Below are 56819 nucleotides of genomic sequence, written 5' to 3'. Positions count from 1 at the left end.
CGGCGGCATCGCCTCCGCGGAGAAGAAGGAGAGCTGGCTCACTGAAGTACCCCCTTATGCCACGGCACCGTTGCCGTGAAAACGACTCGTCCCCCACCGCCTCAGGCGATGGGGGACGAATCAGACGCGGTCACGAGGACCCCGCCTATCTGATTTACGTGTTCACGAATGTGAACGGCAGAATCAGACTGCGCGAACGCCGGTAGCCTGGGGGCCCTTGGTGCCCTGGCCGACCTCGAACTCCACGCGCTGGTTCTCCTCGAGGGTGCGGAAGCCGCTGCCCTGGATCTCGGAGTAGTGAACGAAGACGTCAGCGGAGCCGTCTTCGGGTGCGATGAAGCCGAAGCCCTTTTCCGCGTTGAACCACTTCACAGTGCCCTGTGCCATGCTTTTCCTTCTCTTTCTAACCACCGGATTCGGCGGACAGCACATACAGTCCGCCGGGCCGGTTCCGACCGCTGTACTTCTAGATTTCCCCCTCAGGAAAAGCAGAGCACCGCGTTCGCAACATCGATCCTGCGAGCGTTCACTCTTTCAAGCCTACGAACACAGAAGCTGCGACCAGTTGTAGTCAACCATGAACTCCGCGAACGCAACAGTCGAAATCCGAACAATTCACACAAAAAGTTGATCTTGTAGCGAACAGGCACGAAACAGTGGATTGACGCGGGGGGCACGACACCCCGGGCGACAGCCCCGGAGAGGCACTCGTTATCATCAAATGCGCAGGTCGTGGCGGTGGGGAAGCTACTCGCCCGTCCCCTACGACAGCCCGGAGACATCAGTGAGCACACCGTTTTCACCACGTGACGACAGTGGAAATACGGGCGAAACATACGGCCGGGCGCTGCTGAACCGAGTCCTCGAGGGCGTTCCCCGAGACGAAAACCCGCTCACTTTCGCCGCCGAAATGCCTGCCCGGACTTCTCAGCTGTCGGAATGGCCCGCGTGGGCGCACCCGAGCGTCGTCCGGGCCATGCAGGAGAACGGGATCCCCCGTCCCTGGACGCACCAGGCCGCCGCCGCCGACCTGGCACATCACGGGACGAACGTCGTGGTGTCGACCGGCACCGCCTCGGGCAAGTCCCTGGCCTACCAGCTTCCGGTACTCACCACTCTGGCAACGGATCCGCGGGCGACCGCCCTTTACCTCTCACCGACCAAGGCGCTGGGAGCAGACCAGCTGCGGGCCGTGACCTCGCTCATCGACTCGGAAGTCCTGGACGCCGGGGACGACCTCCGGGGCGTGTGCCCGTGCGTGTTCGACGGCGACACCCCACTCGAAGTGCGGCACTGGGCACGGGAGAACTCGCGGTGGCTCTTCACGAACCCCGACATGCTGCACATCTCCCTCCTCCGGACCCATCAGCGATGGGCGCACTTCTTCCGGAACCTGGCCTACGTGGTGATCGACGAATGCCACTCCTACCGTGGTGTCTTCGGCTCGAATGTCGCGCTCGTGCTGCGGCGGCTCCGGCGCATCGCGGCACGGTACGGCGCCGAACCCGTCTTCGTCCTCGCGTCCGCGACGACGGCGGACCCCGGGGCGGCGGCGTCACGGCTGATCGGAGCGCCCTGCGCCGAGGTAGTGGAAGACGGTTCACCACACGGTCCCCGGACGGTCGCGCTGTGGGAACCCCCGCTCATGCGGGAGGTCACCGGGGAGAACGGAAGCCCCGTTCGACGGCCCGCCGGTTCGGAGGCCGCGCGCATCATGGCCGACCTGATGGTCGAGGGGGCCCGCACGCTCACCTTCGTGCGCTCCCGCAGGGGCGCGGAACTGACCGCGATGGCGACCAAACGCCTACTCGGGGAGATCGATCCCGAACTCTCGTCGCGAGTCGCGTCGTATCGAGCAGGGTACCTCGCCGAGGATCGGCGTGAGCTCGAGACCGCACTCGCGGACGGCACACTGCTGGGGGCGGCGACGACGAATGCGCTGGAACTCGGCGTCGACATCGCCGGCCTCGACGCCGTCGTGGTCGCCGGATTCCCCGGCACGGTAGCGTCGTTCTGGCAACAGGGAGGCCGGTCCGGGCGACGCGGCGAAGGATCGCTCGTAGTCCTGGTCGCGCGTGACGACCCTCTCGACACCTACCTCGTCCACCACCCGTCCGCGCTGCTCGACAAACCCGTCGAGGCGACCGTCACGGACCCGAGCAATCCGTACGTCCTCGGCCCGCAGTTGCTCTGCGCAGCAATGGAACTACCACTGTCCGACGCCGAGGCCGAGGCGTTCGGGGCGATCGACGTTCTCGGAAAGCTGGCCGAGCAGGGCCTGATCCGCCGGCGGGCACACGGCTGGTTCGTCACCGCCGGCACAAATCCTCATGGCGCAGTGGATATCCGGGGTGGAATCGGAACCCAGGTGGCAATTGTCGTGTCGGAATCCGGACGCATGCTCGGAACTGTCGACACGGGCCGCGCTCCCGCCACAGCACACCCCGGCGCCGTCCACATCCATCAGGGTGAGTCGTACGTCGTCGACGAACTCGACCTCGACCAGGGACTCGCGCTGGTGCACGCGGAGGACCCCGACTGGACGACGTCGGCCCGCGAGACCACCGAGATCACCGTCACCTCGGTGCTCGAGCAGAAGCAGTTCGGCGACGTCGAGGTGGCGCTCGTCGAGGTGGAGGTGACCCATCAGGTGATCGGGTACCTGCGACGGCTGCCTTCGGGCGAGGTCCTCGACGCGGTCGAACTGGACATGCCGAAGCAGACCCTCCCCACCCGCGCCGTGATGTACACCGTCACCCCGGAACTTCTGGTGCGGGCCGGTGTTCCGGCCGAACGCGTGCCCGGTTCGCTCCACGCCGCCGAACATGCCGCTATCGGGCTCCTGCCTCTCGTCGCGGTGTGCGATCGAGGCGACATCGGCGGCGTCTCGACGGCGGTGCACGCCGACACCGGACTTCCGACTGTGTTCGTCTACGACGGTCATGCAGGCGGCGCCGGATTCGCCGACCGGGGTCACGCCGAACTCACCCGCTGGCTCGGCGCGACCAGGGAAGCGATCGAATCGTGCGAATGCACGTCAGGCTGCCCGTCGTGCGTGTACTCACCGAAGTGCGGAAACGGCAACGACCCCCTCGACAAGGACGGCGCGATCCGGGTCCTGACGGCGGTATTGGACTCGCTCGGCTGACCGGGTCAGCGCAGATACAGCCGAACCGTGTCGATCACATCGCGGAGCAGGTGAATCTCCTCGCGGGTCGGCGGGACGGTGACGGTGAGATCGTCCGCGACCTTCAGCTCCCAGCCGGTCTGGGCTCGCACGTCGTCGACGGTGACCCCCTCGTGCACGCTGACCAGTTCGAGTTCGTCGAACGGGCCCTGCCGCGACAGCACCCCGAGGTTCGTGAACACCTTCGTCACCCCTCGGCCTCGAGGCATGATCCCGTCACCTGCGGCCCGGGCCCGGACGGGACTCGGCGACGTGCAGAAGTCGAGTTCCGCGGGGAAAGCGCTGGGGTCGTGTCGGCGCATCACCACGAAGATCTCGCCGGCGTTGGGCATGATCTCCACGGCGCCACCGGCACCGGGCAACCGGACCGTCGGCTTGTCCCAGTCTCCGATGATGCTGGTGTTGAGGCTGCCGTACCGGTCGATCTGGGCCGCGCCGAGGAATCCGACGTCGACGTTGCCGCCCTGCAGCACGTAGCCGAACAACGCTGACATCGACACCACCGACTCCGCGCCCGACACGACGACCGAGTCGGCGATGCCCTCGGCCATCGCGGCGGGGTGGGCGCCGCACACTCCCGATTCGTAGATCAATTCGACGTCCGGGTTACTTGTCCTCTTGGCGAGATCGACGGCGAGAGTCGGCAAGCCGACGCCGGCGAAGACGCGCCCCTTCCCGGCGAGTTCGCGGGCGGCGACGGACACGATGATCTCCGTCGCCGAGACCTCTCCGAGTGGTGCTGTGCTCATTTCCGGCTCCCGTAGTCGACTGGTTCGGAGAATCGAGGCTCGACGGCGAGGTCGTTCCAGTAGTCGCCGCCGAGTTTGTCCAGGTACTCGTCGTGATTCGCGGTGCCATGGATCCACTCCTTCAGCCACGCCTGCAGGAGTGCGGAGTCCTTGCTGATCGCGGTCCAGCGTCGGTAGAACGCGCAGTCCCGGTCGTAGTAGCCCTGCACGTAGGACGGATGCGCCCCGCGCGGACAGACGACGACGGCATCGACCGCGTGAGAAGGGATCAGCGTGCGGCTGGGGTCGGAGCGGACGACCTCGTCGTCGACGATCTCCTCGACGACCACGATCGCCTTCCCCGCGGCGTACACCGCTTCCTGCTGAACCCCGGAGATACCCCAGATCTGCACGTTGCCGTGACGGTCGGCGCGCTGCGCGTGAACGATGGTGACGTCCGGGTTCAGCGGAGGCACGACGTACACGGTGCCCTCCCCGTAGGGATCGTCGACGAGTCGAATTCGCGGGTTGAGCCGCGGAAGGTCGCTTCCGGCATAGGAGCGCAGCGGAAAGAACGGGAGGCGCGCGGCGCCCGCCTGATAGCGGCAGACCATTCCGTAGTGGCTGTACTCCTCGACCTCGAGGGCAACCGGATCGTGGTGCTCGATACGGCGTCGCAACTCGTGCAGGGATCCGGCGGATCCGCTCGCGAAGAACGAGGCCACGAGCTTGGTGACACAACCGGCGGCCACGAGTTGATCCGACACGATGTCGGGCGTCATCCGGCACAGCGTGAGGTTCTGCCGCTGCTGCCGGATGATCTCGTGCGCGGCCGCGAACGAGATGAGATGCGAGAATCCCTCGAGGCACACGGTCATGCCGTCTTCGACGTACGTTCCTATGGCTTCCGCCATGCTGACCACTTTGCTCATCGCCATGCCCTTCTCCGGAACGACGGGACGTCGCCTCGGGGCCTTCCCCACCGGATTACCGCCGTTTGACTCAATAGTGTTGACAAATCTGTTGCCGGAACTGCAATAGTTCTCCCGTGGAGATTTCTCAGATCACTGCCTTTCTCGCGGTCGCCGAGGAGTTGCACTTCGGCCGCGCCGCACAGCGCCTGCACTCGGCCCAGCCGCCGCTGAGCCGCACGATTCGGCAACTGGAAAAGCAGCTCGGGGCAACTCTTTTCGAAAGAAACACGCGGAACGTCCGGTTGACCTCCGCCGGTGAGGCACTGCTCGGCCCGGCACGCGAGATCCTGGACGCCTGCCGGCTCGCGGAAATCGCCGTCGCCGCCGCCGGGCGCGGACAGGTCGGCCGGGTCCGCATCGGCTTCGCCGGAGTCTCGTCCCACCTGCTCATCGGGCGGTGGGCGAAACTCGTCCGGCACACCCATCCGGGTATCGAATTCGTTCTGGACAGTTCCGCTTTCGCGAGCGAAGCACTGAACAAGCTCCTCGACGGAACCCTCGACATCGGTCTGGTCCGTTGGATCTTCACCCCGCCGGGCATCGCGTCTCGCGTCATCCTCAACGAGGAATTCGTGGTGGCCCTGCCCACCGACCACCCGCTCGCGGGCAGGGACGGCGTTCGCATCGAGGAACTGGCCACCGAGCCGTGGGTGACGCTGCCCGCCGATCCCGGATCGGCGCTGCGCGACTCCCTGCAGAGGGCGGCCCACGACGCCGGTTTCACGCCCCGGATCGTGCAGAGCGCCCCGGACTCGATGGCGTTGATGGCGTTGGTGTCCGCGGAGGTCGGCTGCGCGTTGACCGTCTCCTCCGTGGCCGAGAACGTGAACAACCCGGATGTCGTGTTCCTCCCGCTGGTCGGCGGTCCCAGCACCCTGCAACTGCGGATTGCGTGGCGAGCGGACGACGACAACGCCGCGTTGCGGGAAGTCCTCAGGCTGTCCGAGGAGGCATTGCCCACGCCGGAATGACCTGCGCGGTCAGGTGTGGGCTGTCGCACGGGCCTGCCCTGCACTGGGAGCGGTGTCCACCGCATCGTCCTCATCGATGTCGAGCTGCAGTTCGTCCGCGTCGGATTGCTCCGCGGTCGACAACCGGCGCGCGTCGAATCCGGTCCGGTTCAGCAACAACAGCGTGCAGACCAGGGAGACTGCGGCATAGCCGGCCGACACGAACGCAACGCCGACGATGTTTCCGGACGAGTTGAGCATCCACTGCGCCAGCACCGGGGTGCCGCCGCCGACGACCAGCGAACACAGCTGATAGGCCGCGGAAAGACCGGTGTAGCGGATGTTGGCGGGGAAAGCACGCGCGAGCACTCCGGCGATGGCGCCGTAGAACATCGAGTGCGGAATGGTCGCGAGGCACATCGCGACGACGGCAATGGCGAAGTTCTCGGTCCGGATCGCGAAGAACATTGCCGGCATCAGGACGAACTCGGGAATCACCATGATGCACATGGCTTTCCGCATGTCGATCCGGGACACCAGGACGGCGCCGAACGGCTGCACGATGAACTGGACCACGAGGGCGATGGCGATGGCGCCCAGGAACGTGCCCCGGTCGTAGCCGAGTTCGCTGGTGGCCCACGACAACGCGAAGGTGTTCTTGAAGTACGTCACCTGGGCCAGGGGCAGCGCGCCCGCACCGAGGAGGACGAGGACCCAATGTTTGCGCAGCACCTCACCGATCGGCAGTGCGACGGTCTTCTTGCGCTTCAGCACGGTCTTCATCGCGTCCGACTCTTCGAGCTTGAGACGGATGATCATGCCGACGATCACCAGGGCCGCGGAGATCAGGAACGGGATGCGCCAGCCGTAGAGCACGAACGCCGGGGTGGGCATGGCGGAGAGCAGGAAGAACGCCATCGTCGCCAGGAGGTTTCCGGCGGGCGATCCCTGCTGGGCGAACGCCGAGTACAGAATCCCCTTCCCCTTGGGTGCGTTCTCACTGGCGATCAGGACCGCCCCGCCCCATTCACCGCCCACTGCCACACCCTGGACGACCCGGAGGAACACCAGGGCAGCGGGCGCCCATATTCCGATCTGCGCGTAGGAGGGCAGGAGTCCGATTCCGACGGTGGCGGTGCCCATCATCATGAGCGTGATGACCAGTGTGTTCTTCCGACCGATCTTGTCGCCGAGATGGCCGAAGACGATACCGCCGATGGGACGGGCGAGGAACCCGGCCCACAGCGTGACGAACGCGAGGAGCGTTCCCATGCCCGCCGGCAGGGTGTCGGAGAAGAACACCTGACCGAAGACCAGCGCCGACGCAGTGCCGTAGATGTAGAAGTCGTACCACTCGATCGTGGTGCCGATGAACGAGGCGATACCCGCCCTCCGCGCCTTTGTCTCTGCCTCGGTCCGCTTCGGTGGTGCCGTGGTCATGTAATGCCCTCTCTCGCCAAAGGGAGTGGTGTGGATGAAAACCAGCTCGCATCAGTGAGACTCGCATCACAGGATCCATGCCGTCCAATACTTCCTGAGCGGCGGATTATTCCGAATCTGGTCATAGTTGCCGAAACCTCCGACACGCTGGCGTGATGCGAGTCACCGGCCCGCCTCTTCGCTTCGATGTCACTCCGCGGGACCTGCCCTCGCCACGGCGCGGGCATCCCGGACACCCAGCGAGGACAGAAGCACGGGTGCGGTGACCGCGACCTCGACGTCCCAGTCGTCGACCTCACAGGACACGACTTCGGTGCGCATTCGCCCCGCGACCTCCCAGGCCGCGGCACACGCCGCGTCGGTGCCGCGGTCCAGCCCGACGGCCGCGGCGAGGGCGGCCAGATCTGCGGCGGACTGCGCCCGGTGCCGCACCGACACCGCCGAGCCGACGTGCACCAGCATCGCCGTGAGCACCACCAGCGCCGCGAGCGCACAGCACGCCGTCACGGTCACGGAACCGCGATCGTCGCTGATCCCCGAACTCACCGCCCTCCCCCGCTCCACCCCGGCACCGTGGGTTCGAGAACCGCCACCGCCTCCGCGGAGATGTTCACGAGCGGAAGGAGTGGACTGCGTGCCCGCACGGTCGCGACGACGAACTCCCCCTCGGTTCGAACCGACACGTCGGCGCCGTCGGGTGCCACCTTCGCCGCCGTGGAGATCGCCGACTCGCGATCTCCACGGGCAGCGAGCCGTGCTGCCTCGCGGGCCGAGTCGACGCACCGGACGTGCAGTGTCGCCGCGGTGATCGCGCCGACACACAGCACGACCACCGCCACGATCGACGCGATCGCGATGGCAGCCTCGACCGTCACGCCGCCGGCCTCGGACCGGCGCAGGTTCTCGGCAGCACTCATCACACCGCGGTGTTCAGCGCTTTGTCGATGATGTTCGTCAACGCCGTGACGATGCTGTCGCCGGTGACGACCGAATACAGCACGGCGCCGAAGGCCGCGGCCGCGATGGTGCCGATGGCGTACTCCGCCGTCGACATGCCGTCCTCGTCCGTCGCGAGCAGCGTCAAGCGAGCGGTCAATGCTCGAACTTCCGCCAAGGCCCGGATTCCGTGTCCCATGGTGTTCCCCCTTCAGAGTGTCCGGCGCAGCGGTTCTGCGCCGGAAGTGTCGATGTGTCACAACAGCCCGCCGTCCAACACCCGCGAGGCAAGCCCGACGACGACCGGGATGATGCCGAGGCAGATGAATGCCGGCAGGAAGCACAGCCCGAGGGGGCCACTGATCAGCACGCCTGCGCGTTCGGCCGACGCCGCCGCCAGATGCTCGACCTGGATCCGGCCGTCGGCGGCAAGTTCCGTCATGGAACCGGCGAGCGACGATCCCGATGCGGCCGACCGGCGCGCCATGCGGGCGAGCGATTCGGTGGCCGGGTCCGACGCGGCCGCCTCCCACGCCGTCGCCGCATCCGCCCCCAGCGACAGCAGGTCCGCGGCGCGGCGCAGCGATTCCGCCAGCGGCGCCGGCGCCGTCCGCGACACGGCCTGCGCCGCGGTCGCGACGGGCAGCCCGGCGCGCAGACACGCTGCCAGGAGGTCGAAGGTCGCGGCGATCGCGAGCGGGTCCTCGCGGCGCGTGGTGTCGTCGACCGCGGACGCCGCATCACCCGGGCCGCGACCGCCGTTGCCGCGCAGTCGCTGTACCGGCGCTCTGGGTGCGGGCAGCACCAGTACGGTGCCGGCGAGGAGAAGTACCGCGCACCAGATCATCCCGTCACACGTCCGGTGATCCGGTCGGTCCACAACAGGCCCGCGCACACCAGCCCCGCACCGAGCAGCAACAGGATTCCGCCCACACCACCGCCGAACAGCACCGTCAGAGGTGCCGCCTCCATCATCTGGCCGAGACCGACACCCAGCAGCGGCAGCCCGGCGAGTACGGTCGCCGTCGCCCTCGCGCCGGCCAGCGAGGCCTCCGTTCGCTGACGGAAGCGGCTGCGTCCCAACAGGTCCGTCCGTGCAGCCTCGAGCAGTTCCGCCAGTGCGAGACCGTGCGCGTCGGCCACCGCCCAGATATCGGCGATCCGCCCCAACTCGGTACCGACACGGGAGTCCGCGATCCGGAACCCGTCCGCGGCCGATCCTCCGAGCCGCGAGCGCGCCGACGCGGCCCGGAATGCCGCCGCCACACTGCCTGCCGACTCGTCGGCCGCCGTCTGGCATGCGGCAGCCGGATGGGCACCCACCCGAAGTTCCGCCGTCACCACCTCGAGACTCGACAGTACGACACGTAGATCGGCATCCTTCGCTTTCGCCGCCCTGCGTCGCGCCGACCTGAAACGCATAGTTGCACAGACGATCGTCGCGGCGAGGACCGCGCAGAGCCCGCCCACTTCGTACACGATCGGAATGCCGGCGAGCGCCGCCGGAACCACCCAGGGCAGACGCAACCGGGGACGGGGACCTTCCCTGCCCGTCACCGCGAGCAACCGGGGCCGCGATCTCGCGGACGGCACCGCCAGCACCGCGCAGGCGAGGACCACCAGACCGGCGATCACGACGGCACCACCGTCCCCGAGTCCACCGGTCCACGCCGAGAACACAAGTGGCGGAGCCGGTCCACCGCCGGACCCTCACCGGTGTCGTGGCTCCAGGCGGGCACGATCGTGACGCGCCCGTGTTCGTCGCGAGTGACGACACCGATCTGCGTCAGCCGCCGCGCCCCGCTCGACGACCGGTGGACGTGCAGGACCACCTGCACGGCGGCGGCCAGTTGACTGTGCAGCGCCGCGCGGTCCATTCCGCCCAGTGCCGCGAGCGCTTCGAGCCGCGCCGGAACCTCCTCGGGCGAGTTGGCGTGCACCGTTCCGGCACCGCCGTCGTGACCCGTGTTGAGCGCCGTCAGCAGGTCGACGACCTCGGCGCCGCGAACCTCGCCGACGACGATCCGGTCGGGTCGCATACGCAGTGATTGCCGGACGAGGTCCCGGACGGTGACCTCACCCACGCCCTCGACGTTGGGTGCCCGGGCCACGAGCCGGACCACGTGCGGGTGCGTCGGCGCCAACTCCGCGGCATCCTCCACGCACACGATCCGTTCCGCCGGGTCCACCGCCCCCAGCAATGCGGCCAGTAGCGTGGTCTTGCCTGCACCGGTGCCGCCGGTGACCAGGAAGGCGAGCCGTGCCTGCACGATCGTCATCAGCAGGTCGTGGGCTTCCGCGGCCACGGCACCGCCCGCGACGAGCGCGCCGAGCCCCTGGGTGGCCGGGCGCAGCACCCGCAGCGACAGGCAGGTACCGCCCTGGGCCACGGGAGCGAGGACGGCATGCAGCCGCACACCGAACGAACCGTTCCCGACGTCCCTCAGCCTTCCGTCGACCCACGGCTGAGCGTCGTCGAGGCGGCGTCCGGCGGACAGCGCGAGCCGTTGCGCGAGCCGGCGCACCGCCGCCTCGTCGGTGAACCGGACGGCTGCGCGTTCGAGCCCGCGGCCTCGATCGACCCACACACGGTCGGGCGCGGTGACGAGCACGTCCGCGACTCCCGGTTCCGTCAGCAACGACTCGAGTGGGCCGGCGCCGGTGAGTTCGGTCATGAGCACCCGCAGCGCCCCGAGCAGATCGGTGTCGCCGAGCACGCCACCGGACTCGGTGCGGATGGCGGCGGCGACCGTCGCCGGCGTCGGCTCGCCGGACGTGTGCGCGAGACGTTCGCGCACCCGGTCGAGGAGATCTTGTGTGACGAGGGAACTCATGCCGCCCACTCCCGCGACCGCGGTCTGCTGCCGACCGTGTCGAGGACCGCCTCGGCCGCGGCGCCCAGCGGGGAGCGCCTGCCCGGCCTCAGTCCGCCGTGTTCGAGCATTCCGGTGAGCGCCCGCTCGGCGCGCATCGACGCGATCAGCGGCAGGTCGAGAACCTCCGCGACGTCCGCGCCGCGGAGCCCACCGGGTGCCGGGCCGCGAACCACGAGTCCCTGGTTGGGGTTCCTCTCGGTGATCCACTGCGACACCTTCCCCGCGGCGATGCAGGCCCGGACGGTCGCGGGCACGACCAGAACCACCAGATCGGCGAGTTCGAGGACGGTTTCCGTGACCGGGCCGGGGAACCGCGACACGTCGCACACGACCAGATCGCCGGCATGGCGGCCTGCATCGGTGACCGCACGGACCGCGGCCGCTGTCGGTCCGGCGCCGTGCCCCGTCCTGCTGCAGGCGAGCACCCGCAGCCGCTCGCCGCGGGCGGGGAGGGCGTCCCGGAGCGCGCCCGAGGAGATCCGGCCGCCCTCGATCGACAGACCCGACCATCGCAGTCCGGGCACGTCCTCGATGCCCAGCAATACGTCGAGGCCGGACCCCCACGAGTCGGTGTCGAGCAGAAGGGCCGGCTGCGGCCGCGACGCGGCGGTGAGGGCGGTGGCCGCTGCCAGCGTGGAGGCGCCCGCACCGCCGCATCCGCCGACGACGGCGACGACGGTGCCGTCCGCGTCGGGACGCTGGGGTTGCTCGCCGAGCACGGCGACCAGCGCGGACTCGTCCTCGGGTACTGCGAGCACGTGTTCCGCCCCGACCGCGGTGGCGATCCGCCACTCGTCGATGCCCGGCGGCCCGTCGCACAGCAGCACCACCCGGCGCCGGCGTGGGAGCCGGTTGCGGCACGCGGCGGCTGCGCGTGCGTCGAGCACGACGATCGGGGCGCTTCCCCAGACGTGCCGGGCGTCGGCGACGTCGACCTCGTTCAGCGCCCGGTCGGCCGCTGCCGCCACGCGCCTGATGCTGTGCAGCAATGCCGGGTCGTCGACCAGAACCAGCACTTCACCCCCGCCTTCTGCGTCCATGCAGCGAGCGTGCCCGCTGCCGGAGACTGCCGGAAGGGGCTCGGCTCGAACTGTGGACAACTTCGGCCCTGTGGATAGAAACTGGTACCAGCGCACCAATTTCACGGGTTCGAGCCGAGGAGTGCGGTAGACCCGCCGCAGACAGAGGACGACCCTCGCCAGGGGGGGAGGAGGCGAGGGTCGTCAGTGTTCAGCCCCGGGGGGTCGGGCTGAACATCGTCCGGATCAAATCCGGACATCAGCAATACTACACCTCCCCCGATCAGTATTTGCAAGTTCAACTGTTGAACGTTCCGTCGTGTCGATAGTGCCGAAAGACCCTTCCTCGGCCCCTTCGTACGAGCCCCCACCCCACTCGAAGTCCGCATATCCTTGGAAATTGTGACCGCGAAGCCACAGAGAAGTGCCAAGACAGGTCGACACACCGAGACAGGTCGGGTTGCCGCATTCTTCGACCTCGACAAGACGATCATCGCGAAATCCAGCACCCTCGCGTTCAGCAGACCGTTCTTCGACCAGGGCCTGATCAACCGCCGATCGGTTCTCAAGAGCAGTTACGCGCAGTTTCTGTTCCTGCTGTCGGGCGCGGACCACGATCAGATGGAGCGGATGCGCGCCTACCTCACGAGCATGTGCGCGGGCTGGAACGTGGACCAGGTCCGGTCCGTGGTCGCCGAAACCCTCCACGACATCGTGGACCCTCTGGTGTTCGCGGAGGCCGCCGACCTCATCGCGGACCACAAGTTGCGGGGCCACGACGTCATCGTGGTGTCGGCGTCGGGCGAGGAGGTGGTGGCGCCGATCGCCGAAGCTCTCGGGGCCACGCGCAGCACCGCCACCCGCATGGCGGTCGCGGACGGGCTCTACACCGGCGAGGTGGAGTTCTACTGCTACGGCGAAGGCAAAGTGGACGCGATGCGGCAACTGGCCGACGAATACCACTACGACCTGTCGGCATGCTACGCCTACTCCGACTCCGTGACCGATCTCCCGATGCTGACCGCAGTCGGCCACCCGACGGCGGTCAACCCGGACCGGGCTTTACGGAAGGCTGCGGCCGGAAACGGTTGGCCCATATTGACTTTCTCGAATCCGGTCTCCCTCCGGGCACGCCTCCAGGCGCCGTCCGCGACCACCGTCGTGACCACGGCGGCGGTGAGCGTCGGGGCCCTGGTCGCGGGCGCGTTCACGTATGGAGTGTTGCGCCGCAAGCGCTGACCGCCGCAACCCGCGACACGGTCACAAACCGAATTTGATACTTGCTGTGAGGGGGGTCACGGGGTACAAAGGAGTTACGGAAGAACGGAAGGCCAAGGTCGACCCAGAAGAGAAGGATCGATCTCCCGACCAGGATTCCCAGCACGGGCACTAGGTACCCACGCGAAGCATAAGCCACTATAAGGGCAGAAGCGTTGTGGGCCTGCGAGACTCGAGTCTTCACCGGCAAGGACCCTGCACAGGTTGCAAGGACGACCCGACGATATTCGGACTCTCGCCGAGGCCACCCACACAACCCACCTTGCACGCTTGGTAACCGGTTGTCCGTGCTAACGGGCGGCGAAGTCGACACCAGTCGGCAGCGCCGCCCGTTTCACATGTTCGGGAACTTGTTGCAGCGCAGGGTATTTCGACTAACTCGTCGCGGCCTCCGCGATCGACGTGGCCTCCCGGGCTCCGGCCTCCAGAGCGCCACAGCAGAGGACGACCCAGCTGCCGACACCCTCCGGCTCGCCCGACGCGAACGCGGCCGCCCCGTTGCGGTACGCCTGCTGCCGGCGCAACCAGCTGACCTCCGGGACCCCGAGATTGTGGGGATCGAGCCCGCTCGCCACGGAAACCAGGCGTGACGCGGCGCGCGCGACGATACCGTCGCCGACCCCGAACGGCTTCAGCGTCAACAATTCCCCGTGCACCACGGCCGCCAGAACCGGCGCGGGCGCAGCCGTTCCCCCCGTCACGAGCTGGGCGAGACCGTCGAGCCGCTCCGCGACGCCGGACCCGGCACGCGGCCTGCCGAGCAATTCCTGATCCTCCACGAGGTCGGCCGCGGCCAGCAGATGAAGCCGCGCGAGGGCCTGCAGCGGTGCCCGCTGCCAGGTGGACTGCAGAAGTGTGAGGGCGTCACCGTCGAGGGCCTGCCCGACCCGCAGCGCCCCCGACAGAATCGGGTCGCCTGCCTCGCCGGGCGCGGGCAACTCGGTGCTGCCGCCGTCCAGCGACGCCGAGGCGCGGGCCGCCCGGACCGCCGCCTCGGCCGCCGTGGTCGGCCAGCCGCGCCGGTTGGTCTTGTGGCGGTGAACCGCACCGAGCGCGTCGCGCGCACGGTCCGCGGCTTCGCGGACGCCGGGAAGGTCGACGAGGGGCTGCAACGGGTCGCTCACGTACCGGAACGCTACCCGGCGCCGTCCCGGGTCAGGCGCCGAGCCGGATCGATCCGCCGGGAATCGCGTCCAGCAGCTTCCGTGTGTACTCCTCCTTCGGTGATGTGAAGACCTCGTCCGTGGTCGCTTTCTCCACGATCGCGCCGGTGGACATGACGAGCACGTCGTCGGCGATCTGCCGCACCACCGCCAGGTCGTGGGTGATGAACAGGTACGTCAGCCCCAGCTCCGCCTGCAGGTCGTTCAGCAGGGTCAGGATCTGGTCCTGGACCAGCACGTCGAGCGCCGACACCGCCTCGTCGCACACCACCATCTCCGGCTGCAGCGCCAGCGCCCGGGCGATCGCCACCCGCTGCCGCTGGCCACCGGACAGCTCGTTCGGGAACCTCCGCATCACCGAAGCCGGCAGGGCCACCTTGTCCAGCAGGTCGCGTACCCGCGCTTCCCGCTCCGCCTTCGTCCCCACCTTGTGGGTGCGGAGGGGCTCCTCGACGGTGCGGAAGATCGAGTACATCGGGTCGAGCGTGCCGTACGGATTCTGGAAGATCGGCTGCACCCGGCGGCGGAACGCAAGCGTCTCCCGGCGGTCCAGCGTCGCGACGTCCTTGCCGTCGAACACGACATTCCCCGACGTCGGCGCGAGAAGTCCGAGGACCATCTGCGCGACCGTCGACTTGCCCGACCCCGACTCGCCGACGATGGCCGTGGTCGTTCCACGTCGGACCGCGAACGAGACGTCGTCGACCGCGGTGAAGTCGGTGGACTTCCGTAGCCCGTGCCGGATCTTGAACACCTTGGTCAGCCCGGTGGCGACGACCACGTCGTCGGTGGCCTTGCCGAACTCGACGCCGATCTCGCCGTGCTGTTCGGCCTCGCCGACCACCTCGAGGGCGTGCTCCCGGATGTCCGCCCGGGCCAGCGAAGAACTCCGGCGTTGCGACGCCAGCGACGGCGCCGCGGCCACCAGCTTCCGGGTGTACGGGTGGCGCGGCCGCTGCAGGATCTCCAGCGCCGGCCCTGCCTCGACCACCCGCCCCTTGCTCATGACGATCAGGTGCTCGGCCCGCTCGGCGGCCAGGCCGAGGTCGTGGGTGATGAGGAGCACCGCGGTGCCCAGCTCGTTGGTGAGACCGTCCAGATGGTCGAGGATCTGGCGTTGGACCGTGACGTCGAGTGCCGACGTGGGCTCGTCCGCGATCAGCAGTTGCGGGCGGGCCGACAGTCCGATGGCGATGAGGGCGCGCTGCCGCATGCCGCCGGAGAACTCGTGCGGATACTGGCCCAGGCGGTCCTCCGCGTCGGCGAGTCCGGCCTCCTCGAGCAGCTCGGCGGCACGCGCCTTCGCGGCCTTGCCCTTCGCGATCCCGTTGGCTTCCAACGCCTCCTCGATCTGGAAGCCGACCTTCCACACCGGGTTGAGGTTGGACATCGGGTCCTGCGGGACGAGGCCGATCTTCTGACCGCGCAGCGCGACGAACTCGCGCTCGGACGCCTCCGCGAGGTCCTGCCCCTCGAACAGGATCCGGCCGCCGGTCACCTTTCCCGTCCCGGGCAGCAGGTTGATGATCGCGTGCGCGGTCGTGGACTTGCCCGAACCGGACTCGCCGACGATCGCCACCGTCTGCCCCGGATACACCGTGAGGCTGACACCGCGCACTGCGGGCACGAGCCCGGAATGCGACTGGAACGACACTTCCAGGTCCCGGATCTCGAGCAGCGGCACCTCGTCGGCCGAATTCTGTGTTCCGGCTGGTTCGTTCGTGGACACCCCGCTCACCTCTTCCTGGCCTTGGGATCGAGCGCGTCCCGCAGAGCGTCGCCCATCATGATGAACCCGAGCACCGTGATCGCCAGCGCGGTCGCCGGATAGAACAGGATCGGCGACCCCTGACGCAGCGTGACCTGGGCGGTGCTGATGTCTCCGCCCCACGAGATCTCGGTGGACGGCAGACCGATACCGAGGAACGACAGCGTCGCCTCGGCCACGATGTAGATGCCGAGCGAGATGGTCGCGATCACGATGATCGGGGCGAGGGAGTTGGGCAGCACGTGCCGGACGAGGGTGCGCATGTTCGACACCCCGAGCGCCCGCGACGCCATCACGTAGTCGTTGTTCTTCGCCGAGATCACCGAGCCGCGAGCGATTCTCGCCATCTGAGGCCAGCCGAACAGGGCGAGGACGACGATCAGCGTCCAGATGGTGCGGTTGGCGAACAGTTGCATCAGGACGATCGCGGCGAGGATGAGCGGGATGCCGAAGAAGATATCGGCGACCCGGGACAGCAGCGAGTCGGCCCAGCCGCCGTAGTACCCGGCGACCGCACCGAACACCACGCCCACGACGAGCACGACCGACGTGACCCCGACACCCACCAGCACCGACGCCCGCGCCCCGTAGATCGTGCGGGAATAGATGTCGCAGCCCTGCTTGTCGAATCCGAACCAGTGCCCCGACGACGGCCCCTGCATGCTGAACGCGAGATCGCAGAACCTGGGATCGGTGCCGGTGAACAGACCGGGGAAAGCCGCAACGGCGATCACCACCACGATGATCACCGTGGCGACCAGGAACAGCGGACGTTTGCGGAGGTCCCGCCACGCATCCGACCACATGCTCGTCGGCGGCTGGTCGATGTGGACGGCGTCGGTCTCTCCCGGCGCCGCCACTTCTTCGGGTGCCACGAAATGCGCCTGCCGGGTCTTCCGGTCGCCCGTCCGGGGCGACTCGTTCTCCACTTTCTCAGACATAGCGAATCCTCGGGTCGAGCGCGGCGTACAGGAGGTCGACGAGCAGGTTGGCGAGCAGATAGATGACGATCAGCACCGTCACGAAGGACACCACCGTCGGCGCCTCACCGCGGGTGACCGCCTGATAGATCGTGCCGCCGACACCGTTGATGTTGAAGATGCCCTCCGTGACGATCGCACCGCCCATCAGGGTGGCGAGGTCGGCGCCGAGGAACGTGACCACCGGGATCAGCGAGTTCCGCAGCACGTGCACCTGCACCACACGGCGCCGCGAAAGGCCCTTGGCCGTCGCGGTTCTCACGTAGTCGGTGGTGAGGTTCTCGGCGACCGACGTACGGGTGAGCCGGAGTACGTACGCGAACGACACCGACCCGAGGACGAACGCGGGCAGCAGCAGATTCTTGAAACTGGTGTTGCCCCCGACCGTCGGCGGCACCAGCCCCCATTTCACGCCGACGAAGAACTGGGCCAGGAAACCGATGACGAAGATCGGGATCGCGATGATCACCAGGCTCACGAGGAGGACGGAACTGTCGAAGATGCCGCCCTTGCGGAGTCCGGCCCACAGGCCGAAGCCGACCCCGAAGATCCCCTCGATGGCGAGTGCCATCAGGGACAACTTGATGGTGATCGGGAATGCCTGCGCCAGAACCTCACTGACGGGGCGGCCGGAGAAGGACGTACCGAAGTCGAGGGTGAAAATGCCCTTCAGATACAGGAGGTACTGCGTCAGGAACGGCTCGTCGAGGTGGTATCGCTCACGGAGTTGGGCCGCCACCGCGGGGCTGAGTGCCTTGTCGCCGGCCAGCGCGGCGATCGGGTCTCCGGGCAGCAGGAACACCATCGCGTAGATCAGGAACGTGGCCCCGAGGAACACGGGGATCATCTGGAGCAAACGGCGACCGACGTACCAGAGCATCGGATCACCTCCTATTCGTCGGGAGCAGTGACGTCAGGAATCCGTAGCCTCGGCTCGTACTCCCGGGTGGGGCCGCGAACTGACAGCTCGCGGCCCCACCCGTCGTCGAAGAATCTCCGGTGCGTCAGTTCTTCTCGATGTCGGAGTACATCGGGATGCCCTTCCAATCGATGACCACGTTCGACACGTTCTCCGACCAGCCGCTGGCGGCGTTGCGGTACCACGTCGGGACGGCGGGCAGGTCGCGTAGGAGCACTTCCTGCGCCTGGTTCAGCAGTTCCTGGGCCTTGTCGGGATCGACCTCACCCGCGGAGGCACGCAGCAGCCGGTCGAACTCGGGGTTCGAGTAGTCGCCGTCGTTGGAGCTGCCGCCGGTCTGGTAGTTCTGCGCGAGGAAGCCGTACTGCTGCGGGTAGTCGCCCTGCCACCCCGAACGGAACGCGCTGGGGATGGTGCGGTTGGTGGCCTCGGTACGGATCTGCGCGAAAGTGGGGTACTCCTTGCCCTTCGCATCGATACCGAGGGTATTGCGGATGTTGTTGGCGGTGGCGTCGACCCATTCCTTGTGGCCGCCGTCGCCGTTATACGCGATCTCGAAACTGCCCGACCACGGGGCGATGGCGTCGGCCTGGGCCCACAGCCTCTTCGCCGCCTCCGGGTCGTACTTCAGGTTGCCGTTGCCGACGAGCGAATCCGACCAGCCCTCGATGGCGGGGCTGGTGAAGTCGAGCGCGGGGGTGCGGGTGTTGTTGTAGATCTGCTGGGTGATCTGGTCGCGGTTGATCGCCATCGAGATGGCCTGGCGGCGCAGCGTGCCCTCCTCACCGCTGAAGTGCGGCAGCCGGCCCGGGATCGTGAACGTCTCGATGGTCGCGGACGGCTGATTCACGGTGCGGCCCGGCAGGTCGGTCTCGAACGTGGTCACCGCGCTCGGCGGCACCTGGTCGAGGACGTCGACGTTGCCCGCGAGCAGATCCGTGTACGCCGTGTCGAGGCTGTTGTACATGACGAAGTCGACGCCGGCGTTCTTCGGCTTACGGTTGCCGTTGTAGTCGGGGTTCACGACGGTGTCGATCCGGACGTTGTGCTGCCACGCTCCGGGGCCGGACATCATGTACGGACCGTTGCCGACGGGATTCTCACCGAACGCCGCCATGTCCTGGTACGCCACCGCAGGCAACGGGTAGTACGCGGCGAACCCGAGGCGGTCCGGGAAGGCCGACTCGGGCTGTTTCAGTTCGATCGTGAACGTGGAGTCGTCGACCACCTTCAGTCCCGACATGGTCTGCACCGTCGGGTTCTCGGCGGCCACCTCGTCGTAGCCCTGGATCGGGTCGAAGAAGGACGCTTGGATCTGCGCATTCGTGGACAGCGCGCCGTAATTCCAGGCGTCGACGAAGGAGGCCGCCGTGACCGGCGTGCCGTCCGTGAACGTCCAGCCGTCCTTCAGCTTCACGGTGAAGTTCTTGCCGTCCGTCGTCTCGATCGACTCGGCGACCTCGTTGTTCACCCCGCCGTCGGAGTCGTAGGAGACGAGCCCCGCGAACAGTGAGTCGACGACGCGGCCGCCCTGATTCTCGCTCGTATTGGTGGGAATCAACGGATTCTGCGGTTCACTTGCCCAGGCGTTGACGATTCCGCTACCACCCCCGCTCGTCGAATCACCGGACGAGCAGGCGGACAGCATCCCTGCTGCCAGGCCGACCGCCACAACGGCGGTTGCCACACGTGTGATGCGCAAAGCGTTCCTCCCAGATCTGCGTGGTTCCGGGCAGCGGCTCCGGGCGCAGCCCGAATGATGGGATGACGATAAGTCAAGGTTTCAATCTGTGTAGCCACGACGGGCGAAACTCGTGCAATCGGCACCTGATCGAAACATCGTGGGCGCAGGGGTCTCCACTCGTCGCACCCGATCGCCGTCCGTCGCGTCCAGTCGACCGATCGTCGCAGAATATGGGCATGCAACCCTCTGCAACGGTGCGCTCGGGAGACCATGTGACTACCCTCACACGTGCTAGAAGTGCCGAATTCGAGACTGGAAAGAAGGCCGGGCCACAATGACCAGTGCAGCACAGGCGAGCGGAGCGACGGAGAAGTCGGAACATTCTGATTCCGTCCCGCAGGTGTATCCGCCGAGCCCCGAGTTCACCGCCACGGCGAACGCCGGCCCCGAGCTTCAGGCTGCCGCCGACGAAGACCGTCTCGCATTCTGGGCGAAGCAGGCCGAGCGCCTGCACTGGCACGCCCCGTTCTCCGAGGTCCTCGACTGGTCCGACGCGCCCGTCGCGAAGTGGTTCGTGAACGGACGGCTCAACGTCGCCTACAACTGCGTCGACCGCCACGTCCTCGCCGGCAACGGCGACCGCGTCGCCATCCACTTCGAGGGCGAACCGGGCGACACCCGCGACCTGACCTACAACGACCTGCTCGCCGAAGTCAGCAAGGCCGCCAACACCTTCAGCGACCTCGGACTCGTCGCCGGCGACCGCGTCGCGATCTACATGCCGATGATCCCCGAGGCCATCGTCACCATGCTCGCCTGCGCCCGTCTCGGCCTGACCCATTCGGTGGTGTTCGCCGGCTTCTCCGCCAGCGCCCTGCGCTCGCGCATCGACGACGCCGAAGCCAAGCTCGTCGTCACCGTCGACGGACAGTGGCGCCGCGGCCAGGCCGCACCCCTCAAGCCCGCCGTCGACGAAGCGGTGGACGGCGCCGAGTCCGTCAAGCACGTGCTCGTCGTCAAGCGCACCGGCATCGACGTCGACACCACCGAGGGTCGTGACCTGTGGTGGCACGAGACCGTCGAGAAGGCGGAGGGCACCCATCAGGCGCAGCCGTTCGACTCCGAGCACCCGCTGTTCATCCTGTACACCTCCGGCACCACCGGAAAGCCCAAGGGCATCATCCACACCTCCGGCGGCTACCTCACCCAGGCGTCGTACACCCACCACAACGTGTTCGACCACAAGGCCGGGCAGGACGTGTACTGGTGCACCGCCGACATCGGCTGGGTCACCGGCCACAGCTACATCGTCTACGGGCCACTCTCGAACGGCGTCACCCAGGTGGTCTACGAGGGCACCCCGAACTCCCCCGACGAACACCGCCACTTCCAGATCATCGAGAAATACCGCGTCAGCATCTACTACACCGCACCCACCCTGGTGCGCACCTTCATGAAGTGGGGCCGCGACATTCCCGACGCCCACGACCTGTCCTCGATCCGGCTCCTCGGCTCGGTCGGCGAACCGATCAACCCCGAGGCCTGGAAGTGGTTCCGCGAGGTGATCGGCGGAAACACGGCCCCGATCGTCGACACCTGGTGGCAGACCGAGACCGGCGCGATCATGATCTCCCCGCTCCCCGGAATCACCGCCACCAAACCCGGATCCGCGATGGCACCCCTGCCCGGCATCTCCGCGAAGATCGTCGACGACGACGCCAACGAACTCGGCGCCGGCGGCTCCGGCTACCTCGTGCTCGACAAGCCGTGGCCGGCGATGCTCCGCGGCATCTGGGGCGACATGGACCGCTACCGCGAAACCTACTGGTCCCGCTACCTAGAGCAGGGCTGGTACTTCGCCGGCGACGGCGCCAAGTACGACGAGGACGGCGCACTGTGGGTCCTCGGCCGCGTGGACGACGTCATGAACGTCTCCGGACACCGCATCTCCACCTCCGAGGTCGAATCCGCCCTCGTCGGGCACCACGGTGTCGCCGAAGCCGCCGTCGTCGGCGCCGCGGACGAGACCACCGGCCAGGGCATCGTCGCGTTCGTCATCCTCCGCGAGGGTGTCGAGAACACCGGCGACACCCTCATCGCCGAACTCAAGGCCGAAGTGTCCCGGGAGATCAGCCCGATCGCCAAGCCCCGCCAGATCACGATCGTCCCCGAACTCCCCAAGACGAGGTCGGGCAAGATCATGCGACGCCTGCTCAAGGACATCGCCGAAGGCCGCGACCTCGGCGACACCTCCACGCTCGTCGACCCCAAGGTCTTCGACGCGATCCGCGGCAAGTAGGGCGCTCCGCGCCCCGTGAGTGGTTGACGAGTCCCTGCACTCCTCAACCACTCACGGGCGGCGAAGCCGCCACAGCGTCTGCTCCTCGCCGATACCCTTCAGACCGGTCGTGAAGACGTCGCACCGGTAGTCCGATTCCGCCAGCAACGGCGCCACCTCCGGGTCGTCGTGAACGGCCCGGGACAGGACGATGTCGCCGCCCGCCGCACACCCCTGCACCCGCGCCGCCAAGTTGACGGTCGCGCCGAAGTAGTCGATCCGGCCGTCGTTGTCGATCATCACGGCGGGCCCCTGATGCAGCCCGACCTTCAACGCCACCGAGTCGTCGTCACCGAGGTGCCCGCGACGGAAATCGTCCCAGCCGGACTGCATCGACGCCGCCGCCGACCAGGCCTCCCTCGCATCGGCGAACGTCGCCATCACCGCGTCGCCCATCTGCTTCACCACCCCGCCGTTCTCGCGCACCACGGCGTCACGCAGGTAGCGGAAATGGCTCTGCACGAACGCGAACGCCCGGACGTCCCCGATGCGCTCGTACAGGGCGGTCGAACCGCTCAGATCCGTGAACAGCACCGCCAGGTTCGCTATCCCGATCTCGTCGCCGGGCGCCACCCCCTGATCCGGGAACAGGTCCTGGAAACCGTCGAGCGACGTGACGAGCGCGCCGGTCGCCGCGGCGTCCTTCCACCGCTCCCGCTCGACCACCACCAGCGCCTCGCCGGGGAGCCGGTTGTCGACCTCCAGCCGGATCGCCCCGCCGATGTCGGGCGAACCAAGCACCCGGAGTTCGCCGGGCCCGCACTCGACCCGCAGCGTTCCACCGGCAGAGCCGACCTCGCAAGCCACCGGGGCACCCACCTGATAGCACCGGAGCCGCAACCATCCCGGGTCGACTTCGAGCCGCTCGGAACGCTGCTCGCCCGGCTCGAGCCGCAACTGCGCCACCGCCGACGGGGAATTCGCCGGACCACCGATGCAGTACCGGGCCCGCTCCGCCCGGCGGACGGCCGGGTTGACGTCGAAGCGGATCTCCACCGACCGTGCCAGGTCGGTGTCGAAGGCAATGTCGCAGGTGTCGCAGTGGACGCGGCTCGCCAGTTGTCGAATCCGGCCGGCGTCCTCGCGGACCGTCCGGCAGACCGGACACAGCACGCTCCAGCTCAGGTCCAGCAGGCCGCAGTCCGCGGCGTGGAGGAAGACGTACAGCAGTTGCATCCGATCGACACCCCAGCGGTCCGCCAGCTCGAACGGTCGCATGCCCGTCACCTCCAGGTCGGACGCGGTCCGCAGGTGGGATTCCAAGCGCCCGATCAGGTTCGGGGCATCGTGCGATCGGGACAGCTGTGCCGTGCGGAGTTCCAGCCGGCCGGCGTCGAGTTGCTCCGGCGGCGGCAGCGCGGGCACGGCATGCGTCTGCGGGTCGCGGATGTGGAGTTCCAACGCCCGCGCGAGCGCCACCGTCTTCCGGATGCCCGTGCGCGCCAGCAGGGTTCGCGCCACGATCGCCCCGAACCAGGTACGCGGGACGATCCGGGCGAACACCTCGACGTCGGTCCCGTCGGCGGCCGGGCGAAGCCGGACACCCGTGGAGACCTCCGCGAGCGGACCGCGGGAGAACCGACGAAGGACCTGGTAGAAGCGGCCCTCGATCCACTCGAACGGGAACTCCTCGTACCGCACCCGCCGCCCGTACGAACGGGTCTCCGCCGAATAGTGTCCCTTGCGCCGCCGGTCCAGCATCGGAGCGAAGTGCACCGGTGACAGATCGATGTTGCGGTTGAGCCGATCGGTATCGGCGAGGAACGACCACAGATCCTGCTTCGGCAGCCGGATCCGGGCCGTCCTGGACAGCAGCACGGCTTTCGCCATGCAAGAACTATAGGCGTAGCCCGTGCGCCTTTCTGGTAGTTGGAACAACCAGAAAGGCGCACGGGGACTACGCCCCTACGTCGTCGAGCGACTGGTCGCGCGTCTCGCGCATGACGAGCAGCGCGACGAACGTGAGTGCGGCGGCGATCAGCAGGTAGATGCCAACCCAGCCGACGCCGTACGACGTGGCGAGCCAGGTGGCGATGAACGGCGCGACGGCGGCACCGAGGATGCTGGCGGTGTTGTAGGCGATCCCCGAACCCGTGTAGCGCACGTTGGTCGGGAACAACTCCGGCAGAACGGCGCTCATCGGTCCGAAGGTCATGCCCATCAACAACATTCCGATGGCCAGGAATACGAGCATGCGGGCGTTGCCCATGCCCTCCTGGTTCAGCATGACACCGAACGTGAGCCCGAAGACCATGATGAGTCCGGTGATCGTGAGCAGCGTGATGCGGCGACCGAAGCGGTCGGCCAGCCACCCCGAGACGGGGACGGCGGCCGCGAAGAACAGGACCGCAATCAGCTGGAGGACGAGGAAGTCGGTGTAGTGGAAGCCGGCTCCGGTGCCGCCCTGGGCGGGGGTCTTGCCGGTGCCGTAGCTGAGCACCCAGGTGGTCATGATGTAGAAGAGCGTGTACGTGGCGAGCATGACGAACGTGCCGATGATCAGCTGACGCCAGCTGGTCTTGAACACCTCGGCCAGCGGGGTCTTCACCTTCTCGCCCCGCGCGACCGCGCGGGCGAACACGGGTGTCTCCTCGAGCTTCAGCCGCACGTACAGGCCGATCATCACCATGATCGCGCTGAGCAGGAATGGGATACGCCAGCCCCAGGTCAGGAATGCGCCGTCCAGGTCGGGGGTGCTGTTGTCGTGGTCCAGGAACAGCGTGATGATCAGGAACAGACCGTTGGCGAGGAAGAACCCGATGGGTGCGCCGAGCTGCGGCCACATGGCTGCCCAGGCCCGCTTGCCCTTCTGTGCGGTCTCGGTCGCGAGCAACGCCGCGCCACTCCACTCACCGCCCAGCCCCAGACCCTGGCAGAAGCGCATCAACGCCAGCAGGGCGGGCGCGACGAGGCCGATCTGGTGGTACGTCGGCAGCAATCCGATCACGAATGTGGCGATGCCCATGGTGAGGAGGGAGCCGACGAGCGTCGTCTTGCGTCCGATGCGGTCGCCGAAGTGGCCGAACAGGATCGAGCCGAGTGGCCGGGCGACGAAGGCGAGACCGAACGTGGCAAGTGATGCCAGCAGGGCGGTGGTGCCGTTTCCCTTGGGGAAGAACAGGTGTGGGAACACCGACACGGCCGCGGTGGCATAGATGTAGAAGTCGTAGAACTCGATGGATGTTCCCACCATGCTCGCGACGACGATCCGGCTTCTGGGTACGCCGGCGACGGTGGCCCCGCCGTCCGGTTCTGGCTTCGACGTATCGACGGCACTGCTCACTCGACTTACTCCTGCACGATGCTATTTCAACTATTGGGACGAGAGTCCATTTCTTAGGAATTGAACACCTCGTGTCTTTCGCTTGGCAAATTGGATAAGCTCTTCTCGGTGCGCCGGGAAGTCTGGTCGGCAGAGCATTTGCCGTACCCGGACCACATCGAAAGCGAGCGCCCCCGGTGACCCAGCCCCTCCGCTCCGAACTCTCCCGCTACCTCCGCACCGAGACGGTCGGCGGTTCGATCCTGCTGATCGCCGCGGCGATCGCCCTCGTGTGGGCGAACTCCCCCGTCTCGGATTCGTACTTCGCACTGCGCGACTGGCAGATCGGCCCAGAGGCACTCCACCTGAATCTGACGGTCGGGACGTGGGCGCAGGACGGGCTGCTGGCGGTCTTCTTCTTCGTCGCCGGCCTCGAACTGAAGCGGGAAATGGTGGTGGGCGAACTCGCCGACCGCAAACGTGCCCTGCTCCCGATCATCGCGGCCTGCGGCGGTGTGGTCGTGCCCGCGATCATCGCCGCGACGATCGGCGCCGGCACACCCGGCATGGAACGGGGCTGGGCGATCCCGGTCGCCACCGACATCGCGTTCGCATTGGGTGTGCTGGCGCTGACCGGGTCTCGCATCCCGGCCAGCGCCCGGGTGTTCCTGCTCAGCCTGGCCGTCGTCGACGACCTCCTCGCGATCGTGCTCATCGCGGTCCTGTTCACCAGCTCGATCGCCCTGCTGTGGCTGCTGGGCGCAGTCGTGTGCCTGGCCGTCTACGCGTTCGCCCAGCACCGGCGCATCACCACCCCGCTGCTCTACGTTCCACTCGCACTGCTCACCTGGTACTGCATGCACGACGCCGGAATCCACGCCACCCTCGCCGGTGTCGCTCTCGGCCTCCTCACCCGGGTCCGGCGCGACCCCGGCGAGCGTGAATCCCCGGCCTCCCGCCTCGAGCACCGCATCCAGCCGCTGTCGGCGGGCGTCTGCGTCCCGGTGTTCGCCCTGTTCGCGTCCGGCGTGGCCCTGAGCAGCGAGCTCCTCGGGCAGCTGTTCACCAACCCCATCTCGCAGTCCGTGATCGCGGGGCTCCTCGTCGGCAAGACCGTCGGCATCTTCGGCATCTCCTGGCTCGCGATCCGCCTGGGTATCGCGAAGAAGCCGCGAGCACTGGGGTTCCGGGACATGTTTGCCCTCTCAGTGCTCGGTGCGATCGGGTTCACCGTTAGCCTTCTCGTAGCGGATCTCGCGCTTGCGGGAATCGGTGACGGCAGCGAGGCCGAAATAGCTAAGGTCGCGGTGCTCGTGACATCGTTGACAGCGTCGCTGATCGGATCAGCGTTACTGTGGCGACGCGGTCGGGCCCATGCGGCCCGGAAGGATGACTCGGAAGTGCAAGAGCTACCTGGAGGGGTCGACAAGTGAGCATCACTCACGGCAAGGGAGACAGCCCGCGATACACGGGAGACGGGGTGCCGAACACGGTGTCGTCGATCCCGCTCACGGACGTAGACGCTCAGACACCCGGCGAGGCGAGCCTCGGCACGCTGGTCAAGCATGCGACCGCACAGGTGTCCACCCTGTTCCGGGCCGAGGTCGAGCTCGCCAAGGCCGAGGTCACCGGTGAGGTCAAGAAGGGCCTGCAGGGCAGCCTGTTCTTCATCCTCGCGTTCACCGTGCTGCTGTTCAGCTCGTTTTTCTTCTTCTTCTTCCTCGCCGAACTCCTCGACGTGTGGATCGCGCGCTGGCTGGCGTTCCTGATCGTCTTCCTGATCATGGTCGTGGTGACGGCGGTCCTAGCGCTGCTCGGTTATCTGCGGGTACGCAAACTCCGCGCACCCGAGAAGACCATCGACTCGCTGAAGCAGGCCAAGACGGTCCTTCCGACGTCGTACTCGGACGCGGAAGCCCATCTCGCGTCGTCCAGCGGACGTCACGCGCGGTAACTCGCTCCTGTGGCACCACCCGATCCGTCTACCGTCCGTTTCGACGGCCCCTGGATTCATCGCGACATCCATGCCAACGGAATCCGCTTCCACACCGTCGAGGTCGGCGCATCCGCACCGGATGCGCCCCTCGTCGTCCTGCTGCACGGATTCGCGGACTTCTGGTGGTCGTGGCGCCATCAGCTGACCGCGCTGTCCGCGGAGGGATACCGGGCCGTCGCCGTCGACCTCCGCGGCTACGGCGATTCCGACAAACCGCCGCGCGGCTACGACGGGTGGACGCTGGCCGGCGACATCGCCGGCCTCATCCGGGCGATGGGCTACGGCGAGGCAACCCTCGTCGGGCACGCCGACGGCGGCCTCGTCTGCTGGGCCACGGCCGTTCTCCACGCTCGCCTCGTCCGGTCGATCGCACTGGTCAGCTCGCCGCATCCCGTCGCGCTCAAGCAGGCCGTCCTCCACGACCGCTACCAGCGCAAGGCCCTGCTGCCCTCGTTCGTCTCCTGCCAGGTGCCGTGGCGTCCCGAACGTCACCTCACCCGGGACAACGGGTCGGAGGTCGAACGGTTGATCCGCGAACGCTCCGGCCCGGCCTGGACGGAGAACCCGGAGTTCGACGTCGTGATGTCACGGATGCGCTCAGCGATCCAGATTCCCGGGACCGCGCACTGCACCCTGGAGTATCAGCGGTGGGCGTTCCGCAGCCAGTTCCGGCCGGACGGCAGCCGGTTCATGGCGTCGATGGATCAGAAACTGCGGATCCCGGTCCTGCACCTCCACGGCGACCTCGACCCGTACGTGCTCGCGGACACCGTGCGCCGCAGCCACCGCTTCGCGCCCACCCAGCAGATGCAGACGGTCCCCGGTGTCGGCCACTACGCGCACTGGGAAGCCCCCGAACGCGTCAACGCCGCCCTGCTGGATCTCGTCGCACCCCGCACGGTCTGACCGACCGTCAGAGGATGCACGCCCCGGTGTCCACGGCGACGGACGCCCCGGACGCCGCCTGCAGCTGACGCGACACCTCGACGGCGGTGAGCACGAACCCGGTGTCGCTGTTGTCGACGGCGGCGCCGAACACCACCCCGAGCACCCGGCCGTCGCTGTCGACGAGCGGCCCGCCCGAGTTGCCCTGCCGAATGGAACCGCGGACCGTGTACACCTCACGCTGGACCGTTCCCGCCCGGTAGATGTCGGGACCACTGAGGTCCAGGATCTCCCGGACACGCGCGGCGCTGGCCGTGTACGGCCCGCCGCCCGGGTAGCCGAGCACCAGGGCGTTGTCGCCGGTCTGCGCCGGCTCGGGCGCGAAGTTCAGAACGGGGGCGTCCAGTCCGGGCACCTCGAGCACCGCGACGTCGGCGGACGGGTCGAACAGCACGACCTCCGCGTCCATCGGCCCGTTCGCGGTGTCGACGACGATGCCCGCCGTCCCCGCGACCACGTGGGCGTTGGTCATCACCCGGTCGGGGGCAACGACGAAACCGGATCCCTCGAGCGCGCGCTGACAACTCGGGGCCACACCCCGGATCCGCAGCACGCTCGACTGCAGCGAGGACGCGACGGGGCTCTGCAGGACGCTGGCGTCCGGCGGGTCGACGGTCGTGATGGGGGTGCGCCCGAACGGCCCGATGACGTCGGGAAGCCCGGACGTGTCGAGCAGGGCAGTGAACTCGGTGGGCAGTTGCCGCATCCAGGCGGGCGCGATGTTGTCGACCGTTTCAAGGACACTCGACCCGCGCACCGCCGCCGCCAGCTGAGGCTGGGACGAGGACGTGAGCGGGATCGCCAGCAGCCACGCCGCGACGAACACCGCGACGGCCTGCACGCAGGCGCCGATCACGCTGTCGACGGACCGCGCGACCGGACTGTGCATGCTTCCCCGCGCGGCCCGGCCCAGGACCATGCCCGCGACTTCGCCGACAATGACCAGCACCACGATCAGGGCGATACCGACCAGCACACGACCGCGGCCCTCGTCCACGTGCACCAGCACGTGCGGGGCGATCAGGATGCCCGCCACCGCACCGAGCACGACCCCGATGAACGCGAGCACCGACGCCACCGCGCCCTGCCGCCAGCCGGATGTCGCGGCGACGAAGGCGATCAGCACGATCGCCAGGTCGATCCAGCGCGAGCCCGTCATCGCTCGGCCGCCGGCCGGCCGTGACCGTGGGTCAGATGATCGTCGTCCAGATCGTTGTCGAGTTCGGCGAGGACGGTGTCGAGGTCGCGGATGTCGTGGCGGTCCCACTCCTGTTCCCAGCCGGAGACCGCGAACAGAGCGGCCAGGATGCCGGCCGTGAAACCCCACACGAGCATGCCGTCGACGGCGAACGCGGGCCCCTGGTAGCCGGCCGGGTGACGCACCTGGAACCGGTTCCGCGGATCGATCAGGGTGTGCACGGGCACCCGGGCGACACGTTCGGCCTCCGCGGGATCGACCACGCCGACAGCGCTGGGCCTCTCCCAGTACGCCAGGACGGGAGTGACGTCGAAACCGGACGGCGGGATGAAGATCTCCTCGAGCACGGCAAGCGGGCGGACACCGGAGGGGTCGAGTCCCGTCTCCTCCTGCGCCTCCCGCAGCGCGGTGGCGATGGGGCCCTCGTCGCCGGGATCGCTGGCGCCGCCGGGGAATGCCACCTGGCCGCTGTGCTGACGCATCGTGGACGCACGCTGGGTGAGCAGGACGTCGGCGTCGGCGGGCAGGCCTCCCGACATCAGCGGGTCCGCCTCGACGGGGCCGCCGAACAACACGAGCACCGCCGCCTCACGGGTGGTCGCGCCGCGGGGTGCGCGCCGATCGAGGACGGGGTTGATCTTGTGCGGGTCGGCCGGGGTCCGGTGCACGACGCGGCGCAGCCAGGGCGGAACGGCGACACCGTCCACGGAGTTCGTCATGCCGCCACCCCCAGGTTCTGTTCGACGGCGTCCGCGATCTCGTCGACGCTGCGGAACGGCTGCGGCAGGACCTTGGCCACCGTGCCGTCCGGCCGGATCAGCACCGAGACGGGCAGGACGGGCGGGGCTCCGACCGCGGCGCGGACACGCCCGTCGGCGTCCTGCACACCGGGCAGGGTGACGGAGTAATCGACGAGCCGGGACAGCGCGCTGGACTCGTTGGGATCGGTGTGCACCGTAAGCACGGTAACCGCGTCACCCGCACGATCCGAAAACTGCTGCATAAAGGGCAGCTCCTCGGCGCAGGGGCCGCACCAGTAGGCCCACAGGTTCAGCAGCGCCGGTTTACCACCGAGCGCGGCGGCCAGATCCACCTGGCTGCCGTCGCCCACGCATTCCAGTGTGATGCCGGACAGGACCGCACCCGGCGACGGCTCGGACGTGGCCGTCGCGGCGGGGCACGATGCCAACCCCGCCTGCGTCCTCAGTGCCGCGAGCGCGTCGGGATCGGCGCTCACCGCCGTCGGGGTGCTACCACCCGAACCGAACCGATCCTGGTACGACGGCACCTCCGCGTCGTCGCCCCGCGGCCAGATCGCGACGACGAGAGCCACCACGACCACGAGGGCGGCCAGACTCCACCGCGCTGCGCTAGACACTCGTATCTACCCTCACCTGCCGGCCAGACGCAGCAGATGCTCCGTCTCCGGTCCACGAACCAGTTCTGCGGCGACGTCCGGGTCGATCGGACCGAGCCCGTACGACGGACAGTCCTTGGCGAGTACACACACCCCGCAGGCGGGCTTGCGGGCGTGGCAGACACGCCTGCCGTGAAAGATCACCCGGTGCGAGAGCAGCGTCCACTCCTTGCGCTCGATCAGGGCGCCGATCGCGTGCTCGACCTTGACCGGGTCTTCCTCCTCGGTCCACTTCCAGCGTCGGACGAGCCTCCCGAAGTGGGTGTCGACGGTGATTCCGGGCACATCGAACGCGTTGCCGAGGATCACGTTGGCCGTCTTCCGGCCGATCCCGGGGAGCGTCACGAGGTCCTTCAGGTTGCCGGGGACCTCGCCGTCGAACCGTTCGAGCAGAGCCTGCCCGAGCCCGATCAGAGAATTCGTCTTGTTTCGGTAGAAACCCGTGGACCGGATGTACTCCTCGAGTTCGGTGCGTTCGGCCTCCGCGTACGCCTTGGCGTCGGGATAGCGGGCGAACAGCGCCGGCGTCACCATGTTCACCCGCACGTCAGTGCACTGCGCGGAGAGGATGGTCGCGACGGCGAGGTCGAGTGGGGTGGTGAAGTCGAGCTCGCAGTAGACGTGCGGGAAGGCCTCGGCGAGCCGCCGGTTCATTCTCCGGGCCCGCCGGACGAGTCCGAGCCGGGTTTCGTCCTGCTTCGCGGCCCGCGAACGGGTGCGTCCACGCACTTCGGAGCCGTCGCTGGGGGTCGCATGCACGGGATCAACTCTACGGATACCCGACCGATCCGAATCGCCGCTGTGTCGCTTCTGAGACATTTGCAGTGTTTACTTCCCGGTATGCAAGGTCTCGCTGTGGTCCTCTTCCCAGTGCTGCTGATGCTGTTTGCGCTGGCAATGGAGCGGGTGGAGTTCAGACTCCGCCGGCTCACGGTTCGTCAGCAAGAGGTGGAAGAGTTCCTCGACCAGGCAAGTCACGACGAAGTGGCCACCCTGGCCCACGAAGGTTTTCCCCACGCATTGGCACGCTTCCATCGACGGCGCAAGGGTCGGTCGGGCTTCGAATCCGACGACGCCGCCGTCACCGAAGTGGGCTCGCGGCGCGCCAGCTGAGCGCTGGGAAGCCCCCGAAACAGCACACCGCAGGACGCATCCTCCGGTTAACTTTTGCGACTTCCGTGGTATCGGTCACTCAGACCGAGCCGTCTCAACGTAGACTTCAGAGCCGTACCTGTTGCACAGCGACACGCCGCGGATCACCGGGGCATCGTCGACATGCAGCAAATCGCGCACAATATGCATACAGACGAACAATATTCCCAAGGAGCGCACGTGGACGACGTCCTGGCAAGAGCCGGCATCTTCCAAGGAGTCGAGCCCTCAGCGGTAGCGGCGCTGACCAAGCAGCTGCAGCCTGTCGACTTCCCCCGCGGACATGTCATCTTCAACGAAGGTGAGCCCGGTGACCGCCTGTACATCATCGTTTCGGGCAAGGTGAAGATCGGTCGCCGCTCGCCGGACGGCCGTGAGAACCTGCTGACGATCATGGGCCCGTCCGACATGTTCGGTGAGCTGTCCATCTTCGACCCGGGCCCGCGTACGTCCACCGCCACGACGGTCACCGAGGTCCGCGCCGTCAGCATGGACCGCGAAGCGCTCAAGGCGTGGATCGACCACCGCCCCGAGATCGCCGAACAGCTCCTGCGGGTGCTCGCGCGCCGTCTGCGTCGTACCAACAACAACCTGGCCGACCTCATCTTCACGGACGTCCCCGGTCGTGTCGCCAAGGCGCTGCTGCAGCTCGCGCAGCGGTTCGGCACCCAGGAGGCGGGCTCGCTCCGCGTCACCCACGACCTCACGCAGGAAGAGATCGCCCAGCTCGTCGGCGCTTCCCGTGAGACCGTCAACAAGGCGCTCGCCGACTTCGCGCACCGCGGATGGCTGCGCCTCGAAGGCAAGAGCGTGCTGATCTCCGACTCCGAGCGCCTGGCACGTCGCGCACGGTAGTTCCCGCACCTACGACTGCGGCCACCCCCTCACATCGAGGGGGTGGCCGCAGTCGTTCAGTGGTCAGTCGTGGCTGCGCAGGTACGCGAGCTGCACGTTGACGGACTTCTCCGCCACCGGCCACAACTTGGGGTCGACGTCGGAGTAGACGTGCTCGACCACCTCGCGAACGGTGGGTGTGCCCCCGAGTGCCTCGATCGCGGCCCGCACCTGGTCGAGCCGCTCCTCGCGATGATCGAGGTACTGCTGCGCGACGACGTTCAGTTCGGGCAGTTCGGGTCCGTGGCCGGGCATCACCCGGTGTCCGGTTCCGAGGTCCAGCAGGCGGCGCAGCGACGACAGATAGTCGCCGAGGTCGCCGTCCGTGTCGTCGAGCACCGTGGTGCCGCGGCCGAGGATCGTGTCGCCGGTGAGGACGGTGCCCTCACCTTCCACGGTGAAGGACACCGAATCCTTCGTGTGCCCGGGCGTGGCGAACACCGTGAGGGTGAGCCCCGCGACGTCGATGGTCTCGCCGTCCACGAGGGTTTCGCCGCCGCCGCGAAGAAATTCGGGGTCCACCGAACGCACGGGCGCGCCGGTGAGTTCGAAGAACCGCTGCACTCCCCCGGTGTGGTCGAAATGACGGTGAGTGATCAGCGTCAGTGCGACCGGTCCGAGTGCCGCGACGCGGGCGAGATGCTCCTCGTCGGCGTCACCCGGGTCGACCACCACACACTCGTCCCGGCCCGGCGCACGCAGAATCCACGTGTTGGTTCCGTCGAGCGTCATCATGCCGGGATTGTTCTCGAGCATCACCGAGACGATCGGGGTGACCTCCCGCACCTGGGCGTAGGCCGGATGGGCAAGAGTCATGGCACTACGACTCCGGCTGCACTTCGGCGATCAGTTCCACCTCGACGGGGGCGCCGAGCGGCAGTTCCGCGACGCCGACGGCCGAACGCGCGTGGGCACCCGCGTCCCCGAACACCTCGCCGAGGAATTCCGAAGCGCCGTTCACCACACCGGGCTGACCGGTGAATCCCTCGGCGGACGCGACGAATCCGACGACCTTCACGATCCGCACCACCGAGTCGATGCCGACGAGCGCGTCGACCGCCGCCAGCGCGTTGAGTGCGCAGGCCCGGGCCGCGGCCTTGGCGTCTTCGTCCGACACGCCGGCGCCGAGCTTGCCCGCGATCGTCAGCTTGCCCTCGACGATCGGCAGCTGCCCCGACGTGTAGACGTAGTTGCCGGTGCGCACGGCGGGCACGTAGGCGGCCACCGGCGGAACGACGGACGGCAGCGTGATGCCGAGTTCGGCGAGGCGCGCGGACCAGTTCTGTGTCTCTGCCACGGCCGTCAGCCCTTCGGACGCTTCAGGTACGCGACGTGCTGCTCACCGGTGGGCCCGGGCAGAACCGTCACCAGTTCCCAGCCGTCGGTGCCCCACTGGTCGAGGATCTGCTTGGTCGCATGTGTGAGCAGCGGAACGGTGGCGTACTCCCAGGAAGTCAATTCACTCATGCCGGTGAGCCTATCCCCCGCACATCCCGGCTCCCAGACTTATAGGCTCGACCCGTGGTTGCATCCCCAGACCAGCTCACCCCGACGTGGCCCGAGAAGGCCGCGCAGGCCCGGCTGCACTTCGTCTCCGGAAAGGGCGGCACCGGAAAGTCCACGGTGGCCGCCGCGTTGGCTCTCGCGCTGGCCGAGGGTGGGCGTCGCGTGCTGCTGGTGGAAGTCGAGGGCCGGCAGGGGATAGCCCAGCTCTTCGACGTGCCACCGCTGCCGCCGCAGGAGACGAAAGTCGCGGCCGCCGAGGGTGGCGGGGAGGTCATGGCGCTGGCCATCGACATCGAGACCGCGTTCCTCGAATACCTCGAGATGTTCTACAACCTCGGTTTCGCCGGCCGTGCGATGCGCAAGTTCGGCGCCATCGAGTTCGCCACCACCATCGCACCCGGGCTTCGGGACGTGCTGCTGACCGGCAAGATCAAGGAATGTGTCGTCCGCACCGACAAGTCCGGCAAGCGGGTGTACGACGCCGTCGTCGTCGACGCCCCACCGACCGGGCGGATCGGCAACTTCCTCGACGTGACGAAGGCGATGGCGGACCTCGCGAAGGGCGGGCCGGTGCGTTCGCAGAGTGAGGGCGTGGTGCGCCTGCTGCATTCCGACGAGACCGTCGTCCACCTCGTGACGCTGCTCGAGGCGCTTCCGGTGCAGGAGACCACCGACGCCGCAGAGGAACTGGCCCGCGCCGATCTGCGACTGGGCACCATCGTGGTCAACCGCACCAGCCCGCAGTTCCTGCCCGCCGAGACGCTGGCCGACGCCGCGAAGGGCCGCATCGACGCCGAGGCCATCCGGGCCGGACTGCAGAAGAGCGGGATCACCCTCGACGAAGACGATTTCGCCGGGTTGCTCACCGAGACGATCGAGCACGCGTCCGTCCTCGAAGCGCAGGAGGAGAGTGCCGGAGCACTCAGCGAAGTGGACGGGGCGCGGTTGCATCTGCCGTCCCTCGCCGACGGTGTCGACCTGGGCGGACTGTACGAACTCGCCGAATATCTGACGGAACAGGGTGTCCGATGACCCAGACAACTGAACACGAGCGTCGCCGCACCGCCTCCGCTCTCGATGTCGCGGGGATTCTGGCGAACAGGACCACACGGATCGTCGTGTGCTGCGGCGCCGGTGGCGTCGGCAAGACCACCACGGCCGCGTCGCTGGCACTGCGCGCGGCGGAGCAGGGGCGAAAGGTGGTCGTGCTGACCATCGACCCGGCGCGCCGGCTCGCGCAGGCGCTCGGCGTCGCGGAACTCGACAACACGCCGCAACCCGTGCAGCTCGGACCGGACGCGACAGGCGAACTGCACGCGATGATGCTCAACATGCGCCGCACGTTCGACGAGATGGTGATCGAGCACTCCACACCGGAGAAGGCGGAGCAGATTCTCGCGAACCCCTTCTATCAGACCGTCGCCACCTCGTTCTCGGGAACGCAGGAGTACATGGCGATGGAGAAGCTGGGGCAGCTGGCCTCCAGCGACAAGTGGGACCTGGTGATCGTCGACACGCCGCCGTCCCGCAACGCTCTGGACTTCCTCGACGCACCCCAGCGCCTGGGCGCGTTCCTCGACGGTCGCATGATCCGGCTGCTCACCGCGCCGGGCCGAGGTCTCACCCGGCTCGTCACCGGTGCGATGGGCCTGGCGCTGCGCGGCGTCTCCACCATCGTGGGCAGTCAGATGCTGTCGGACGCCTCGAGTTTCGTGCAGTCACTGGACTCGATGTTCGGCGGTTTCCGGGAAAGAGCCACGCGCACTTACGAATTGCTCCGGCAGCCGGGAACGAAGTTTCTGGTGATCGCGGCCGCGGAGCCGGATGCGCTGCGGGAGGCGGCGTTCTTCGTCGACCGGCTCGCAGGCGACGAAATGCCGCTCGCGGGCCTCGTCCTGAATCGGACGCACCCCACTCTCAGTTCCCTGTCGGCCGATCATGCGGTCACTGCCGCCGACCAACTCGGGGACCAAGACCCCCTCACCGCCGCTGTGCTGCGAATCCACGCCCATCGGGCGGTGATCGCCAAGCGTGAGGTCCAACTGCTGAGCCGGTTCACGGCCGCCCACCCTCGGGTGCCGATCGTCGGCGTGCCCTCGCTGCCGTTCGAGGTGTCGGACCTCGAGGCGTTGAGAGCGGTAGGTGACCAGCTCACCCGCACGAGCTGATCAGCTCGCTGCCGGAGAACCGGTCACCCGCCTGTGCCTGTCTGCGATTCCGATCCTCGAATTTCAGACAGCGGATTGGTGCTGCCGCTGAGCTTCGAAGAAGTCGGACCATGATTCCACCTCGGGGTGCTGCTTGAGCAGCGCCCGGCGCTGACGTTCCGTCATGCCACCCCACACGCCGAACTCGACACGATTGTCGAGAGCATCGGCTCCGCACTGCATCAATACCGGGCAATGCCGGCAAATGGTTGCGGCCTTGCGCTGTGCTGCGCCGCGTACAAAAAGTTGGTCGGGATCGACTTCCCGGCAACGAGCCTGGGTGACCCAGGCGATTCGCGCTTCTGCTTGCTCGACGTCCAGACGGCTGGTTGGGGTGGTCATGTGCATTCGTTTCCCCTCTTCGAGTCTGCACCCCCCGGCACCTAGCACGCCGAGGCTGCACCACATAAGCGATGGGGTGTTATCTCCATCACACTGTTCCAACAATTTAGGTAAAGAAACCGCAACGCGCAAGACGAAGAACACGCTTTTTTGGTACGCCCGTCCATACCCCGTGCTCAGGGCATTTTCCGGGCCGAATTCTGCGCCCAACCAGCGCACCCACAGACCCCACGTAGTCTGTAGATCGTGTCGATTGCAAAAACAGTGGGGAAGCTCGCAGGATCCTCCGCCTTGGCAGGAGTGCTCCTCGCCGGCGTGATGTTTCCGCTCGCCGGAGGGTTCGGTTACGCCTCCAACAGGGCGGCTGACACCGTCGACAACGTCTCGGCCGAACTGGTCGAGGGAACGGTTCCCGCGGTCTCGACGATGGTCGACTCGGCGGGCAATCCCATCGCGTGGCTGTACGACCAGCGGCGCTTCGAAGTGCCCAGCGACAAGATCTCCAACGAGATGAAGCTCGCCATCGTCTCCGTCGAGGACCGCCGGTTCCCCGAACACAAGGGCGTCGACTGGCAGGGCACGATGCGCGCCTTCCTGACCAACACCACGAGCGGTGAGGTGCAGCAGGGCGCGTCCACCCTCGACCAGCAGTATGTGAAGAACTACCAGCTGCTCGTCGTGGCCAAGACCGACGCCGAACGCCGGGCCGCGATCGAGACGACGCCCGCCCGCAAGATCCGCGAGATCCGGATGGCGCTGACGCTCGACAAGGAACTCACCAAGGACGAGATCCTCACCCGTTACCTGAACCTGGTTCCGTTCGGCAACGCCTCGTTCGGCATCCAGGACGCCGCACAGACCTACTTCGGCATCGACGCGTCCGAACTGAACACTCAGCAGTCCGCGATGCTCGCGGGCATGGTGCAGTCGAGTTCGGCACTGAACCCGTACACGAACCCCGAGGGCGTCCTCGAACGACGCAACGTGGTTCTCGACACGATGATCTCGAACATTCCCGAGCGGGCCGCCGAACTGCGGGAGCTCAAAGGGACCCCTCTCGGTGTGCTGCCCGAGCCCAACCGGCTGCCCCGCGGGTGCATCGCCGCCGGCGACCGCGGCTTCTTCTGCGACTACGCCCTGCAGTATCTGGCCAACGCCGGCATCAGCCGCGAGCAGATCGACAAGGGCGGCTACCTGATCAAGACGACGCTCGACCCCGCGGTCCAGGCGTCGACCAAGGCGGCGCTCAGCGCGAACGCCAGCCCGGGACTCGACGGCATCGCGAACGTCATGAACGTCGTCCAACCCGGCCAGGATTCGCACCGGATCCTCGCGATGGGCAGTAGCCGCACGTATGGTCTCGACGCGAACGCCAACGAGACCGTGCAGGCGCAGCCGTACTCACTGGCCGGTCACGGCGCCGGGTCGATCTTCAAGATCTTCACGACGGCCGCCGCGATGGAGAAGGGCCTCGGCACGAACGCCATCCTGGACGTGCCCGGGCGGTTCGAGGCCCGGGGCATGGGTAGCGGCGGTGCACGAGGCTGCCCTGCGTCCACGTACTGCGTCGAGAACGCAGGCAAGTACCCCGCGGCACTGTCGGTGACGGACGCGCTGGCACAGTCGCCCAACACCGCGTTCGTCAAGCTGATCCAGGCCACCGGCGTCGCCCCCACCGTCGACATGGCGGTGCGGCTGGGTCTGCGCTCGTACGCCCAGCCCGGCACGTCGGGATTCGACGACCGCAGCATGGCCGACTTCCAGAAGGATCAGAACCTGGGGTCGTTCACCCTCGGGCCCACCTGGATCAATCCCCTGGAACTGTCGAATGTCGCGGCGACGCTCGCCTCGCACGGCAAGTGGTGCCCGCCCACCCCCATCGATTCGGTGTTCGACCGTGAAGGCAAGCCCGTCTCGGTCACCCAGCAGGCCTGCGAGCAGGTAGTCGAACCCGGCCTCGCGGACACGCTCACCAACGCCATGAGCAAGGACGACAAGCCCGGCGGTACGTCCGCCGGGGCGGCGGGCAGCGTCGGCTGGACGCTCCCGATGGCAGGCAAGACGGGTACCACGGAATCCCACATGTCCTCGGGCTTCCTCGGATTCACCAACAACTTCGCCGCCGCCGTCTACGTGTTCGGCGACTCGCCGACGCCGGGTGAGATCTGCTCGGCCCCGCTGCGGCCGTGTGGCGACGGCAATCTGTTCGGTGGAAACGAACCGGCGCGGACCTGGTATGCGGCGATGAACCCCATCGCGAACAACTTCGGGCCGACGACGCTGCCGCCGGTCGACCAGAAGTACGCGCGGGGTTCGCAGAACGGTCAGGTTCCGGACGTCACCGGACTGAGCCAGTCGGCCGCGACGTCCCGTCTGCAGGGAGCGGGGTTCACCGTGAACGCGGTCACCACCGCGTCGCAGGCGGCCAAGGGGACGGTCACGAGCGCATCGCCGTCCGGTTCGGCCATTCCGGGATCGACCATCACGATCTACGTCAGCGACGGATCGGTGAAGGCCGCTCCCCCGCAGGCGCCGGCTCAGGGGATCCCCGTTCCGCCCATCCAGCTGCCCGGCCTGCCGCCGATCCAGCTGCCGCCCATACCCCGGTAACCGCCGGTGAGTGGGAAAGTGTGGCGACGCACGCTTTCCCACTCACCTGGGGAGTCAGAGGCGGGACTTCACCGCGTGCGAGAGCCGCGAACCGTCCGCCTTGCCGCCCGCGAGTGCGCCGGCAGCCTTCATGACCTGACCCATCTGACGCATGCCGGGACGCTCACCGATTTCCTCGGCCACCTGAGCGATCGCGGTGTCCACGACGTCGACCAGTTCCGCGTCGGTCAGCGGCGTCGGGAGGTACTCGTCGATGATCTGCGCCTCGGCCCGCTCCTGCGCCGCCAGCTCACCTCGACCGTTCTCGGTGTAGATCTCGGCGGACTCGCCGCGCTTCTTCGACTCCTTCGCGAGGACCTTCAGCACCTCGTCGTCGGTGAGTTCGCGGGCTTCCTTGCCGGAGACCTCTTCGGTCTGCACGGCGGCCATCAGCATGCGGATGGTGGCGGTGCGCAGCGAATCCTTGGCCTTCATGGCGGCCGTCATGTCGGAGCGCAGTCTTGCTTTCAGTGAATCTGGCATGGGCGAAACGCTACGCGCCCCGATTCGTCCACTGCATCTCGATTGCGCTCATCAGTATCCTGGAAGAGTGTCTGACGAGTTCCGTGCCAACCTGACCCGCGCCGCCCTGGGTACAGCGGGTGCCGCCGCCCTCGGCATCGGCTACGCCTCGCTCATCGAGCGCAATGCGTTCGCGCTGCGTGAGGTCACGATGCCGGTACTCGAACCCGGGTCGTCGACGCTCCGCGTGCTGCACATCAGCGACCTGCACATGATGCCCGGACAGCGGCTGAAACAGAACTGGCTGCGGGAACTGGACAACCTCGACCCCGACCTCGTCGTGAACACCGGCGACAACCTGTCGCACCAGCGGGCGGTGCCCGCAGTGGTCCAGGCGCTGGGGAATCTGCTCGCCCGCCCCGGACTGTTCGTCTTCGGCAGCAACGACTACTTCGCGCCCAAGCCGAAGAACCCGCTCAAGTACTTCCGCAAGGAACACAAGCGTGTCCTCGGCGAGCCGCTGCCGTGGGGCGACCTGCGGGCCGCGTTCACCGAGCGCGGCTGGTTCGACGTCACGCACGTCCGCCGCGACCTCGAGGTGTCGGGTGTCCGGATCGCGTCGGCGGGTGTCGACGATCCGCACCTCAAGCGCGATCGGTACGACACGATCGCCGGTCCGCCCAATCCGCTGGCCGATCTCCGGCTGGGCATCACCCACTCGCCCGAGCCGCGGGTGCTCGACCGGTTCGCGGACGACGGCTACGACCTCGTCCTGGCGGGCCACACGCACGGCGGTCAGCTGTGCCTGCCGTTCTACGGCGCGCTGGTCACCAACTGCGACATCGACCGTTCCCGGGTGAAGGGTCCGTCCAAGTGGGGTGCGCACACCCAGCTGCACGTGTCCGCGGGGATCGGGACGTCGCCGTGGGCCCCCGCCCGCTTCTGCTGCCGCCCCGAGGCGACGCTCCTGACGTTGGTTCCGGCTCAGCGCGGCGGCGCGGACGCCGACGCCGCGCGCGGTCGCACCGAGTCGTCGGAGAGCACCGTTATACGCAACTGACCAGGGGATTTAATGGTGACTGGTTGGGTAATGTAAGCTAGCCGAGGTTCAACACGGGGTGTGGCGCAGCTTGGTAGCGCGCTTCGTTCGGGACGAAGAGGTCGTGGGTTCAAATCCCGCCACCCCGACAGTGTGAGACACCGAGAAGAGGCCTTGACCGGTTCGCCGGTCAGGGCCTCTTCTGCGTGGTGGGGGCGTTTTCCGGTCGCAGCGACCCCGCGACCACCCGTCCGAAACCTCAGGCTAGCCTCACCTCATGTCTTCGAGGCTCTACGTACGCGCCGGGCTCGTCGCCCTGGCCACCGTCATTCTCGCCGCCTGCGGCACCACCGACACCGGGTCGCCCGCCGGCAACGCCGACGTCGCCACCGGCGGCCGCCTGTTCGCCACGGCGGATGCCGAGACCGCCAAGCTCGGCACCGACGCCGAACCGGGCGTCTTCCCCCGGACCATCACCCACGCGCTCGGCGAGACCGTCATCGAGAAGAAGCCCGAACGGGTGATCGTCCTCGACGGCGGTGAGCTGGACGACGTGCTGTCCCTGGGAATCACGCCCGTCGGGCTGGCCAGCCCGGAGAGCGCGGCCGGTCAGCCGTCCTACCTCGCCGACCAGCTGGCCGGGGTGCCGGACGTCGGGACCACCAACAACCTGAACCTCGAGGCGATCTCCGCGCTGCAGCCCGATCTGATCCTGGGCAGCAAGCTGCGCGCCGACAAGCTGTACCCGCAGCTGTCGTCCATCGCACCGACCGTGTTCGGCATCCGCCCCGGTTTCCCGTGGAAGGAGAACTTCCTGCTGGTCGCCGACGCTCTCGGTGAGGAGACCACGGCGGAGGAGGTACTCAACGCCTATCAGGCCCGCGCCGACGAGGTCCGGGAGTCCATCACGGGCGAGCCGACGATCTCGCTGGTCCGGTTCATGTCCGGCAAGATCCGCCTGTACGGCAACCTGTCGTTCATCGGTGTCATCCTGAAAGACGTCGGACTTCCGCGTCCGACGGTGCAGAACGTCGACGAACTCGCCGTCGAGGTGAGTCAGGAGACGATCGGTGAGGCGAACGCCGACCGGATCTTCTACTCCAGCTACGGCGCGCCCGAGACCACCGACGAGTCGACCGTGGTCGGCGGCCCGCTGTGGAATCAGATGCAGGCGGTGAAGGACGGCAAGGCCGTGCACGTGAGCGACGAGACCTGGTTCCTCGCGCTGGGGCCCACCGGGGCGATGATTGTCCTCGACGACCTCGAGAACATGCTCGCGGCCTGAGTCACTGCGGGGCGGGCATGAACGCGTCGTAGATTGCCTGTGGCGCACCGTCGATGGCCCAGATGACCATGAGTCCGACGGCCACCGTGAGGGCGGGCCCGAGCACGACCTTCTCGAAGGGCCCGCCTGCCCGGATGGACAGGAACGACGGGAGCCGGAACTCCCACCACCGTTCCTTGCCGAGCGTGAGGAACGGCGCGAGGAAGGGGACGCCCTCCTTGGTGATGGCGTCCCCGAGGCAGTGGGTAACGCAGCCGAGCGCCACCGCGACTCCGAGTCCGGTGGAACCGGCCTCGGTGGGATACGACTGCCAGGTGAGCGCGGACAGCACCGCCGCGACCGCCGAAACCGCCAGCCAGCCTTTTTCTTTGGCCAGCTCCCCGGCCAGCCCTCGGAGCGCGAGCCCGAGGCAGACGAACAGTGTCGCGATGATGGCCGGCTTGCCGAACTGGACGACCAGCGCGGACACCCCGGCCCCGATACCGGCGGCGAACAGGGCCGTGTGGGTGAGCGTGCGGTGCCCGCCGCGCCGCTTGCCGTCACGTTTGCCCTTGGTGACGGTGTAGAAACCCAGCGACACCGCATCGACGCCCTTCGCGACGACGCTGCTGACCGGACCGAACGAGCGCGAGACCGTGGACTGGCTCGTGTCCAGATCCGGGAGAAGCGCCGCTCCGGCGCACACCGCCGCGAACGTGAAGGTCTCGGCGGTCGACGTGGGCCCACCCCAGTCGAGCGGCAGCAGATCCGCCACCGCCAGACCGACAGCCGCACCGGACATTGCATGGGTGGGACCCATCACCATGGAACACAGCACCTTTCGACCCCGACTCGGGACACGGTCATCCGAGCCGGTGTCCTGACACCGCCCAACCTAGCAACAACATCCGACACACCCGTCACACGGCCGTGAGTACTTGTTAACCGCGGGCGGTTAACAAGTACTCACGGGGGCGAAGCGCAGTGGCGTCCGTCCCCGCCGAAGGTGGATGATGGAAGTGCGGTGCGTGCAGTCGGGCGGAGGAGGGTCGTCGTGGAAACTGTGATCGTGTTCGTTCTCGCCGTGCTGATCTATTGGTGGGGCCTGCTCTGAGCCTGCCCCACCAACGACATCAGTTCTGGCTCTGCCCTTCCCGGACACCGATTTCCACTCGCTTGCCCAGGTCGGGGTCGACGCTCTTCCAGTAGTCGAAGACCCGCAGCAGAACCGGTTCGCTGACGCCGCCGAGTGCGTGGCCGACGATGTTGTCGACCAGGCGGTCGCGTTCGTCGTCGCTCAGGACCTCACGGACGAGCGTGCCCGCCTGCGTGAAATCGCCGTCCTCGGCGTGCTCGATGTAGCCGGCTCGCACGGACTCGCCGTCGAACGCCCACTGTCCCTCGTCGCCCGCGAGCGATGCGTCGGCGTGCGGGCCGCCGTAGGAGTTCGGCGCGTACACGGGGGTCTCGGGCGAATTGGTGGCGTACCGCATCGCACCGTCCTGCGAGTACGAGTTCACCCGGTTCTTGGGCGCGTTGACCGGCAGCTGCGCGTAGTTGGCGCCGATGCGGTACCGGTGCGCGTCCGCGTAGGAGAAGACCCGTCCCAGCAGCATCTTGTCGGGCGAGAAGCCGATTCCCGGAACGACATTCGACGGCTCGAACGAGGCCTGCTCGATCTGCGCGAAGAAGTTGTCGGGGTTCCGGTTGAGGGTCCACTTGCCGACCTCGATCAGCGGGTAGTCCTTCTGCGACCACACCTTGGTGAGGTCGAACGGGTTGAACCGGTAGCCCTCGGCCTCGTCGACGGGCATGACCTGGACCTTCAGCGTCCAGCTGGGGAACTCGCCGCGGGCGATCGTGTCGTACAGGTCGGCGCGGTGATGGTCGGGGTCGTTGCCTGCGAGGGTGTCGGCCTCGTCCTGGGTGAGGAACTCGATGCCCTGATCGGTCTTGAAGTGGTACTTGACCCAGAACCGCTCGCCTTCGGCGTTGACCCACTGGTACGTGTGCGAGCCGAAACCGTCCATGTGACGCCACGTCTTCGGGATTCCGCGGTCACCCATCAGCCAGGTCACCTGGTGAGCGGACTCGGGCCGCAGCGTCCAGAAGTCCCACTGCATGTTGTGGTCGCGCAGACCGGATCCCGGCAGTCGCTTCTGCGAGTGGATGAAGTCGGGGAACTTGATCGGGTCCTTGATGAAGAAGACGGGCGTGTTGTTGCCGACGAGGTCGTAGTTGCCGTCCTCGGTGTAGAACTTCACGGCGAATCCGCGCGGGTCACGCCAGGTGTCGGGGCTGCCCTGCTCGCCGGCAACGGTGGAGAAGCGCACCAGCGACTCGGTCCTCGCGCCGGGCTGGAACAGCTTTGCCTTCGTGTAGCGGCTCACGTCGTGGGTGACGACCAGTTCGCCGAACGCGCCGCCGCCCTTGGCATGGACGACGCGCTCCGGGACACGTTCCCGGTTGAACTGGGCGAGCTTCTCGATCAGGTAGTGGTCGTGCAGCAGGATGGGGCCCTGTGTGCCCGCTGTGAGGGATTCGTTGTCGCTGGCGACGGGAATTCCGAAGTTGTTGGTGGTGGCGCGCTGTGTTTCAGGCATGGCAAAGCCTCCAGGTTGCATCGGGTGAGGGTGAAGCAGTGGGGACGGAGTGGGTTCAGGACAGGGCTGCTGCCGACCCGGTTCCGCTCTGCGCGCCGGTCTGGCACTGCGAGCAGAGCCCCCAGAAGACGACCTCGGCCTCGTCGATCTCGAAACCGTGGGCCTGCGACGGGTCGAGGCACGGAGCCTCACCGACGGCGCAGTCCACGTCCACGACGGTCCCGCAACTGCGGCACACGAGGTGGTGGTGGTTGTCTCCGGTACGGGTTTCGAACCGTGCGGGGGATCCCGCGGGCTCGATACGTCTGAGCAGGCCGGCGGCGGTGCACGCCTTGAGGACGTCGTATACCGCCTGGGTGGAGACCGATCCCAGCTCTTCACGAACTACGGCCGCAATGTCGTCGACGTCGGAATGCGGCCGTACGGCAACCGCATTCAACACTGCAACACGTGGTGCAGTGACACGCAGGCCCACCTCGCGCAGCTGCGCTTTGGGATCCGTGTCGTGTCGCATGTGTTCAAGTATCGCGCCTTTTTGGAATTAGTCAAGAAAAGGATGTGTCGGAAATTCTTGACATGTCGGAAATCTCCGACATAAAGTCGCGGCGTGCCCGACGACGACGTCTTCATCGCCCTCGCCAACCCCGTGCGACGGCGCCTGCTGGAAATCCTGATGGACGGCCCCCTCACCGCCGGGGACCTCGCCGGCCGGTTCGACCTCAGCCGGCCCGCGGTGGCAGAGCACCTGCAGGTCCTGCGCCGGGCCGGGCTCGTCCGCGACGAACCGTCCGGACGGCAACGGCACTACCACCTGACCGCCGAGCCGCTCGCCGACGTCGGCGACTGGCTGCACCCGTTCGAGCGGTTCTGGCGTGGCCGCTTGCGCACACTCGCCGAATTCCTCGAGGAGGACTCATGACCGACCGCACCACCACCACGATTTCCGTCGACCAGTTCATCGCCGCGCCACCCGCCAAGGTGTGGCGCGCCCTCACCGAGCCGGAACTGCTCGCCCGCTGGTGGGCCGCGGGCGACATCGCCGCCACTGTCGGGCATCGGTTCGACCTCGACATGCCCGGCTGGGGCGCCGTTCCCTGCGAGGTGGTCGAGGTCGAACCCGAGCGACGCTTCGTCTACACCTTCACCGAGAACTGGACGCTGGTCTGGCGCCTCGTTCCCGAGGGTGCGGGCACCCGCCTGTTCCTCGACCATTCCGGCTTCGACCTCGACGACAAGCGCAGCCGCGACGCTTTCGAGCGGATGGGTCCGGGTTGGCGCGACACCGTGCTGCCCCGTCTCGCCGGCGTGGTCGCGGACATCGGACCGCGACCCGCCTGATCCGGTCAGCGGAGTTGCGCGGGTCCGGTGGTCATCCGGCCGTCCGTGATCACGATGCCGTGGTGTGTGCCGGGCGTCAGCCAGTCACCGAGGGTGGGACCTTCGGCCGTCACGTCCACGCGGGCATACCGGAAATGGCCCCGAAGTCGCGCGGACGCCGTGACGAGGCCGTGGTCGCCGGGTTGAGCGAACCCCAGCGCGCCGGCGATCGGTAGTCGCGGGCCGCGTGGCCGAGTGCTCGTGGTGACGCGCCACGCGTCGGACGACGCCTCGAAGTCGCCGTGCACGTCGCCGTCGAACTCGGCAGGCACCTTCGGCAGGCTCCAGTGCACCCGTCCGCCGTGCACGGAGGGTTCCGAATCCACGGCGATGAACGGGACCGCCATGCGGGGCAGGACGCCGATGCGACGACCGGGCGCGCGGAGCACCGGACTGGCGAGGATTTCCAGGTAGGGGCCGACCGGCGAGTCCAGGTAGTCGACCATCATCGCCAGGGTCAACGGCACGGTGGCGCCGTCGGGTCCGAGCGCGCGAGCGGCCGTGGTGCTGCGGTGCCACCACAGTGTCGCGCGCACCCCCGCCGGCCACGGGGGCGGCGAGCTCTCGGGCCAGTCGGTGCACTGGGTGGTCGATTCAGGCACGCTCCACATCGACTGTCTCCCTTCGGGTGGCGACCGTCAGCGGGAGCCGCAGCGCACCCGGCGCGTCGGCGGGTACCACCGGATTCCGGGGCGGCGACGGTTCGATACGTACGTATGGCTTGCCCGGCTCGGGCCGGGTGTCGACCTCACCCTTGTTGGGCCACAACGCGAATGCACGCTCGGCCTGGGCGGTGATGGTGAGCGACGGGTTGACGCCGAGGTTCGCGCTCACCACGGAGCCGTCGGCCACGTGCAGACCGTCGTGTCCGTACGCCCGCAGGTAGGGGTCGACGACACCGGTGTCCGGCGAGTCCCCGATGGTGCAACCCCCGAGGAAATGCGCGGTCATCGGAATGTTCACGACGTCGGCGAACGAACCACCGGGGTCTCCCCCGATCCGTTCGGCCACCTTGCGGATGGCCGTGTGACCCTGCGGGATCCACTCGGGCGGCGGATCTCCGGGTCCGGGACGGCTGGTGACCGCGCGACCGAGGCGGCCCTTGCCCTTGGCCAGTTCGAGCGAATTGTCGTCGGTCTGCATCACGAGCGCGATCACGGTGCGTTCCGACCAGTGCCGCACCGACAGGCTCCGCACGAAAGCCCCGGGGCGGCGCAACGCGACGCCGACCGTCTTCAGCAGCCGCGGCGTCCTGCCGCCGCCGTCGCTGAGCACGGTCTGCAACAGTCCGATCGCGTTACTGCCCTTGCCGTACCGCACGGGCTCGATGTGGGTGTGATCGTCCGGGTGGAACGAGGACGTGATGGCCACGCCCTTCGTGAAGTCGGTGGCACGGTCCTTCGCCGTGGCCGCGAGCACCGCCTCCGAGTTGGTGCGCACCACCGATCCCAGCCTCGGCGACAACCGCGGCAGCGCACCGGATTCCTTCATCGCCAGCAGCAGCCGGGCGGTGCCGTACGTGCCTGCGGCGACGACCACTTGGTCGGCGGTGAACGTGTGCTCGCGCTTGCGGATGCCGTCGGTGCGGCGGGTCCGCAGCTCGTAGCCGCCACCCGATCGGGGGCGCAACTCCTTCACCGTCGTCAGCGGATGTATCCGGGCGCCCGACTTCTCGGCGAGGTGGAGGTAATTCTTGACGAGCGTGTTCTTCGCGCCCACCCGGCAACCCGTCATGCAGCTGCCGCACTCGGTGCACCCCGTGCGCTCGGGCCCCTCGCCGCCGAAGAACGGATCGGCCACCCGCGATCCCGGTTCGCCGAAGAAGACGCCCACCGGTGTGGACGTGAACGTCTCACCGGCGCCCATCTCCTCGGCCACCTCACGCATGACGGCGTCGGCGGGGGTGAACGACGGATTGGTCGTCACGCCCAGCATCCGTTTCGCCTGCTCGTAATACGGGGCCAGCTCCGACTGCCAGTCGGTGATGTGCGCCCACTGCTTGTCCTCGAAGAAGCGGCGCGGCGGCTGGTAGAGGGTGTTCGCGTAGTTCAGCGACCCACCCCCGACCCCCGCCCCGGCCATGACCAGGACGTCGGGGAGAAGGTGGATCCGTTGCACGCCGTAGCAGCCCAGCCAGGGTGCCCACAGGTAGCGCCGCAGCCGCCAGCTCGTCTCGGGCAGCTCGTCGTCGGCGAAGCGTCTGCCCGCTTCGAGAACGCCGACCCGGTAGCCCTTCTCGGTCAGCCTGAGCGCGGCGACGCTACCACCGAAACCGGAGCCGACCACGATCACGTCGTAGTGCGTCACGCGACGGTCTCCTTCGCGGCTTTGCGTCGTGAGACGTAGTTCTCCTGATCGAAACGTTGCAGCTGGGAGCGGAACTTCCAGGTGAAGGTCGGCCACTGCACCGAGTTCCGACCCTCGGAGTCGTAGTACCAGCTCGAGCAGCCGCCCTTGTTCCACACGGTGGTCTGCAGTTCGGATTGGATGCGGGTGTTGTACCGGCGCTGCGCCTCCTCGGTGACCTCGAAGGCGGTGATCCCGCTGTCGTGCATCACGTTCAAGGCGTCGGCGATGTACGCGGACTGCGATTCGAGCATGTAGACGATCGAGCTGTGCCCGAGGTTGGTGTTGGGACCGTACATCAGGAACAGGTTGGGAAACCCGGCGACGGTGGTCCCCTTGTATGCACTCGGGCTGCCGTCCCAGTGCTCGGCGAGGGTGCGGCCGTTCGCCCCGCGTAACGCATGCGCCACAGGCGGTTCCGTCGGCGTGAAGCCGGTCGCGAAGATGATGGTGTCGACCTTGTGCTCGTTACCCACCGCGTCGACGACGCCGTCCGGCGTGACCCCGGCGAGTCCCGCGTCGACGAGCGTGACGTCGGGACGGTCGAGGGTCCGCAACCAGTCGTTCGACAGCAGCATCCGCTTGCAGCCGATGGTGAAGTTCGGTGTGAGCTTCCGGCGCAGTTCGGGATCCCGCACCTGCCGGCGAAGATGCGCCTTGGCCACCATCTCGAAAACCGGCAGCAGCCCGGTGGCGTGGGCGAGCACTCCGCCCAGCGCTTCACGGAAGCTGTACACGGACCCGCGGACGGCTTTCTGCACCAACGGCAGTCGACGATAGAGGCTCTTCTCGGAGCCGGACAGTTCGCGGTCGAGGCGTGGGATCACCCAGGCGGGCGTGCGCTGGAACACGGTGAGATGCTCGGCTGCGGGCGCGATCTCCGGGACGAACTGCACCGCGGACGCACCAGTGCCGATCACCGCCACGCGCTCACCGGTGAGGTCGTGGTCGTGGTTCCACGTGGCCGAGTGGAACGTGGTGCCGCCGAACGTCTCCAACCCGGGCATGTCCGGGACGCTGGGAGTCGACAGCGCACCGGTCGCGGCCACCACGACGTCGGCCGTCAGCGTTCCGCGGCTCGTCCGAACGGTCCAGATGGCCTCGTCGTCGTCCCAGTACGCTTCCTGCAGTTCACAATCGGTCACCACCCGAGACCGGACACCGGTGTCGGCCGCGACCTTCTTCAGATAACGGTGGATCTCGGGTTGGCGGGCGAACGTGTGACTCCAGTCGGCGCTCGGCGCGAACGAGTACGAGTACAGCGACGTCGGGACGTCGCACGCACACCCCGGGTAGGTGTTGTCTCGCCACGTGCCGCCGACGTCGTCGCCGCGCTCGATGATCAGGACGTCGGCCTGCGGCTGCGTCTGCAGGATGCGCGCCGCCAGTCCCATGCCGGCGAAACCGGCCCCCACGATGAGGGTGTGTACGTGTTGCGGAAGATTCACGACTTCTCCACCTTCGATTCCCACACGGGCAACAGCCGCGCGCGTAGTGATTGTTCGGCCTCGGGGGTGCGGAACAATGCCGACACCGCCAGACCGCGAACCAATTCGATACTGAGCTCGATGGCGTCGGCGTCGAACCGATCGCCGAACACCGCCGCCGACCCGCGGCGCAGAGCGTCGTTGACCTTCCGCTCGAGCGGAACCGTCGCCTCGTACAGCGCCTGGTCGGTGCGGGCGGCCACCCACAGCTCGAGGGCCGCATAGAACAGCGGGCCGGAGAAGGCGTCGGCGAGCACTTCGACGCCGCGGCCGGCATCCACTTCGGTTGCGAGGATCTCCTCCAGCCGCTTGTCCACGAGATGTTCCACGGCGGCCACCACCAGCGACTCCTTGGTCGGGAAATGGTGCAGCTGCGCGCCCCGCGACACCCCCGCCCGCCGGGCGATGCCCTGCGTCGTGGTGCGGGCGTACCCGAGCTCGACCAGCGAGTCGACGGCCGCGTCGAGCAGCTTCGTGCGCATCGCCGCGGTCCGCTCGGCCTGCGTGCGGGTCGGCTTGACCAGTTCTGTGTCAGGTGTCACACCCAGCACTGTAGGCGGAAAAAAGAAAACAGTCCAGACTGCTTTTAAGTTTCACCTGTGAGTACTTATCAACCGCCCGACGTTAATAAGTACTCACGGGCCTACGGCACCAGTCGGTACCGCAGCATCATGTCGTGGTCCTCGTGGTCGAGCATGTGGCAGTGCCACACGTAGCCCTGCAGGGGATGCGAGGTCTGCTCCATGTGGCCGTGTCCGCCTTCGGAGTGATTCATCGTGTGCGCCGACATCCCGAACGTGGCGTCCGGGTCGAAGCCGAGTTCGTCCGCGGTCGGGAACCGGACGATGATCCGGGTGATCGAGTTCGCGTCCGCGATCACCGTGTCCTTGAACCCCGACTCCCACACCTGCGGCGCCAGGTTCGGCCCGAGCACGAACGGGTCCGCCGACGGCGTCCACCGCATCCCGACCGCGGGCACCGGAACGGCCTGCATCAGGGCGTTCGTGTCGATCGCCTGCCGTCCGATCACCCGGAACGTCACCAGATGCAGGTGGATCGGATGCGGCTCGGGCGTGACGTTGACGATGTTCCACTGCTCGACGGCCCCCTGCCGGGGCACCTCGATGTCGTCGGTGGTGTAGCGCAGGTTGTTCAGCGACATCAGCGGGGACGGCTGACCGGGGCCCTGCGCGAGCTGCATCACCGATACGTTGCGCACGACCGACGGCGGCGCGACCGGCGGGAGGACGGCGAGACCACGGCTTCCGCCCCGGAGCGTCTCCGGGACGCCACCGGTGAACCCGCCGACGGTTCCGACCCGGAACCGGCAGAACCGCGGCATGATCTGCACCCCGCGCTGCGCGACCTGCGCGGGGATTGGCTCGTCGTTGCGCAGTTCCACGGTCGTGCCGGGCGCGAGGGTTCCGAAGTCGACGAGGAGGTCCACCCGCTCGCCGGGTCCGAGCCGGACGTGGTCGGTGGCGACCGGCGCGTCGAGCAGACCGCCCTCGGCGCCGATCACCCAGAACCTCATCCGGTTTTCGAAAAACAGATTCCACACGCTGAACGATGCGGCGTTCACCATCCGCAGGCGGTACAGGCCCCGCGCCACCGACATTTCCGGCCACACCTTGCCGTTGACCACGCCCACGTCACCGGGTGTGGCGGCCTCCCAGCTGCCCTGCGGGTTCAGCGGGTTCGAGCGGACACTCTGCCGTCCGTCGTCGGTGAAGTTCTTGTCCTGCAATATCAGCGGGAGTTCGAATTCGCCCGAGGGCAGACCGAGCGGGTTGCCGCTCCGACCGGTGTCGTACTCGTCGCGCAGCAGGTACATGCCTGCCAGCCCGGCGTAGATGTTGAGCCGGGTGACGCCCATCGCGTGGTCGTGATACCAGAGCGCGCAGGCTTCCTGCCGGTTCGGGAACTCGTGCACCATCCCCTGCCCGGGCCGGATCGTGTCCTCGGGGTGCCCGTCGAACTCGGGGGGCGTCCGGCCGCCGTGCAGGTGCAGCGACGTCGGCACCTGGGTGCGGTCCTGCTCGCTCACTCCGTGGATCCGCGTGTCGACGTCGGCGGCGAGGGGGTTGCTCGCGATGTCGTTGCGGTAGGTCAGTGAGGTCAGCTCGCCGACGTGGGCTTCGATCGTCGGGCCGAGGTAGTCCATGCCGCCGTAGCCCAGGGCCGGCGACGCGGGCAGATCGGGGTGGAACACGTGCGTCGTGCTGCTGGCGTGCACCTCGACTGCGCTCCCACCCACCATCGGCAACGGCGGCAACTGTTCCCGGAACGGCTGGAGCGGCGGCGAGGAAAAGACGAACGGCCGCAGCGGATCGATCCCGAACGGGTAGGCACTCGCCGATCCCACCCCGACGGCCCCGAGCCCGGCCGTCAGCGCCAGTCCACGAACGAACGACCTACGCGGAATCCGTCGATCCATTCGGAGGAGCCCCCTGCACGGTGAGAACAGCATTGCGAATCGAGTAGCCGACGGTACCGCAACCGTTGCCCCTCTCACCGGGTTTACGGGGCGTCCCTTCGCGCAGCGACCACCCTCGTGCCAGTCTGACTCCATGACCGGTGCAGCTCCGAAGAACATGGAATGGATCCCCGGGGGCACCTTCTGGATGGGTTCGGAGGACTTCTACCCCGAGGAACGCCCCGTCCACCAGGTGACCGTCGACGAATTCTGGATGGACGCGCACCAGGTCACCGTGGCCGAGTTCCGGCGATTCGTGAAGGACACCGGCCACGTCACCACCGCCGAGATAGCCCCCGACCCCGCGCAGTACCCGGGCGCGGATCCGGCTCTGCTCGTGCCCGGTTCGCTCGTATTCACCCCCACACCGGGGCCCGTCCCGCTCGACGACTACACCCGCTGGTGGTCGTTCACACCGGGCGCGGATTGGCGCCACCCTGAGGGTCCGGGCAGCAACGTCGGCGGACGCGAACGCCATCCCGTCACGCACGTGTCGTGGTTCGACGCCCGCGCCTACGCGGAATGGGCGGGCAAGGATCTGCCGACCGAGGCCGAATGGGAGTTCGCCGCCCGCGGCGGGCTGGACCGGAAGCCGTTCGTGTGGGGAGAGGAACACGAACCGGGCGGCAGGCCCGCCGGCAACGTCTGGCAGGGACGGTTCCCGTGGGAGAACCTCCTCGAGGACGGCTTCGCCGGAACGTCGCCGGTCGGCCATTTCCGGCCCAACGGTTACGAACTCAGCGACATGGCCGGCAACGTGTGGGAATGGACCACCGACTACTTCACCACCGATCACTCCGCGAGCGGGAAGAACGTCGCGCCTGCCAGTTCCTGCTGCATTCCCACCAACCCGCGAGTCGAGACGGCGCGCGCGGAGAACCCGGACGAGCCCTACGCGCGCCGCGTGATCAAGGGCGGCTCGCATCTCTGCGCGCCCAACTACTGCCTGCGCTACCGACCCTCGGCCCGGCAGGGTGACACCGAGGAGACGTCGACGTGCCACATCGGGTTCCGGTGCATCATCCGCCCGTGACGGTCTTTCTCACCTCACGGGGATGAAGACGCGCCGCGTCCACTGCGGTTGAGTCGGTGGTGTGCGGTCCACCAAATTGTCTGTGGCGCTGGCCCGGGAAGCGCTGGCCGCGCGCACCGAAACGGCCAACGGCTGGTTGCAGGGCACACCTCCCGGCCGCACGGTTCGACGCGTCATCGACGGGCTGATCGAGATCGAGCTCGTCGACCGGTCGATGACGCTCGCCGCCAGGATCTTCACGTCGGTGCTGCCCGTGATGATTGCGGCATCGACGCTGAGCGGTTGGAACGTGACCGCACGCACCATCAAGACCCAGTTCGGCTTCGACCCCACGGAACTGACGACCACGCCCGGCACTGTGGACACCACCAACCCCTCCTTCGCCGCGTTCGGGGTCGTCGGTCTGCTGATGATCGCGATCAGCGGCACGTCCTTCGCGAGGGCCCTCGCCCGGATCTACGCCAAGATCTGGAACGTCCCGTCGATCACCCTCCGAGACGCCTGGCGGTGGCTCGTCGTCCTGTTCGCCGTTGCGCTGTCGGGGACGGCGATCGGCCTGGCCGGCGAGCTCACGAGCATCCGGTTGATCGGTCCACCTCTCGCAGTCGCCGGGGAGTTCGCGGTGTGGATGGCCGTGTGGACCCTCAGCCCGTACCTCCTGACGATGGGCACGCTCAAGGGCCGTGTGCTCTGGGCGACCGGCGCGCTGACCGCCGGCGCGCTCACCGCTCTCCACGTCGGCGGGCGTCTGCTCCTGCCCCGGATCACCGCCGCAGCGCAACACCAGTTCGGGCCGCTCGGCTTGGTGTTCACCGCGATCAGCTGGCTGTTCGTCCTGTCGGTCGTGATCGTGGGGTCCGCGGTGATCGTCAAGGCCATCGCGCTCGACGAGGGTTACGTCGGGCATTACCTGCGGGGACCGGACGCCGTCGCGTCAGAACAAGCCGCCGAATCCCTTACCGAGGACGACGGCGCCCATCACGAGTAGCAGCACGCTCATCACCGCGGCGTTGTTGGACTGGAGCCAGACCTTGAGGTTGTCGAGGGTTCCGCGCATCTTGTCGGCTGCGACGGCGTAGGCGATGACCGGGACGAGGACGGTCGATCCGGCCAGCACCGTGTACACGATCAGCGCCACGACCTGCTCGCCGCCGCTCACCGCGGCCGTGCCGATCCCGACGCCCGCGGACACGCAGAGCAGCAGGTTCTTGGGATTGATTGCCGCCAGCGCGAATCCGAGACCGGTGGATTTCACGAAGTTCAGGTCGTCGATGGCCTGCATCCACTTCGGTGGCTCCGCGTGGGCATTGCGGCTTCTCCATTGCCGTCCCGCGAGCAGGAGCAGCAGCACACCCAGAACCACCTTCACCCATGACGCCGTCGCCGACGGACCGTCGGAGTCGGACGTGTCGATGCTGCCGGCGAGGAACATGAAGATGCCCGTCGCAACAAGAATTCCCAGGATCCAGCCGACGCCGAAGCCTGCGCTCGCACCGCCCGCACGCTTCGACAGCAGCATCAGGATGACGGCGATGATCGGTATCGGCGAGATCGCGACACCCACGGCGAGCGGTAACAGTTCTCCGATGACTGAGCCCATGTCCGAACCGTAGGGTCGGGGCGCCGTCTCCGCCTCGCACGTGTCGGGTGAACCGCACGTGAGTGGCAAAGTGTGCTCCGGTACGCGTTGCCACTCACCTGGGGGACAGCACGCGCGCCGCGAACGCGAGGGACTCCGGCATGGAGGCCATCAGTGATTCGCGGTGGTTCTCGGCGGCGAGTTGCTGGTATTCGACGTTCACGCCGTGCTGCTGCATCTCTGCGAGCTGCGCCCATGTCAACGGAATCGGCACCGACGTGTCGGACAGACTGTGCACCACCCGCAGGGGGCGGTCGAACCCGTCGACGGGCACCTGCTGCATCTCCCGGAACAGCGCCCGGAACTGCTCGTTCCACAGGGGCGAGGCGAACAGGTCGCCGACCGAAGTGGGATGGGCGAGCAGGTACCGGCCGAGTTCCCGGCTGCAGGTCACCTTCGCCAGCTCCATCAATTCGATCCCCTTCGGCGACAGATACCGCCGGATGTCGACCTCGGGGCGCTGGTCGTCGATGCCGGCGAGGGTCAGCAACGCATAGTTCACGATTCCGGTTGTCGGCAGAGCCGGAATCGCGGGACCCGCGGCCGGGAAGAGCTGTTCGAGGTGCGTCGGCGCCGCCACGGCGACGGCACCCCGATAGTCGAGTGCGGGTGCCCGGGCGGCGGCCTCGCGGGCGGCGAAGTAGGTCGCGTGCCCGCCCTGCGACAGTCCCGTGACGATCCACCGGTCGCTGAGCACGTCGCCGTAGACGTCGTGGGCGGCCAGGACGATGTCGACGGCGTTCGCGGCGGCGGCAGGGCCGTCGAGGTAGGCGTTGACACCGGGCGTGCCGATTCCCGCGTAATCCGTTGCTGCGACGGCGTATCCGGCGGCGATCCACTGCTCGATCGCGGGCAGTTCGACGTAGTTGAACCCGGCGACGGACGGCGCGCACTGGTCGGCGACCCCGACCGTGCCGTGCGCGTAGGACACCACCGGCCAGCCGCCGACGGGGGGATCACCACGGGGAAGGAAGATCGATCCGGTCGACTCACCGGTCGCGGTCGCGGTGCGCAGCGTCGAGTAGCGGACCCGGATGCTGTCGCCTGCCTGACCGGGGACTGCGGCGGGTGGAAGTTCGTCCTGCGACAGCAGGATTCCCTGCTGCGCGGACGCCTCGCTCGCACCGGTGAGCAGCAACAGAACCGCCGCCACCGCAGCACCGACGACTCTCATCGGCCCAGTATCCACCCGCAACCGACACGTGAGTGGCAAAGCGTGCGGAAGCACACTGTCATGTCTCAGGACTTGGAGGACAGATATGTCTCAGGACTTTGAGGACAGTTT

General features: G+C 67.7%; 56 protein-coding genes and 1 tRNA gene (1 of these 57 running past the window's edge). 19 read left to right on the top strand and 38 right to left on the bottom strand.

What is annotated here, in order from left to right; all coding sequences use genetic code 11:
- Both QM693_RS30565 and QM693_RS30560 read right to left on the bottom strand, forming a co-directional pair.
- Positions 1-42, bottom strand: the start of a protein-coding gene (locus QM693_RS30565; protein ID WP_283354205.1) for a hypothetical protein. Its footprint begins 543 nt before the window's first position; 42 of the gene's 585 nt are visible here — the first part of the coding sequence; the start codon lies at positions 40-42; its stop codon lies off the left edge, out of view.
- Positions 43-183: 141 nt separating this feature from the next.
- Positions 184-387: a cold-shock protein gene (locus QM693_RS30560; protein WP_005248460.1), complete on the bottom strand. Its 204-nt coding sequence runs from the start codon at positions 385-387 to the stop codon at positions 184-186.
- Between the two features lie 397 nt (positions 388-784).
- Between QM693_RS30560 and QM693_RS30555 the strand changes: the two genes are divergently transcribed.
- Positions 785-3148: a DEAD/DEAH box helicase gene (locus QM693_RS30555; protein ID WP_283332846.1), complete on the top strand. Its 2364-nt coding sequence runs from the start codon at positions 785-787 to the stop codon at positions 3146-3148.
- A 5-nt stretch (positions 3149-3153) separates the two neighbouring features.
- On the opposite strand, the gene QM693_RS30550 is transcribed toward QM693_RS30555, so the two are convergent.
- Complete coding sequence (locus QM693_RS30550; RefSeq protein WP_283354204.1) at positions 3154-3936, bottom strand: CoA-transferase subunit beta; 783 nt, start codon at positions 3934-3936, stop codon at positions 3154-3156.
- Positions 3933-4853: a CoA transferase subunit A gene (locus QM693_RS30545; protein ID WP_005248463.1), complete on the bottom strand. Its 921-nt coding sequence runs from the start codon at positions 4851-4853 to the stop codon at positions 3933-3935. The genes QM693_RS30550 and QM693_RS30545 overlap by 4 nt, the downstream gene beginning before the upstream one ends.
- A gap of 110 nt (positions 4854-4963) precedes the next feature.
- Between QM693_RS30545 and QM693_RS30540 the strand changes: the two genes are divergently transcribed.
- On the top strand, positions 4964-5860 hold the full coding sequence (locus QM693_RS30540; protein ID WP_280782888.1) for a LysR family transcriptional regulator: 897 nt from the start codon (positions 4964-4966) through the stop codon (positions 5858-5860).
- A 9-nt stretch (positions 5861-5869) separates the two neighbouring features.
- On the opposite strand, the gene QM693_RS30535 is transcribed toward QM693_RS30540, so the two are convergent.
- From QM693_RS30535 to ssd, 8 genes are all read right to left on the bottom strand, one after another.
- Positions 5870-7279 carry an MFS transporter gene (locus QM693_RS30535; protein WP_105421745.1) on the bottom strand — a complete coding sequence of 470 codons (1410 nt, stop codon included), beginning with the start codon at positions 7277-7279 and terminating at the stop codon, positions 5870-5872.
- Positions 7280-7468: 189 nt separating this feature from the next.
- Entirely contained in the window at positions 7469-7825 is a 357-nt protein-coding gene (locus QM693_RS30530) for an Rv3654c family TadE-like protein (protein WP_283332842.1), read from the bottom strand.
- Positions 7822-8196 (bottom strand): TadE family type IV pilus minor pilin, encoded by a 375-nt coding sequence (locus tag QM693_RS30525; protein ID WP_283332841.1) that lies wholly within the window; start codon positions 8194-8196, stop codon positions 7822-7824. The genes QM693_RS30530 and QM693_RS30525 overlap by 4 nt, the downstream gene beginning before the upstream one ends.
- Positions 8196-8414: a DUF4244 domain-containing protein gene (locus QM693_RS30520; RefSeq protein WP_105421752.1), complete on the bottom strand. Its 219-nt coding sequence runs from the start codon at positions 8412-8414 to the stop codon at positions 8196-8198. The genes QM693_RS30525 and QM693_RS30520 overlap by 1 nt, the downstream gene beginning before the upstream one ends.
- A 57-nt stretch (positions 8415-8471) precedes the next feature.
- Entirely contained in the window at positions 8472-9062 is a 591-nt protein-coding gene (locus QM693_RS30515; RefSeq protein ID WP_283354203.1) for a type II secretion system F family protein, read from the bottom strand.
- A complete protein-coding gene (locus QM693_RS30510; protein WP_283354202.1) occupies positions 9059-9850 on the bottom strand; it encodes a type II secretion system F family protein in 792 nt (263 codons plus the stop codon). The genes QM693_RS30515 and QM693_RS30510 overlap by 4 nt, the downstream gene beginning before the upstream one ends.
- Positions 9847-11049, bottom strand: a complete 1203-nt coding sequence (locus QM693_RS30505) for a TadA family conjugal transfer-associated ATPase (RefSeq protein ID WP_283354201.1) — start codon at positions 11047-11049, stop codon at positions 9847-9849. The genes QM693_RS30510 and QM693_RS30505 overlap by 4 nt, the downstream gene beginning before the upstream one ends.
- Entirely contained in the window at positions 11046-12131 is a 1086-nt protein-coding gene (gene ssd / locus QM693_RS30500; protein WP_280782894.1) for a septum site-determining protein Ssd, read from the bottom strand. Before ssd ends, QM693_RS30505 begins: the two co-directional genes overlap by 4 nt.
- 381 nt (positions 12132-12512) lie before the next feature.
- Here ssd and QM693_RS30495 point away from each other — a divergent pair, with 381 nt between their 5' ends.
- The gene (locus QM693_RS30495; protein ID WP_009477389.1) at positions 12513-13349 is read left to right on the top strand and encodes an HAD-IB family hydrolase; all 837 of its coding nucleotides are present in this window, start codon (positions 12513-12515) and stop codon (positions 13347-13349) included.
- A 413-nt stretch (positions 13350-13762) separates the two neighbouring features.
- Here the strand turns inward: QM693_RS30495 and QM693_RS30490 are convergent, their stop codons facing one another.
- The 5 genes from QM693_RS30490 to QM693_RS30470 all read right to left on the bottom strand — a co-directional run bounded on the left by QM693_RS30490 (position 13763) and on the right by QM693_RS30470 (position 19920).
- Positions 13763-14512, bottom strand: a complete 750-nt coding sequence (locus QM693_RS30490; protein ID WP_283332837.1) for an oxidoreductase — start codon at positions 14510-14512, stop codon at positions 13763-13765.
- A 31-nt stretch (positions 14513-14543) separates the two neighbouring features.
- On the bottom strand, positions 14544-16289 hold the full coding sequence (locus tag QM693_RS30485; protein WP_283354200.1) for a dipeptide ABC transporter ATP-binding protein: 1746 nt from the start codon (positions 16287-16289) through the stop codon (positions 14544-14546).
- A complete protein-coding gene (locus QM693_RS30480) occupies positions 16286-17260 on the bottom strand; it encodes an ABC transporter permease (RefSeq protein WP_283354199.1) in 975 nt (324 codons plus the stop codon). Before QM693_RS30480 ends, QM693_RS30485 begins: the two co-directional genes overlap by 4 nt.
- On the bottom strand, positions 17253-18179 hold the full coding sequence (locus QM693_RS30475) for an ABC transporter permease (protein WP_283354198.1): 927 nt from the start codon (positions 18177-18179) through the stop codon (positions 17253-17255). Before QM693_RS30475 ends, QM693_RS30480 begins: the two co-directional genes overlap by 8 nt.
- Positions 18180-18303: 124 nt before the next feature.
- Complete coding sequence (locus QM693_RS30470) at positions 18304-19920, bottom strand: peptide ABC transporter substrate-binding protein (protein ID WP_037203504.1); 1617 nt, start codon at positions 19918-19920, stop codon at positions 18304-18306.
- A 316-nt stretch (positions 19921-20236) separates the two neighbouring features.
- Between QM693_RS30470 and acs the strand changes: the two genes are divergently transcribed.
- Positions 20237-22201, top strand: coding sequence for an acetate--CoA ligase (gene acs, locus QM693_RS30465; protein WP_283354197.1), 1965 nt, complete (start codon positions 20237-20239; stop codon positions 22199-22201).
- Positions 22202-22252: 51 nt separating this feature from the next.
- On the opposite strand, the gene QM693_RS30460 is transcribed toward acs, so the two are convergent.
- Both QM693_RS30460 and QM693_RS30455 read right to left on the bottom strand, forming a co-directional pair.
- Positions 22253-24070 (bottom strand): adenylate/guanylate cyclase domain-containing protein, encoded by a 1818-nt coding sequence (locus QM693_RS30460; protein ID WP_283354196.1) that lies wholly within the window; start codon positions 24068-24070, stop codon positions 22253-22255.
- Positions 24071-24137: 67 nt separating this feature from the next.
- Complete coding sequence (locus QM693_RS30455; protein WP_283332833.1) at positions 24138-25523, bottom strand: MFS transporter; 1386 nt, start codon at positions 25521-25523, stop codon at positions 24138-24140.
- A gap of 176 nt (positions 25524-25699) precedes the next feature.
- Between QM693_RS30455 and nhaA the strand changes: the two genes are divergently transcribed.
- From nhaA to QM693_RS30440, 3 genes are read left to right on the top strand one after another with little or no spacing between them, the layout of a single operon-like run.
- Complete coding sequence (gene nhaA, locus QM693_RS30450; protein ID WP_283354195.1) at positions 25700-26935, top strand: Na+/H+ antiporter NhaA; 1236 nt, start codon at positions 25700-25702, stop codon at positions 26933-26935.
- Positions 26932-27456 (top strand): phage holin family protein, encoded by a 525-nt coding sequence (locus tag QM693_RS30445; protein ID WP_280782904.1) that lies wholly within the window; start codon positions 26932-26934, stop codon positions 27454-27456. Before nhaA ends, QM693_RS30445 begins: the two co-directional genes overlap by 4 nt.
- Positions 27457-27465: 9 nt before the next feature.
- Entirely contained in the window at positions 27466-28404 is a 939-nt protein-coding gene (locus tag QM693_RS30440; protein WP_283354194.1) for an alpha/beta fold hydrolase, read from the top strand.
- Positions 28405-28411: 7 nt separating this feature from the next.
- Here the strand turns inward: QM693_RS30440 and marP are convergent, their stop codons facing one another.
- The 4 genes from marP to nth are packed head-to-tail and all read right to left on the bottom strand — an operon-like array spanning position 28412 to position 31877.
- Positions 28412-29602, bottom strand: coding sequence for an acid resistance serine protease MarP (gene marP / locus QM693_RS30435; RefSeq protein WP_280782906.1), 1191 nt, complete (start codon positions 29600-29602; stop codon positions 28412-28414).
- The gene (locus QM693_RS30430) at positions 29599-30360 is read right to left on the bottom strand and encodes an NUDIX hydrolase (protein ID WP_283354193.1); all 762 of its coding nucleotides are present in this window, start codon (positions 30358-30360) and stop codon (positions 29599-29601) included. Before QM693_RS30430 ends, marP begins: the two co-directional genes overlap by 4 nt.
- Positions 30357-31019 carry a TlpA family protein disulfide reductase gene (locus tag QM693_RS30425; protein ID WP_283354192.1) on the bottom strand — a complete coding sequence of 221 codons (663 nt, stop codon included), beginning with the start codon at positions 31017-31019 and terminating at the stop codon, positions 30357-30359. The genes QM693_RS30430 and QM693_RS30425 overlap by 4 nt, the downstream gene beginning before the upstream one ends.
- 12 nt (positions 31020-31031) lie before the next feature.
- Entirely contained in the window at positions 31032-31877 is an 846-nt protein-coding gene (gene nth / locus QM693_RS30420; RefSeq protein WP_011596762.1) for an endonuclease III, read from the bottom strand.
- A 21-nt stretch (positions 31878-31898) separates the two neighbouring features.
- On the opposite strand from nth, the gene QM693_RS30415 reads away from it, so the two are divergent.
- Both QM693_RS30415 and QM693_RS30410 read left to right on the top strand, forming a co-directional pair.
- Positions 31899-32171, top strand: coding sequence for a hypothetical protein (locus QM693_RS30415; RefSeq protein WP_005248489.1), 273 nt, complete (start codon positions 31899-31901; stop codon positions 32169-32171).
- Positions 32172-32390: 219 nt separating this feature from the next.
- A complete protein-coding gene (locus QM693_RS30410; protein ID WP_005256089.1) occupies positions 32391-33065 on the top strand; it encodes a Crp/Fnr family transcriptional regulator in 675 nt (224 codons plus the stop codon).
- Between the two features lie 63 nt (positions 33066-33128).
- Here QM693_RS30410 and QM693_RS30405 read toward each other — a convergent pair whose 3' ends face one another.
- From QM693_RS30405 to sp36, 3 genes are read right to left on the bottom strand one after another with little or no spacing between them, the layout of a single operon-like run.
- Positions 33129-33920, bottom strand: a complete 792-nt coding sequence (locus QM693_RS30405; protein WP_283332827.1) for an MBL fold metallo-hydrolase — start codon at positions 33918-33920, stop codon at positions 33129-33131.
- 4 nt (positions 33921-33924) lie between these two features.
- Complete coding sequence (locus tag QM693_RS30400) at positions 33925-34401, bottom strand: RidA family protein (protein WP_009477371.1); 477 nt, start codon at positions 34399-34401, stop codon at positions 33925-33927.
- A gap of 5 nt (positions 34402-34406) precedes the next feature.
- A complete protein-coding gene (gene sp36, locus QM693_RS30395) occupies positions 34407-34571 on the bottom strand; it encodes a Sp36 family protein (RefSeq protein WP_005248493.1) in 165 nt (54 codons plus the stop codon).
- Between the two features lie 54 nt (positions 34572-34625).
- Between sp36 and bagA the strand changes: the two genes are divergently transcribed.
- Entirely contained in the window at positions 34626-35642 is a 1017-nt protein-coding gene (bagA, locus tag QM693_RS30390; protein ID WP_283332826.1) for an ATPase BagA, read from the top strand.
- Positions 35639-36778: an ATPase BagB gene (gene bagB, locus QM693_RS30385; protein WP_105421794.1), complete on the top strand. Its 1140-nt coding sequence runs from the start codon at positions 35639-35641 to the stop codon at positions 36776-36778. The genes bagA and bagB overlap by 4 nt, the downstream gene beginning before the upstream one ends.
- Positions 36779-36841: 63 nt before the next feature.
- Here the strand turns inward: bagB and QM693_RS30380 are convergent, their stop codons facing one another.
- The gene (locus QM693_RS30380; protein ID WP_005248496.1) at positions 36842-37165 is read right to left on the bottom strand and encodes a WhiB family transcriptional regulator; all 324 of its coding nucleotides are present in this window, start codon (positions 37163-37165) and stop codon (positions 36842-36844) included.
- Between the two features lie 258 nt (positions 37166-37423).
- On the opposite strand from QM693_RS30380, the gene QM693_RS30375 reads away from it, so the two are divergent.
- Positions 37424-39769, top strand: coding sequence for a penicillin-binding protein (locus QM693_RS30375; RefSeq protein ID WP_283354208.1), 2346 nt, complete (start codon positions 37424-37426; stop codon positions 39767-39769).
- A 54-nt stretch (positions 39770-39823) separates the two neighbouring features.
- Here QM693_RS30375 and QM693_RS30370 read toward each other — a convergent pair whose 3' ends face one another.
- On the bottom strand, positions 39824-40291 hold the full coding sequence (locus QM693_RS30370) for a GatB/YqeY domain-containing protein (RefSeq protein WP_005248498.1): 468 nt from the start codon (positions 40289-40291) through the stop codon (positions 39824-39826).
- Between the two features lie 67 nt (positions 40292-40358).
- Here QM693_RS30370 and QM693_RS30365 point away from each other — a divergent pair, with 67 nt between their 5' ends.
- The 3 genes from QM693_RS30365 (at position 40359) to QM693_RS30355 (ending at position 42594) form a co-directional block, all read left to right on the top strand.
- Positions 40359-41330, top strand: a complete 972-nt coding sequence (locus QM693_RS30365) for a metallophosphoesterase (protein ID WP_280782912.1) — start codon at positions 40359-40361, stop codon at positions 41328-41330.
- 54 nt (positions 41331-41384) lie between these two features.
- Positions 41385-41458 (top strand) — tRNA-Pro (locus QM693_RS30360).
- A gap of 128 nt (positions 41459-41586) precedes the next feature.
- The gene (locus QM693_RS30355; RefSeq protein ID WP_283354191.1) at positions 41587-42594 is read left to right on the top strand and encodes an ABC transporter substrate-binding protein; all 1008 of its coding nucleotides are present in this window, start codon (positions 41587-41589) and stop codon (positions 42592-42594) included.
- Between the two features lies 1 nt (position 42595).
- Here the strand turns inward: QM693_RS30355 and QM693_RS30350 are convergent, their stop codons facing one another.
- From QM693_RS30350 to QM693_RS30340, 3 genes are all read right to left on the bottom strand, one after another.
- Entirely contained in the window at positions 42596-43399 is an 804-nt protein-coding gene (locus QM693_RS30350) for a metal-dependent hydrolase (RefSeq protein ID WP_280782914.1), read from the bottom strand.
- A 307-nt stretch (positions 43400-43706) separates the two neighbouring features.
- Positions 43707-45176 carry a catalase gene (locus QM693_RS30345; RefSeq protein ID WP_283332824.1) on the bottom strand — a complete coding sequence of 490 codons (1470 nt, stop codon included), beginning with the start codon at positions 45174-45176 and terminating at the stop codon, positions 43707-43709.
- A gap of 55 nt (positions 45177-45231) precedes the next feature.
- Positions 45232-45690, bottom strand: coding sequence for a Fur family transcriptional regulator (locus tag QM693_RS30340; RefSeq protein WP_005256074.1), 459 nt, complete (start codon positions 45688-45690; stop codon positions 45232-45234).
- Between the two features lie 93 nt (positions 45691-45783).
- Here QM693_RS30340 and QM693_RS30335 point away from each other — a divergent pair, with 93 nt between their 5' ends.
- Positions 45784-46095: an ArsR/SmtB family transcription factor gene (locus QM693_RS30335; RefSeq protein WP_105421809.1), complete on the top strand. Its 312-nt coding sequence runs from the start codon at positions 45784-45786 to the stop codon at positions 46093-46095.
- Complete coding sequence (locus QM693_RS30330) at positions 46092-46514, top strand: SRPBCC family protein (RefSeq protein WP_283354190.1); 423 nt, start codon at positions 46092-46094, stop codon at positions 46512-46514. Before QM693_RS30335 ends, QM693_RS30330 begins: the two co-directional genes overlap by 4 nt.
- Positions 46515-46519: 5 nt before the next feature.
- Here the strand turns inward: QM693_RS30330 and QM693_RS30325 are convergent, their stop codons facing one another.
- From QM693_RS30325 to QM693_RS30305, 5 genes are all read right to left on the bottom strand, one after another.
- Complete coding sequence (locus QM693_RS30325) at positions 46520-47164, bottom strand: acetoacetate decarboxylase family protein (protein WP_283354189.1); 645 nt, start codon at positions 47162-47164, stop codon at positions 46520-46522.
- Positions 47148-48860 carry an FAD-dependent oxidoreductase gene (locus QM693_RS30320; RefSeq protein WP_283332822.1) on the bottom strand — a complete coding sequence of 571 codons (1713 nt, stop codon included), beginning with the start codon at positions 48858-48860 and terminating at the stop codon, positions 47148-47150. Before QM693_RS30320 ends, QM693_RS30325 begins: the two co-directional genes overlap by 17 nt.
- Positions 48857-50347 (bottom strand): flavin-containing monooxygenase, encoded by a 1491-nt coding sequence (locus QM693_RS30315; protein WP_283332821.1) that lies wholly within the window; start codon positions 50345-50347, stop codon positions 48857-48859. The genes QM693_RS30320 and QM693_RS30315 overlap by 4 nt, the downstream gene beginning before the upstream one ends.
- A complete protein-coding gene (locus QM693_RS30310) occupies positions 50344-50937 on the bottom strand; it encodes a TetR/AcrR family transcriptional regulator (protein WP_283332820.1) in 594 nt (197 codons plus the stop codon). The genes QM693_RS30315 and QM693_RS30310 overlap by 4 nt, the downstream gene beginning before the upstream one ends.
- Positions 50938-51029: 92 nt before the next feature.
- Positions 51030-52856: a multicopper oxidase family protein gene (locus tag QM693_RS30305; protein ID WP_502942684.1), complete on the bottom strand. Its 1827-nt coding sequence runs from the start codon at positions 52854-52856 to the stop codon at positions 51030-51032.
- A 100-nt stretch (positions 52857-52956) separates the two neighbouring features.
- Here QM693_RS30305 and QM693_RS30300 point away from each other — a divergent pair, with 100 nt between their 5' ends.
- Together QM693_RS30300 and QM693_RS30295 are read left to right on the top strand one after the other, a co-directional pair.
- The gene (locus tag QM693_RS30300) at positions 52957-53895 is read left to right on the top strand and encodes a formylglycine-generating enzyme family protein (protein ID WP_280782925.1); all 939 of its coding nucleotides are present in this window, start codon (positions 52957-52959) and stop codon (positions 53893-53895) included.
- A 61-nt stretch (positions 53896-53956) separates the two neighbouring features.
- The gene (locus QM693_RS30295; RefSeq protein WP_283354187.1) at positions 53957-54883 is read left to right on the top strand and encodes a hypothetical protein; all 927 of its coding nucleotides are present in this window, start codon (positions 53957-53959) and stop codon (positions 54881-54883) included.
- Here QM693_RS30295 and QM693_RS30290 read toward each other — a convergent pair.
- A complete protein-coding gene (locus QM693_RS30290) occupies positions 54830-55495 on the bottom strand; it encodes a GAP family protein (RefSeq protein WP_283332816.1) in 666 nt (221 codons plus the stop codon). The two genes, QM693_RS30295 and QM693_RS30290, sit on opposite strands and share 54 nt — an antisense overlap.
- 94 nt (positions 55496-55589) lie before the next feature.
- Complete coding sequence (locus QM693_RS30285) at positions 55590-56708, bottom strand: alpha/beta hydrolase family protein (protein WP_283354186.1); 1119 nt, start codon at positions 56706-56708, stop codon at positions 55590-55592.
- Positions 56709-56819: the final 111 nt, after the last annotated feature.

The organism is Rhodococcus sp. IEGM 1305 (genome assembly GCF_030058635.1).
GTDB lineage: Bacteria > Actinomycetota > Actinomycetes > Mycobacteriales > Mycobacteriaceae > Rhodococcus_F > Rhodococcus_F opacus_D.
This window is presented reverse-complemented; position numbering and strand designations above follow the sequence as displayed.

Bases quoted from the DNA above. Each gene is read 5' to 3' on its own strand.
- QM693_RS30285 (WP_283354186.1), bottom strand. From the start codon at position 56,708: ATGAGAGTCGTCGGTGCTGCGGTGGCGGCGGTTCTGTTGCTGCTCACC.
- QM693_RS30550 (WP_283354204.1), bottom strand. From the start codon at position 3,936: ATGAGCACAGCACCACTCGGAGAGGTCTCGGCGACGGAGATCATCGTG.
- nth (WP_011596762.1), bottom strand. From the start codon at position 31,877: ATGTCTCAGAAGCGACACAGCGGCGATTCGGATCGGTCGGGTATCCGT.
- marP (WP_280782906.1), bottom strand. From the start codon at position 29,602: ATGACGGGCTCGCGCTGGATCGACCTGGCGATCGTGCTGATCGCCTTC.
- QM693_RS30430 (WP_283354193.1), bottom strand. From the start codon at position 30,360: ATGACGAACTCCGTGGACGGTGTCGCCGTTCCGCCCTGGCTGCGCCGC.
- QM693_RS30325 (WP_283354189.1), bottom strand. From the start codon at position 47,164: ATGTGGAGCGTGCCTGAATCGACCACCCAGTGCACCGACTGGCCCGAG.
- QM693_RS30405 (WP_283332827.1), bottom strand. From the start codon at position 33,920: ATGACTCTTGCCCATCCGGCCTACGCCCAGGTGCGGGAGGTCACCCCG.
- acs (WP_283354197.1), top strand. From the start codon at position 20,237: ATGACCAGTGCAGCACAGGCGAGCGGAGCGACGGAGAAGTCGGAACAT.
- QM693_RS30290 (WP_283332816.1), bottom strand. From the start codon at position 55,495: ATGGGCTCAGTCATCGGAGAACTGTTACCGCTCGCCGTGGGTGTCGCG.
- QM693_RS30545 (WP_005248463.1), bottom strand. From the start codon at position 4,853: ATGGCGATGAGCAAAGTGGTCAGCATGGCGGAAGCCATAGGAACGTAC.
- QM693_RS30480 (WP_283354199.1), bottom strand. From the start codon at position 17,260: ATGTCTGAGAAAGTGGAGAACGAGTCGCCCCGGACGGGCGACCGGAAG.
- QM693_RS30505 (WP_283354201.1), bottom strand. From the start codon at position 11,049: ATGAGTTCCCTCGTCACACAAGATCTCCTCGACCGGGTGCGCGAACGT.
- QM693_RS30515 (WP_283354203.1), bottom strand. From the start codon at position 9,062: ATGATCTGGTGCGCGGTACTTCTCCTCGCCGGCACCGTACTGGTGCTG.
- QM693_RS30380 (WP_005248496.1), bottom strand. From the start codon at position 37,165: ATGCACATGACCACCCCAACCAGCCGTCTGGACGTCGAGCAAGCAGAA.
- QM693_RS30525 (WP_283332841.1), bottom strand. From the start codon at position 8,196: ATGAGTGCTGCCGAGAACCTGCGCCGGTCCGAGGCCGGCGGCGTGACG.
- QM693_RS30520 (WP_105421752.1), bottom strand. From the start codon at position 8,414: ATGGGACACGGAATCCGGGCCTTGGCGGAAGTTCGAGCATTGACCGCT.
- QM693_RS30350 (WP_280782914.1), bottom strand. From the start codon at position 43,399: ATGGTGATGGGTCCCACCCATGCAATGTCCGGTGCGGCTGTCGGTCTG.
- QM693_RS30460 (WP_283354196.1), bottom strand. From the start codon at position 24,070: ATGGCGAAAGCCGTGCTGCTGTCCAGGACGGCCCGGATCCGGCTGCCG.
- QM693_RS30305 (WP_502942684.1), bottom strand. From the start codon at position 52,856: ATGCTGTTCTCACCGTGCAGGGGGCTCCTCCGAATGGATCGACGGATT.
- ssd (WP_280782894.1), bottom strand. From the start codon at position 12,131: ATGGACGCAGAAGGCGGGGGTGAAGTGCTGGTTCTGGTCGACGACCCG.
- QM693_RS30355 (WP_283354191.1), top strand. From the start codon at position 41,587: ATGTCTTCGAGGCTCTACGTACGCGCCGGGCTCGTCGCCCTGGCCACC.
- QM693_RS30535 (WP_105421745.1), bottom strand. From the start codon at position 7,279: ATGACCACGGCACCACCGAAGCGGACCGAGGCAGAGACAAAGGCGCGG.
- sp36 (WP_005248493.1), bottom strand. From the start codon at position 34,571: ATGAGTGAATTGACTTCCTGGGAGTACGCCACCGTTCCGCTGCTCACA.
- QM693_RS30560 (WP_005248460.1), bottom strand. From the start codon at position 387: ATGGCACAGGGCACTGTGAAGTGGTTCAACGCGGAAAAGGGCTTCGGC.
- QM693_RS30330 (WP_283354190.1), top strand. From the start codon at position 46,092: ATGACCGACCGCACCACCACCACGATTTCCGTCGACCAGTTCATCGCC.
- QM693_RS30415 (WP_005248489.1), top strand. From the start codon at position 31,899: ATGCAAGGTCTCGCTGTGGTCCTCTTCCCAGTGCTGCTGATGCTGTTT.
- QM693_RS30370 (WP_005248498.1), bottom strand. From the start codon at position 40,291: ATGCCAGATTCACTGAAAGCAAGACTGCGCTCCGACATGACGGCCGCC.
- QM693_RS30300 (WP_280782925.1), top strand. From the start codon at position 52,957: ATGACCGGTGCAGCTCCGAAGAACATGGAATGGATCCCCGGGGGCACC.
- QM693_RS30340 (WP_005256074.1), bottom strand. From the start codon at position 45,690: ATGCGACACGACACGGATCCCAAAGCGCAGCTGCGCGAGGTGGGCCTG.
- QM693_RS30475 (WP_283354198.1), bottom strand. From the start codon at position 18,179: ATGCTCTGGTACGTCGGTCGCCGTTTGCTCCAGATGATCCCCGTGTTC.
- bagB (WP_105421794.1), top strand. From the start codon at position 35,639: ATGACCCAGACAACTGAACACGAGCGTCGCCGCACCGCCTCCGCTCTC.
- QM693_RS30345 (WP_283332824.1), bottom strand. From the start codon at position 45,176: ATGCCTGAAACACAGCGCGCCACCACCAACAACTTCGGAATTCCCGTC.